The organism is Brachybacterium sp. J153 (assembly GCF_036311905.1).
Classification (GTDB): Bacteria; Actinomycetota; Actinomycetes; order Actinomycetales; family Dermabacteraceae; genus Brachybacterium.
In genome coordinates this window covers 1-55,732 of the sequence record NZ_JAZDCH010000027.1, presented here as the reverse complement: position 1 = coordinate 55,732, position 55,732 = coordinate 1, and the positions used below count along the sequence as shown (strand labels likewise).

Annotated in this window: 53 protein-coding genes and 1 tRNA gene (1 of these 54 cut by a window edge); 31 read left to right on the top strand and 23 right to left on the bottom strand. The window is 72.9% G+C overall.

Annotated elements, in window-relative coordinates; translation table 11 throughout:
* The 6 genes from V1258_RS13675 to V1258_RS13650 all read right to left on the bottom strand — a co-directional run.
* On the bottom strand, positions 1 to 702 hold the 5' portion of the coding sequence (locus tag V1258_RS13675) for a ribonuclease HI family protein (protein ID WP_329750206.1). It extends 279 nt beyond the left edge of the window; the window shows 702 of its 981 coding nt (coding positions 1-702); its start codon is at positions 700 to 702; the stop codon falls past the left edge of the window.
* Positions 703 to 750: 48 nt separating this feature from the next.
* A complete protein-coding gene (locus V1258_RS13670; protein ID WP_329750205.1) occupies positions 751 to 1,785 on the bottom strand; it encodes an alcohol dehydrogenase catalytic domain-containing protein in 1,035 nt (344 codons plus the stop codon).
* A gap of 10 nt (positions 1,786 to 1,795) precedes the next feature.
* Positions 1,796 to 2,791 (bottom strand): GNAT family N-acetyltransferase, encoded by a 996-nt coding sequence (locus V1258_RS13665; protein ID WP_329750204.1) that lies wholly within the window; start codon positions 2,789 to 2,791, stop codon positions 1,796 to 1,798.
* Positions 2,788 to 3,549, bottom strand: a complete 762-nt coding sequence (locus V1258_RS13660) for a class I SAM-dependent methyltransferase (protein WP_329750203.1) — start codon at positions 3,547 to 3,549, stop codon at positions 2,788 to 2,790. Before V1258_RS13660 ends, V1258_RS13665 begins: the two co-directional genes overlap by 4 nt.
* Before the next feature lie 48 nt (positions 3,550 to 3,597).
* The gene (locus V1258_RS13655; protein ID WP_329750202.1) at positions 3,598 to 5,550 is read right to left on the bottom strand and encodes a glycoside hydrolase family 2 protein; all 1,953 of its coding nucleotides are present in this window, start codon (positions 5,548 to 5,550) and stop codon (positions 3,598 to 3,600) included.
* Between the two features lie 158 nt (positions 5,551 to 5,708).
* Positions 5,709 to 6,710 (bottom strand): LacI family DNA-binding transcriptional regulator, encoded by a 1,002-nt coding sequence (locus V1258_RS13650; RefSeq protein WP_329750201.1) that lies wholly within the window; start codon positions 6,708 to 6,710, stop codon positions 5,709 to 5,711.
* A 250-nt stretch (positions 6,711 to 6,960) separates the two neighbouring features.
* Between V1258_RS13650 and V1258_RS13645 the strand changes: the two genes are divergently transcribed.
* From V1258_RS13645 to V1258_RS13630, 4 genes are all read left to right on the top strand, one after another.
* The gene (locus tag V1258_RS13645) at positions 6,961 to 8,574 is read left to right on the top strand and encodes a DEAD/DEAH box helicase (RefSeq protein WP_329750200.1); all 1,614 of its coding nucleotides are present in this window, start codon (positions 6,961 to 6,963) and stop codon (positions 8,572 to 8,574) included.
* Complete coding sequence (locus tag V1258_RS13640) at positions 8,571 to 9,050, top strand: rhodanese-like domain-containing protein (RefSeq protein ID WP_329750199.1); 480 nt, start codon at positions 8,571 to 8,573, stop codon at positions 9,048 to 9,050. Before V1258_RS13645 ends, V1258_RS13640 begins: the two co-directional genes overlap by 4 nt.
* Positions 9,051 to 9,172: 122 nt before the next feature.
* Positions 9,173 to 9,529, top strand: coding sequence for an ArsR/SmtB family transcription factor (locus V1258_RS13635; RefSeq protein ID WP_329750198.1), 357 nt, complete (start codon positions 9,173 to 9,175; stop codon positions 9,527 to 9,529).
* Positions 9,526 to 10,503, top strand: a complete 978-nt coding sequence (locus V1258_RS13630) for a cation diffusion facilitator family transporter (protein WP_329750197.1) — start codon at positions 9,526 to 9,528, stop codon at positions 10,501 to 10,503. Before V1258_RS13635 ends, V1258_RS13630 begins: the two co-directional genes overlap by 4 nt.
* A 5-nt stretch (positions 10,504 to 10,508) precedes the next feature.
* Here V1258_RS13630 and V1258_RS13625 read toward each other — a convergent pair whose 3' ends face one another.
* Positions 10,509 to 11,477 (bottom strand): MsnO8 family LLM class oxidoreductase, encoded by a 969-nt coding sequence (locus tag V1258_RS13625; RefSeq protein ID WP_329750196.1) that lies wholly within the window; start codon positions 11,475 to 11,477, stop codon positions 10,509 to 10,511.
* A 117-nt stretch (positions 11,478 to 11,594) separates the two neighbouring features.
* On the opposite strand from V1258_RS13625, the gene V1258_RS13620 reads away from it, so the two are divergent.
* Positions 11,595 to 12,602 (top strand): LLM class flavin-dependent oxidoreductase, encoded by a 1,008-nt coding sequence (locus V1258_RS13620; RefSeq protein WP_329750195.1) that lies wholly within the window; start codon positions 11,595 to 11,597, stop codon positions 12,600 to 12,602.
* 1 nt (position 12,603) lies between these two features.
* Positions 12,604 to 12,798, top strand: coding sequence for a hypothetical protein (locus V1258_RS13615; protein ID WP_329750194.1), 195 nt, complete (start codon positions 12,604 to 12,606; stop codon positions 12,796 to 12,798).
* Positions 12,799 to 12,807: 9 nt separating this feature from the next.
* On the opposite strand, the gene V1258_RS13610 is transcribed toward V1258_RS13615, so the two are convergent.
* The 4 genes from V1258_RS13610 to V1258_RS13595 form a co-directional block, all read right to left on the bottom strand.
* Positions 12,808 to 13,707, bottom strand: coding sequence for an endonuclease/exonuclease/phosphatase family protein (locus V1258_RS13610; protein WP_329750193.1), 900 nt, complete (start codon positions 13,705 to 13,707; stop codon positions 12,808 to 12,810).
* A gap of 286 nt (positions 13,708 to 13,993) precedes the next feature.
* Positions 13,994 to 15,628 (bottom strand): chaperonin GroEL, encoded by a 1,635-nt coding sequence (gene groL, locus V1258_RS13605; RefSeq protein WP_329750192.1) that lies wholly within the window; start codon positions 15,626 to 15,628, stop codon positions 13,994 to 13,996.
* 227 nt (positions 15,629 to 15,855) lie between these two features.
* Entirely contained in the window at positions 15,856 to 16,458 is a 603-nt protein-coding gene (locus tag V1258_RS13600) for a LytR C-terminal domain-containing protein (RefSeq protein WP_329750191.1), read from the bottom strand.
* A gap of 83 nt (positions 16,459 to 16,541) precedes the next feature.
* The gene (locus tag V1258_RS13595; RefSeq protein WP_329750190.1) at positions 16,542 to 16,844 is read right to left on the bottom strand and encodes a DUF3263 domain-containing protein; all 303 of its coding nucleotides are present in this window, start codon (positions 16,842 to 16,844) and stop codon (positions 16,542 to 16,544) included.
* A 76-nt stretch (positions 16,845 to 16,920) separates the two neighbouring features.
* On the opposite strand from V1258_RS13595, the gene V1258_RS13590 reads away from it, so the two are divergent.
* Positions 16,921 to 17,595 carry a uracil-DNA glycosylase gene (locus tag V1258_RS13590; protein WP_329750189.1) on the top strand — a complete coding sequence of 225 codons (675 nt, stop codon included), beginning with the start codon at positions 16,921 to 16,923 and terminating at the stop codon, positions 17,593 to 17,595.
* A gap of 49 nt (positions 17,596 to 17,644) precedes the next feature.
* Here V1258_RS13590 and V1258_RS13585 read toward each other — a convergent pair whose 3' ends face one another.
* Positions 17,645 to 18,232 (bottom strand): hypothetical protein, encoded by a 588-nt coding sequence (locus tag V1258_RS13585; RefSeq protein ID WP_329750188.1) that lies wholly within the window; start codon positions 18,230 to 18,232, stop codon positions 17,645 to 17,647.
* 330 nt (positions 18,233 to 18,562) lie between these two features.
* On the opposite strand from V1258_RS13585, the gene treS reads away from it, so the two are divergent.
* Together treS and V1258_RS13575 are read left to right on the top strand one after the other, a co-directional pair.
* The gene (gene treS, locus V1258_RS13580) at positions 18,563 to 20,344 is read left to right on the top strand and encodes a maltose alpha-D-glucosyltransferase (RefSeq protein WP_329750187.1); all 1,782 of its coding nucleotides are present in this window, start codon (positions 18,563 to 18,565) and stop codon (positions 20,342 to 20,344) included.
* 155 nt (positions 20,345 to 20,499) lie between these two features.
* Entirely contained in the window at positions 20,500 to 21,660 is a 1,161-nt protein-coding gene (locus tag V1258_RS13575; RefSeq protein WP_329750186.1) for a DUF6636 domain-containing protein, read from the top strand.
* Here the strand turns inward: V1258_RS13575 and V1258_RS13570 are convergent, their stop codons facing one another.
* The 4 genes from V1258_RS13570 to V1258_RS13555 all read right to left on the bottom strand — a co-directional run bounded on the left by V1258_RS13570 (position 21,661) and on the right by V1258_RS13555 (position 25,353).
* Positions 21,661 to 22,125, bottom strand: a complete 465-nt coding sequence (locus V1258_RS13570) for a hypothetical protein (RefSeq protein WP_329750185.1) — start codon at positions 22,123 to 22,125, stop codon at positions 21,661 to 21,663. It lies immediately after the preceding gene.
* 159 nt (positions 22,126 to 22,284) lie between these two features.
* Positions 22,285 to 22,356, bottom strand: a tRNA-Thr gene (locus V1258_RS13565).
* A gap of 69 nt (positions 22,357 to 22,425) precedes the next feature.
* Positions 22,426 to 23,247, bottom strand: a complete 822-nt coding sequence (locus V1258_RS13560) for a DsbA family protein (protein ID WP_329750184.1) — start codon at positions 23,245 to 23,247, stop codon at positions 22,426 to 22,428.
* A 111-nt stretch (positions 23,248 to 23,358) separates the two neighbouring features.
* The gene (locus V1258_RS13555; RefSeq protein ID WP_329750183.1) at positions 23,359 to 25,353 is read right to left on the bottom strand and encodes a serine/threonine-protein kinase; all 1,995 of its coding nucleotides are present in this window, start codon (positions 25,351 to 25,353) and stop codon (positions 23,359 to 23,361) included.
* Between the two features lie 188 nt (positions 25,354 to 25,541).
* Here V1258_RS13555 and V1258_RS13550 point away from each other — a divergent pair, with 188 nt between their 5' ends.
* The 6 genes from V1258_RS13550 to V1258_RS13525 all read left to right on the top strand — a co-directional run bounded on the left by V1258_RS13550 (position 25,542) and on the right by V1258_RS13525 (position 33,355).
* A complete protein-coding gene (locus V1258_RS13550) occupies positions 25,542 to 26,219 on the top strand; it encodes an AIM24 family protein (protein WP_329750182.1) in 678 nt (225 codons plus the stop codon).
* Positions 26,220 to 26,253: 34 nt separating this feature from the next.
* The gene (locus tag V1258_RS13545) at positions 26,254 to 28,560 is read left to right on the top strand and encodes a circularly permuted type 2 ATP-grasp protein (RefSeq protein ID WP_329750181.1); all 2,307 of its coding nucleotides are present in this window, start codon (positions 26,254 to 26,256) and stop codon (positions 28,558 to 28,560) included.
* A complete protein-coding gene (locus tag V1258_RS13540) occupies positions 28,553 to 29,536 on the top strand; it encodes a transglutaminase family protein (RefSeq protein WP_329750180.1) in 984 nt (327 codons plus the stop codon). The genes V1258_RS13545 and V1258_RS13540 overlap by 8 nt, the downstream gene beginning before the upstream one ends.
* 124 nt (positions 29,537 to 29,660) lie before the next feature.
* Positions 29,661 to 30,566, top strand: a complete 906-nt coding sequence (locus tag V1258_RS13535; RefSeq protein WP_329750179.1) for a formate transporter FocA — start codon at positions 29,661 to 29,663, stop codon at positions 30,564 to 30,566.
* 170 nt (positions 30,567 to 30,736) lie between these two features.
* Positions 30,737 to 32,203, top strand: a complete 1,467-nt coding sequence (locus V1258_RS13530; RefSeq protein ID WP_329750178.1) for an FAD-dependent oxidoreductase — start codon at positions 30,737 to 30,739, stop codon at positions 32,201 to 32,203.
* A 174-nt stretch (positions 32,204 to 32,377) separates the two neighbouring features.
* The gene (locus tag V1258_RS13525; protein WP_329750177.1) at positions 32,378 to 33,355 is read left to right on the top strand and encodes a zinc-binding dehydrogenase; all 978 of its coding nucleotides are present in this window, start codon (positions 32,378 to 32,380) and stop codon (positions 33,353 to 33,355) included.
* Positions 33,356 to 33,466: 111 nt separating this feature from the next.
* Here V1258_RS13525 and V1258_RS13520 read toward each other — a convergent pair whose 3' ends face one another.
* Both V1258_RS13520 and V1258_RS13515 read right to left on the bottom strand, forming a co-directional pair.
* Positions 33,467 to 33,889 (bottom strand): organic hydroperoxide resistance protein, encoded by a 423-nt coding sequence (locus V1258_RS13520; RefSeq protein WP_329750176.1) that lies wholly within the window; start codon positions 33,887 to 33,889, stop codon positions 33,467 to 33,469.
* Positions 33,886 to 34,482 (bottom strand): TetR/AcrR family transcriptional regulator, encoded by a 597-nt coding sequence (locus V1258_RS13515; protein WP_329750175.1) that lies wholly within the window; start codon positions 34,480 to 34,482, stop codon positions 33,886 to 33,888. Before V1258_RS13515 ends, V1258_RS13520 begins: the two co-directional genes overlap by 4 nt.
* A 109-nt stretch (positions 34,483 to 34,591) precedes the next feature.
* Between V1258_RS13515 and V1258_RS13510 the strand changes: the two genes are divergently transcribed.
* Complete coding sequence (locus V1258_RS13510; protein WP_329750174.1) at positions 34,592 to 34,984, top strand: DUF1304 domain-containing protein; 393 nt, start codon at positions 34,592 to 34,594, stop codon at positions 34,982 to 34,984.
* 23 nt (positions 34,985 to 35,007) lie between these two features.
* On the opposite strand, the gene V1258_RS13505 is transcribed toward V1258_RS13510, so the two are convergent.
* Positions 35,008 to 36,219, bottom strand: a complete 1,212-nt coding sequence (locus V1258_RS13505; RefSeq protein ID WP_329750173.1) for a pyridoxal phosphate-dependent aminotransferase — start codon at positions 36,217 to 36,219, stop codon at positions 35,008 to 35,010.
* Between the two features lie 214 nt (positions 36,220 to 36,433).
* On the opposite strand from V1258_RS13505, the gene V1258_RS13500 reads away from it, so the two are divergent.
* Genes V1258_RS13500 through V1258_RS13485 form a run of 4 tightly spaced genes read left to right on the top strand, consistent with a single transcriptional unit; the run spans position 36,434 to position 42,019 of the window.
* Entirely contained in the window at positions 36,434 to 38,725 is a 2,292-nt protein-coding gene (locus V1258_RS13500; RefSeq protein WP_329750172.1) for an alpha-galactosidase, read from the top strand.
* A 38-nt stretch (positions 38,726 to 38,763) separates the two neighbouring features.
* Complete coding sequence (locus V1258_RS13495) at positions 38,764 to 39,699, top strand: carbohydrate ABC transporter permease (RefSeq protein ID WP_329750171.1); 936 nt, start codon at positions 38,764 to 38,766, stop codon at positions 39,697 to 39,699.
* Between the two features lie 12 nt (positions 39,700 to 39,711).
* Positions 39,712 to 40,620: a carbohydrate ABC transporter permease gene (locus V1258_RS13490; RefSeq protein ID WP_329750170.1), complete on the top strand. Its 909-nt coding sequence runs from the start codon at positions 39,712 to 39,714 to the stop codon at positions 40,618 to 40,620.
* A gap of 10 nt (positions 40,621 to 40,630) precedes the next feature.
* Positions 40,631 to 42,019: an ABC transporter substrate-binding protein gene (locus V1258_RS13485; RefSeq protein ID WP_329750169.1), complete on the top strand. Its 1,389-nt coding sequence runs from the start codon at positions 40,631 to 40,633 to the stop codon at positions 42,017 to 42,019.
* A 30-nt stretch (positions 42,020 to 42,049) separates the two neighbouring features.
* Here V1258_RS13485 and V1258_RS13480 read toward each other — a convergent pair whose 3' ends face one another.
* A complete protein-coding gene (locus tag V1258_RS13480; protein ID WP_329750168.1) occupies positions 42,050 to 43,195 on the bottom strand; it encodes an ROK family protein in 1,146 nt (381 codons plus the stop codon).
* 85 nt (positions 43,196 to 43,280) lie between these two features.
* On the opposite strand from V1258_RS13480, the gene V1258_RS13475 reads away from it, so the two are divergent.
* Positions 43,281 to 43,973: a hypothetical protein gene (locus V1258_RS13475; protein ID WP_329750167.1), complete on the top strand. Its 693-nt coding sequence runs from the start codon at positions 43,281 to 43,283 to the stop codon at positions 43,971 to 43,973.
* 19 nt (positions 43,974 to 43,992) lie between these two features.
* On the opposite strand, the gene V1258_RS13470 is transcribed toward V1258_RS13475, so the two are convergent.
* Positions 43,993 to 44,583 carry a DUF4126 domain-containing protein gene (locus V1258_RS13470; RefSeq protein ID WP_329750166.1) on the bottom strand — a complete coding sequence of 197 codons (591 nt, stop codon included), beginning with the start codon at positions 44,581 to 44,583 and terminating at the stop codon, positions 43,993 to 43,995.
* A gap of 33 nt (positions 44,584 to 44,616) precedes the next feature.
* Positions 44,617 to 45,273: a PH domain-containing protein gene (locus V1258_RS13465; RefSeq protein WP_329750165.1), complete on the bottom strand. Its 657-nt coding sequence runs from the start codon at positions 45,271 to 45,273 to the stop codon at positions 44,617 to 44,619.
* Between the two features lie 64 nt (positions 45,274 to 45,337).
* Between V1258_RS13465 and V1258_RS13460 the strand changes: the two genes are divergently transcribed.
* The 6 genes from V1258_RS13460 (at position 45,338) to V1258_RS13435 (ending at position 51,752) form a co-directional block, all read left to right on the top strand.
* Positions 45,338 to 45,967: a hypothetical protein gene (locus tag V1258_RS13460; protein ID WP_329750164.1), complete on the top strand. Its 630-nt coding sequence runs from the start codon at positions 45,338 to 45,340 to the stop codon at positions 45,965 to 45,967.
* A 237-nt stretch (positions 45,968 to 46,204) separates the two neighbouring features.
* Positions 46,205 to 46,825 (top strand): DUF47 domain-containing protein, encoded by a 621-nt coding sequence (locus V1258_RS13455; RefSeq protein ID WP_329750163.1) that lies wholly within the window; start codon positions 46,205 to 46,207, stop codon positions 46,823 to 46,825.
* Positions 46,826 to 47,842 carry an inorganic phosphate transporter gene (locus V1258_RS13450; RefSeq protein ID WP_329750162.1) on the top strand — a complete coding sequence of 339 codons (1,017 nt, stop codon included), beginning with the start codon at positions 46,826 to 46,828 and terminating at the stop codon, positions 47,840 to 47,842.
* A 71-nt stretch (positions 47,843 to 47,913) separates the two neighbouring features.
* Positions 47,914 to 48,660 (top strand): hypothetical protein, encoded by a 747-nt coding sequence (locus V1258_RS13445; protein ID WP_329747092.1) that lies wholly within the window; start codon positions 47,914 to 47,916, stop codon positions 48,658 to 48,660.
* 94 nt (positions 48,661 to 48,754) lie between these two features.
* Positions 48,755 to 50,392: a phosphoglucomutase (alpha-D-glucose-1,6-bisphosphate-dependent) gene (gene pgm, locus V1258_RS13440; RefSeq protein ID WP_329750233.1), complete on the top strand. Its 1,638-nt coding sequence runs from the start codon at positions 48,755 to 48,757 to the stop codon at positions 50,390 to 50,392.
* Between the two features lie 217 nt (positions 50,393 to 50,609).
* Positions 50,610 to 51,752 (top strand): hypothetical protein, encoded by a 1,143-nt coding sequence (locus V1258_RS13435; protein WP_329750161.1) that lies wholly within the window; start codon positions 50,610 to 50,612, stop codon positions 51,750 to 51,752.
* 21 nt (positions 51,753 to 51,773) lie between these two features.
* Here the strand turns inward: V1258_RS13435 and V1258_RS13430 are convergent, their stop codons facing one another.
* Complete coding sequence (locus tag V1258_RS13430; RefSeq protein WP_329750160.1) at positions 51,774 to 52,286, bottom strand: arsenate reductase/protein-tyrosine-phosphatase family protein; 513 nt, start codon at positions 52,284 to 52,286, stop codon at positions 51,774 to 51,776.
* Between the two features lie 170 nt (positions 52,287 to 52,456).
* Here V1258_RS13430 and V1258_RS13425 point away from each other — a divergent pair, with 170 nt between their 5' ends.
* From V1258_RS13425 to V1258_RS13410, 4 genes are read left to right on the top strand one after another with little or no spacing between them, the layout of a single operon-like run.
* The gene (locus V1258_RS13425; RefSeq protein ID WP_329750159.1) at positions 52,457 to 52,942 is read left to right on the top strand and encodes a GNAT family N-acetyltransferase; all 486 of its coding nucleotides are present in this window, start codon (positions 52,457 to 52,459) and stop codon (positions 52,940 to 52,942) included.
* Positions 52,943 to 52,955: 13 nt separating this feature from the next.
* Positions 52,956 to 54,050 carry an App1 family protein gene (locus V1258_RS13420; RefSeq protein ID WP_329750158.1) on the top strand — a complete coding sequence of 365 codons (1,095 nt, stop codon included), beginning with the start codon at positions 52,956 to 52,958 and terminating at the stop codon, positions 54,048 to 54,050.
* Positions 54,047 to 54,574, top strand: coding sequence for a GNAT family N-acetyltransferase (locus V1258_RS13415; RefSeq protein ID WP_329750157.1), 528 nt, complete (start codon positions 54,047 to 54,049; stop codon positions 54,572 to 54,574). The genes V1258_RS13420 and V1258_RS13415 overlap by 4 nt, the downstream gene beginning before the upstream one ends.
* 49 nt (positions 54,575 to 54,623) lie before the next feature.
* Entirely contained in the window at positions 54,624 to 55,640 is a 1,017-nt protein-coding gene (locus V1258_RS13410; protein WP_329750156.1) for an aldo/keto reductase, read from the top strand.
* Positions 55,641 to 55,732: the final 92 nt, after the last annotated feature.

Sequence of the window (55,732 nt, the reverse complement as noted above, 5' to 3'; positions counted from 1 at the left end):
ATCGGCGCGCAGCCGCGGATCCAGCAGGGCCAGCTCATGGGCGGCGACCTGCTCGAGCGCGGTGCCGGCGAGGACGGGCTCGATGCCCTCGGGGGCGCCGCAGCGGTCGGGAATCGCGGGGGCGTCGCCGGGGCCGGACTCGTCGGCCTCGAAGAGGCTGAAGAGGTCGTGCTCCTCGGAGGAGGTCGTCTCAGCCGCGGCGGCAGTCGTCCCCGCAGCGGCGGCAGCCGGGGCGCTGCCGCGGTAGCCGGGCCCGACCTGCGGATCCTGCTTCTTGGAGAAGGCGGTCGCGGCGGCGTTAGCCCGACGGTCCGCGGCTTCGTTCATCGCATGCCCGGCGTGGCCCTTGACCCACTCGAACTCGACGCTGCGGCCGGCGAGCGCCCGGTCGATGGCCTGCAGCAGCTCGACGTTCATCACCGGCTTGCCGTCGGCCTTGCGCCAGCCCTTCCGCTTCCAGCCCGGCATCCACTTGGTGACCGAGTTGATGACGTACTGGCTGTCGCAGAGGACGTGCAGGTGCTGGTCGGCATCCACCGCGGTCGCCTCGAGGAGGTCCAGCACCGCCTTCAGCTCGCCCATGTTGTTGGTGCCGTGGGGCCAGCCCCCGGCGCGCCAGGTGTCCTCGTCGATGTACCAGGCCCAGCCGGCGGGCCCGGGATTGCCGAGGGCGGATCCGTCGGCCGCAGCGGTGATCGTCATGGGAGCCATGGTTTCACAGGGCCCCACAGAGACGTCGGAGAAGAACCGTCAGCGGATCCGCGCCACCGTCATGCCGGCACTGGTGGGCGGGGCGGAGAGGGCGGGCAGCGCGGCGGGGAGTTCCTCGAGGGTGAGGATCCGGCCGACGGTGCGAGCGAGATCGAGGCGGCCCGCGGCCACGTCCGCGAGCAGATCCGCGTACTCCGCGACGGCGAGACCGTGGCTGCCGAGGATCTGCAGCTCCTGCCCGATCACGCGCCCCATCGGCAGCGCCGGGTCGGCATCGTCCCCGAGCAGCAGCCCCACCTGCACGTGGCGACCGCGGGGGCGCAGCGACAGGATCGAGGTGCGGGCGGTCGCCGCGGAGCCGAGGGCGTCCAGCGCGAGATGGGCACCGCCGCCGGTCGCCTCCCGCACCCGCTCGACCACGTCCTCGCCGGCGGCAAGGGGGGTGGCCCCGAGGGCGCGGGCGGCCTCGAGCGCCGCCGCGGACACGTCGACCGCGACGACCTCGGCCCCCGCGGCGCGGGCGATCATCACGCAGGCGAGGCCGAGGCCGCCGCAGCCGAGCACCGCGACCTGCTCCCCGGGGCGGACGGCGCCCTGGGTCCGGACCGCGTGATGGGCGGTGCCGACCCGGCAGCCGAGCCCGGCGGCGAGCGTCATCTCGATCTCGTCGGGGAGGCGGACCAGGTTGTGCTCCGCTCCCGTGACCACGACCTGCTCGGCCCAGGACCCCTGCTGGTCGAAGCCGGGCTGGCGCTGGGCGGGGCACACCTGGGGCGCTCCGGCCCGGCACTCGGTGCACTCCCCGCAGGCCAGGATGAACGGGGCCGTGACCCGGTCCCCCGGCGCGAACGACCGCACGCCCTCGCCGACCTCTCGGACCACCCCGGCGAACTCGTGCCCCGGCACGTGCGGGAGGCGGACGCTGTCGTCATGCCCCTGCCAGGCGTGCCAGTCGCTGCGGCACACCCCGGTGGCGTGCACCTCGATCACCGCCCCGCCCGGAGGGCAGATCGGATCGGGCAGCTCGACCAGCTGCGGCGCAACGCCGAAGGCGTCGTAGCGGACGGCTCTCATCGCGACCTCCTCATGCCGTGGCGACCGGCTTCTCGTAGGTCGCGTACACGGAGGCCCGGGTGAAGCCGACGGCCTCGTAGAGCCGGGTGGCCCCGGTGAGCGACTCGGTGTCCACCTCGAGCTGCGCCTCCTCGTAGCCGGCGGCGCGGCCGGAGGCGAGGCTGCGGGCGAGGACCGCGCGGGCGAGTCCCCGGCCGCGCGCCTCGGGGCGGGTGCCGACGAGGCCCACGTGCAGGTGGCCGGGGCGGTCCTCCTGGGTGAGGGCGTAGGCGAGGATCGTGCCGCGGTCGTCCACGGCGATGCTCGAGTGCTCGTGCCGGGAGGTGTGACCGTCCCACCAGCCCGCCCAGCGGTCCGCGGGGATCGGGGCCGAGCCCCAATGGTCGGTGAAGGCGGCGTCGTGGGCGAGGCGTGTCGGCTCGCGATCCGCGGCCGACGGGCTGCGCAGGGACACCCCGGGGACGTCGGCGCCGGCGAGCTCCGTGAGCCCCGCCCCGGCCTCGCCGCGCAGCTCGCGGCGCATCTCGAACCAGGAGCGGACGCGGGTGTATCCGCGTCGGTCGAGCACGGGGCGCACGTCGACGCCGCCGCGGGGCTCCGCCTCTTCCTGGGGGTCGCGGCCGCCGCCGCAGCGGAGCACGGCGGAGCTGCCCGGGTGCCGCTGCGCGGCGAGCGCCGCGGCGCGGGTCTCGAGCCGGTCCAGCACGGCCGTGCCGAGGCCCCGACGGCGGCGCTCGGGGTGCACCCCGCCCATCAGCTGGCAGCGCACGCGCCCGTCCCGGTCGAGGGAAGCGCCCACGTCGAGCAGGCCGGCCGCGATCAGCCGGCCGTCCTCGCGCACGGCCACCGAGTCGGTGGCGAGGTCGAGATCGGGCATGGTGAGCCACTCGCGCATGCTGGGCTCCTCGGCGGGCTCCCCGAAGCCCTCGTGGGCATCGATCGCGTTCATCAGGTCGGTGAGCGCGGGGACGTCCTCGAGGGTGAGGGCGGTGAGATCCTGAGTCATGCGGTCCCTTCGGTCAGGCGGTACACGGAGACGTGGCTGCGGGAGTCGACGGTGAACGCGCTGCGGTCCCAGTCCGCCCAGCGCTCCTCGAGACGGAATCCTGCCAGTTGCGCCATGAGATCGAGCTCCGCGGGCCACACGTAGCGGTGCGGGGTCCGGCCGATCCGCGCCTCGCGCCCGCCGTCCACGGCGGGATCGAAGCGCACGTGATGGGAGATGACCTGCTGGGCAAGGGTGTCGTAGGTGTCGACGAGCAGGTAGCCCGGCTCGGAGACCTCGACGGTGCCGCCGTGGCCCGGGGCGAGCGAGCGCAGCTGCGGCACCCACAGCTCGACGACGAAGCATCCGCCCGGGGCGAGGTGGCGGGCGGCATTGCGGAAACAGGCCACCTGCTCCTCCTGCGTGAGCAGGTTCGCGATGGTGTTGAAGACCAGGTACGCGAGGGAGAACCCCGTCCCCGCCGCGGCCGTGGTCATGTCCCCGGAGACCACGGGGATCTCGTCGGCGGTGACCTTCTCCCGCAGCCGCGCGATCATCGCCTCCGACAGCTCGATCCCGGTCACCGGGACGCCCGCCTCGTGCAGCGGGATCGCCACGCGGCCCGTGCCGATCGCGAGCTCGAGCGCGGGCCCGCCCGCCGCGAGCGCGGCGAGGCGGGCCACGGTGGGCCCGAGCACCTCCGGGGCGAACATCCCCTCACCGGGGGTGTCGTAGGAGGAGGCCGCGTCGGCGTCCCAGAGTCGGCTCTGATCGATCATGAGCCCATGGTGGTCGGCGGCGGCGACCCGGGCCAGCGGATTTCCGGGTCAGTCCGCCTCGTACGCCGCGGTCTTCTCCTGGACGGCGCGGAGGCGGGCCAGGTCGAGCTTGCGCCCGCGGGCGAAGTCGACGATGCCGTTCTTCTCCTGGAACACATCGGTCATCTGCGTGTAGCAGTAGCCGAACATGAGGGGGTCCTCGAGCAGCACGCGGGTGAGCCCCTCGAAGCGCTCGTAAAGCTCCGCCTCGCTCGCGATCCGCTGGCCGTAGCCCCACGACTCGGCGGCGTTGTTGCCGGCGCGCTCGGCCTCGGCGGCCTCGCGGGCCTCCTGCTCGTTCCACCAGATGCCGCCGTACTCGGAGACGAAGTACGGCTGGCCGGCGAAGGGCAGGGAGAACTCGCCGTCGGCGAAGGGGTACTCGTCGGGCGCGAGGTCGCGCCGGTTCGCGAAGGGCCGCCCCTCGGCGAGTCCGGACTGCTCGACACGGAAGCGCTCCGGGTCCTGCTCGTAGGAGTGCGAGTCGTACACGTCGGCCCCGCGCACCCGGTGCGAGTAGCCGGAGGCATCGAGCACGGGCCGCGAGGGGTCGGCGAGCTTGGTCGCGTCGTACATCGCCTGGGTGACGGTGTCGAGCTGGGTGTAGCGGTCGTGGAGGATCTGGTGGGTCTCGTTGAGGGGGCACCAGCCGATGATCGAGGGGTGGTTGATGTCGCGGGAGACCGCCTCGATCCACTGCCCGATGAAGGAGGCGGTGGGCTGCTGGTTGTCGCCGAGCGGGCCGAGGCCCGAGACGCCCCAGTCGCCGAACTCACCCCAGGTGAGGTAGCCGTGCAGGTCGGCCCAGAACAGCATGCGCTGCTCGAAGACCTTCTGGTGGAGTCGGGCGCCGTTGAAGCCGGCCTCCATCGCCAGGCGGATGTCGGTGGTGAAGGCGGAGTCCGTCGGCGTGGTCATGAAAGTCTCCTCCCAATACCCCTGGTCCAGGACCAGGCGCTGGAAGACCTTCTCGCCGTTGAGGCGGTACTCGTGGGCGTTCAGCGAGGTCGAGCGCAGGCCCGCGTAGGAGCGGACCTCGTCGAGCACGCCACCGGCGGCGTCCAGCAGCCGCACCTGCAGCGCGTACAGCTCGGGGGCGCCGGGGCCCCACACGCGCACGTGCTCCGACGGGATCGTGAGCGAGAGGTGCGGGGCGAGGTCGAGGTCGGCGCGGACGGAGGTGCGCGCGACCGCCCCGCCGCCGGGGACGGAGGCGATGACCTCGAGGGTGGTGCCGGGGGTGCTGCGCGAGAGCGGCACGTCGATCGCGAAGGAGGCCGCGGCGAGCGAGGGGAGGATGCGCAGCGAGCGGATCTCGTCGACGGGGACGCCCTCGAGCCAGACGCTCTGCCAGATGCCGGTGGTGCGGTGGTAGTTGGCGTGCGTGGGCCGGAACCAGGTGGACTGCTTGCCGCGGGCCTGGGGCTGATCGTGCGGGTCGCGGGCGCGGACCACCACGGTCACCTCGCTGCTGGCGCCGACGCCCGGGACCTGCGAGAGATCGGCCGCGAAGGGGGTGAAGCCGCCGCGGTGGCGGGCGACCTCCACGCCGTTCGCCCACACGGTCGCGTCCTGATCGACGGCCTCGAAGCGGAGGATCGGGCGCAGGCCGTCCCAGTCGGCGGGGATAGCGACCGTGCGGCGGTACCAGACGGCCTCGAGGAAGTCGCGGTCGCCGATGCCGGAGGCCGCGGTCTCCGGCGCGAAGGGCACGGTGATGGTGGTGGCGAGCTCGGCGTCGAGCAGCCCGCGCTCGCGACCCGTGTCGCTGCGGTCGATCTCGAACTGCCAGGTGCCGTTGAGGCTCAGCCAGGCGGAACGCTGCAGCTGAGGGCGCGGATGCTCTGGGCGGGGCACGTCCGCCGCCGCGGAGAGCGGCGCATCGAGCTGGGCGGCCAGCTCGTCGGCTCGGGCGAAGAGCGCGGAGAGCGACTCCGGCAGGGTGGGGTTCTGGTCGGGCACGGACTGCTCCTGGGGTCGAGGGGACTCGGCGCTGAGGCCTCGGCGCACGGTGCGCCGTACGGGCTGTCAGGAGTCAGTCAACCGCACCCCAGCGCGAAGTGCAACGTGGGAATCGCGAGGTGGACGCGGCCGACGGGCACGAGCGTGCGGGGCGCGGGTCAGCGGGTGGTGCCGCGCTCGACGAGCCGGTGCGCGATCACCCGCTCGACGCCCTCGCGCTCGGCGGGGGCGGCGAGGGCCGCGTCGAGGGCGGCGGCGACGAGGGCGTCGAGGTCGGGGGCGACGGTCGTCAGCGCCGGGCGCGTCCACGCCGCTTCGACCAGGTCGTCCCAGCCGACCACGGCGACGTCCTCGGGGACGCGGCGCCCCGCATCGAGCAGGGCGATCAGCGCACCGATGGCGAGCAGGTCGTTCCCGGCCACGACGGCATCGAAGTCGAGGCCCTCGGCGAGCGCCGCGGCGATCTCGTCGCGACCACCCTCCCGCGTCCAGTCGCTCACGTGACGGATCAGCGCCGGGTCCTCGTCGAGCCCGGCCTCGGTGCTCGCGAGGCGGAGGCCGACGAGGCGGTCGGCGCCCGTGGAGCGGCGCCCCTCGTCGGCCCCCAGGAACAGCAGCCGACGGTGGCCGGCGGCCACCAGGTGGCGCACCACCTCGGCGGCGGAAGCGACGTTGTCGATCGCCACGTGCACGATGTCCGGGGCGGCGAGCAGCATCTCGCCGAGCAGCACCACGGGCGGGCCGGAGGTGCGATCGCGCAGGTCCTCGGCGGTCAGGGCCGACGGGGAGATGACCACGGCGTCCACCGGGCGCGAGCTGCGGCCGCTGATGTGGGCGCGCTCGGTCGCGGCGCTGTGCAAGGACACCTCGACGCTCACGGTGCGCCCGCGGGCCCGGGCGGCGGCCTGCATCCGCTCGGCGAGACGGGCGAAGTACGGGTTCTGCAGCTCGGGGACCACGAGCGCGAGGGATCCCGTCGGCCCGCCGCGCAGCTCGCGGCCGACCTGGTTGGGGACGTAGCCGAGCTCCTCGATCGCCGCCAGGACCCGCTCCCGGGTCTCCGGGCGGACCACGGGCCGCTCGTTGACGACGTTCGACACGGTCTTCCAGGACACGCCCGCCCTCTCGGCGACGTCCTTGATGCTCACCCTGCGGGCCATCGGTCCTCCAGCTCTCCCGGTGCTCGCACCCTACGTCCCCGCGACGCTCCGCTGCGGGAGCCGGGGTATCTCACATCGGCGGGCCCCGGTCTCGCCACCGGGCGGGGCGGCCCCTACCGTGGAGCTCGAGTGCCGTCACCCCGCCGCGGCACAGGTCCCCGTCACGGGCGACTGCGCAGACCCTCCCCCGCCTGAACGGCGCCGGGCCACGGGCGCACCGGGCGGGACGCACCACGCAGAACGGATCCTCGTGACCACCTCTGACTTCGCACGCCTCGGCGTGCCCACCGCCCTCGTCGAAGCACTCGCTCCGCAGGGCATCACCTCCCCCACCCCGATCCAGGCGGCGACGCTGCCCGACTCCCTCGCGGGTCGCGACGTGCTCGGCCGCGGCCGCACCGGCTCGGGCAAGACCTACGCCTTCCTCCTCCCGCTGGTCGCCCGCCTGCTCGCCGAGCCGCGCCGCCGCCAGGCGCGTCGGCCGCGTTCGCTGGTGCTCGCGCCGACCCGCGAGCTGGCCTCGCAGATCGCCGACTCGCTCGCCCCGCTCGAGCGCGCCGGGAAGCTCCGCAGCACCGTCGTCTTCGGCGGCGTGGGGCAGAACCCGCAGGTCAAAGCCCTCGCCAGCGGAGTCGACGTGCTCATCGCCTGCCCCGGCCGCCTGCTGGATCTGATGGGCCAGGGCCACGCCGACCTCTCCGCCATCGAGATCACCGTGATCGACGAGGCCGACCACATGGCCGACATGGGCTTCCTGCCGATGGTGCGCCGGATCCTCGCGGCGACCCCCGCGAAGGGACAGCGCATGCTGTTCTCCGCGACCCTCGACGCCGGCGTGGACAAGATCGTCCAGCAGTTCCTGCACGACCCGGTCACCCACTCCGCCGACCCGGCCACGAGCCCCGTCGGCACCATGGAGCACCACGTCCTCGAGGTCGACCCGACCGCCCGCTTCGACGTGCTGCGCGACCTCGCCGCCGCGCCGGGCCGCACGATCATGTTCACCCGCACCAAGTACGGCGCGAAGAACCTCGCCCGCAAGCTCGCCGCCCGCGGCGTCGACGCGGTGGACCTGCACGGCAACCTCTCGCAGAACGCCCGCACCCGGAACCTCGAGGCCTTCGGCTCGGGCACCGCGACCACGATGGTCTGCACCGACATCGCCGCGCGCGGCATCCACGTCGACGAGGTCGCGCTCGTGGTCCACGCCGATCCGCCCATCGAGCACAAGGCCTACCTGCACCGCTCGGGCCGCACCGCGCGGGCCGGCGAGTCCGGCACCGTCATCACCGTGCAGACCCCGGAGCAGCGGAAGGACGTCCACGACCTGATGCGCAAGGCCGGGATCACCCCGACCCGCCACCAGGGCGTGACCGCGGCGAGCCCGGTGCTGACCGCACTCGCCCCGGGCCAGCGGGTCGAGACCCATGAGCCGCGCGGACCGGTCACCGAGGACAGCCCCGAGGAGCAGGCGCGCCGCGAGGCGGGCATCCCCGGCGGCGGTCGTGGTCGCGGACGCGGTCAGGGCGGCGGCCAGGGACGTGGCGGTCGCGGCGGCCAGGGCGGCGGCGAGGGCCGTGGTCGCGGTGGCCAGGGCGCACGCTCCGGCGAGGGCCGGAGCCAGGGCGGCCGCGGCGGCGAGAACTCGGGCCAGCGGGGTCAGCAGGGTCAGGGCCAGGGTCGCGGTCGCGGCGAGTCCGGAGGCCAGGGCGGCCGCGGCGGGCAGGGCTCGCGCGGCGGTCAGGGCCGGGGTCGCAGCGGCGGCCAGGGTCGCTCCGGCTCGGGCAGCGTCTACTCGACCTCGACCGGCGGCTCCTCCTCGGGCGGCGGCCTCGCGGCCTTCTCCTCGCGCCGCGGCCGGTGACCTCCTCGTCTGCGGCGGCCGACGGGTCCTCCTTCACGGATCGGCCCGTCGGCCGTCGGCGCGCGGAGGTGCCCGCACACCGCTCGATCGACGAGGTGCTCGAGGCCTCGCGGCGCGGCGTGGACCGCGTGGAGCCCGCCGATCTGCCGGATCTCATCGCGCACGGCGCCCACGTGATCGACCTCCGCTCCGAGCGGACCCGCGAGCCCGAGGGCCACATCCCCGGCGCGACCGTCATGGGGCGCCTGGTGCTCGAGTGGCGGCTCGATCCAGGCTCCGCGCATCGGATGGACGGCGGCCCCGGCCTTGACGACCTGGTGATCCTGGTGTGCAACGAGGGGTACTACTCCTCGCTCGCCGCCCGGGACCTGCGCGATCTCGGCTTCTCCCGCGCGACGGACCTGGTCGGCGGCTTCCGCGCGTACCGCCGTGCGGGCCTGCCGGTGAAGGGCAAGCCCACCCGCGTCGTCCTCTGACGCGACCCGCACTCCGCCAGGGCCCCTCCACCCCGACCCGGAGCTCGCTCCCCCGTCGGCCGCGCCACATCCAACACTTCGTCAGTTGCGCGAATGACGAAACGTCGGCGAGGATGTCGGCCATGACGACGACCCCGGGCGAGCTGCGCCCCGCCCCCACCGAGCCGCAGCTCGCCGCGGCCGCGGACACCTTCGCGATGCTCGCGAGCCCGGCCCGGCTCCACCTGGTCCAGCTCATGAGCACCGGTCGCTACGACGTCGGGGCGCTGGCGGAGCGGGTCGGGCTGAGCCTGCCCACCACGAGCCAGCACCTGCGCAAGCTGCGGCTGACGGGCATCGTCTCGGCGACCCGGGAGGGCCGCCACAGCTACTACACGGTCGAGGACCCGCACGTGGTCCAGCTCGTCGAGCAGATCTTCGAGCACATCGCTCCCGACGGCTCCCTCGCCCCCGACCCGCCCCGGAAGGATCCCCGATGACCGCCGCCGCTCCCCCGGCCCGCCCCGCGCCGCAGCGCGTGGACCTCACCCGGTTCGCCTGGCTGTCGATCGCCGCCGCCGTCCTCACCATCTCCCTCAAGGCCGGGGCCTGGCTCATGACCGGCTCGGTGGGACTGCTCTCCGACGCCGCCGAGTCCGTGGTGAACCTGGTCGCGGCCGTGGTCGCGCTGATCGCCCTGCGCGTCGCGATCCGTCCGGCGACCGAGCGGTTCCTCTACGGGCGGGCGAAGGCCGAGTACTTCTCCGCCGCCGTCGAGGGCGTGATGATCTTCCTCGCCGCCGCGGTGATCCTGGTGACCTCGGTCGAGCGCTTCCTGAACCCGCAGCCGCTCCAGAACGTCGGCTGGGGCCTCGCGATCAGCGTGGTCGCGAGCCTGATCAACGGCGGCGTCGCCCTCGTGCTGCTGCGCGCGGGCCGCACCCACAACTCGATCACCCTGCGCGCCGACGGCAAGCACCTCATGACCGACGTGGTCACGAGCGCGGGCGTGCTCTTCGGCGTCGGCCTCGTGGTGCTGACCGGCTGGGACCGGCTGGACCCGATCGTCGCCTTCGCCGTCGGCGTGAACATCATCGTCACCGGCATCGGGCTGATCTCCGAGTCCGTCTCGGGCCTGCTGGACAAAGCGCTGCCTGACGAGGAGAACGAGGTCATCGCCGACATCCTCCGCCGCCGCACCGACGGGACCGTCACCTTCCACGGCCTGCAGACCCGCGAGGCCGGGCAGGAGAAGTACATGAACGTGCACGTCCTGGTGCCGGACGAGTGGACGGTCAAGCAGGGCCACGACTACATCGAGGAGCTCGAGCACGAGCTGATGCGCGCGATGCCCACCCTCACCGTGCTCACCCACCTCGAGCCGATCTCCGACCCGGCGAGCTACGAGGACATCCCCGAGGCGCACGTGCCGATCCACGGGGACGACGACGCGAACCTGCGCCCGCCCGCCTGAACCGCTCAGCCCAGCAGCGCCATGGCCCGCTGGTCGGAGTCGGCGAGCGCCGCGCGGTCGAAGGCCGCACCCGCGGCGAGGATCTCGTCGGCCCGCGATCGCTCGAGCAGCCGCTCGATCCGCGGTCGGAGCGTCCCCGGGCTGCCCGCCCAGGCGGTCGCGAGCCCGCGCTCGAGCTGCGCCGACTCTCGGGCGGTCCGCTCCGCCGACAGGATCGAGAGGGGATCCTCGAGCGGTGGGAAGGCGCCGGTGCGACGGGAGGCGACCATCGCCCACACCTCCGACAGCGCCAGCTCGCGCGCCTCCGCGTCGGTGTCGGCGACGAGCAGATCGAGGGACAGCATCACGTGCGGCGCGCTCCCCCGATGCGAGCGGAAGGCGCGCCGGTAGCCGTCGAGGCGCTCGCCGAGGTCGTCGGCCGCGAGCACCGGCCCGCCGAGGACCACGCCGAGACCGAGCCGGGCGGCGAGCTCGAGACCGGCGCCCGTGGCCAGGAGGTGCAGCGGGGGCGGGCTCGCGGTGACGGGCCGGGCGGTGAGCGCGGCCGTGCCCTCGAGGAGCGCGCGCACCTCCGCCACCTCGTCGGCGAACTGCTCCGTGCTCGCCTCGGTGCGGCCCAGTGCCTCCCGGACGGGGGCGGTGAATCCGAGGGAGCGACCCAGCCCCAGGTCCACCCGGCCCGGGGTGAGCGCCTCGAGCATGAGGAACTGCTCGGCGACGACGAGCGGGCGGTGGTTGGGCAGCATCACCCCGCCCGAGCCGAGGCGGATCCGCCCGGTGCGCTGGCCGATCGCGGCGAGCAGCACCGCCGGGGAGCCTGACGCGATCCCCGGGACGGCATGGTGCTCGGCGACCCAGAAGCGGTGGTAACCGAGCTCCTCCGCGGCCACGGCCCGCTCCACGCTGTGGGCGAGGGCCGACGCCTCCGGCATGCCCGCGCGCGTGCGGGAGCGGTCCAGGAGGGAGAGTCTCACGGCAGGCGCAACGCCCCCGCACCCCCGGATCTTCCCGTTCCGCGGACTGATCTCGGGTGATCCTTCCCCCGCTCCGCTCGCCCGCCGCGCGGCGTCGGAGCTGGCTAGGCTCGCGCCATGAGCATCCCCCACGTCCCGCTGTCGATCCTGGATCTGGTGCCCCTCAGCGAGGGGCAGAGCACGCGCGAGGCGATCGACACCTCGATGCGCGCCGCGCAGACCGCCGACCGCTCCGGATACGCCCGCTACTGGTACGCCGAGCACCACAACGCAGCGACCCTCGCCTCGAGCGCGACCAGCCTGCTCATCGACCGCGCCGCCTCCCTCACCGAGCGGATCCGCGTCGGCTCCGGCGGCATCATGCTCCCCAACCACTCCCCGCTCGCCGTGATCGAGCAGTTCGGCACCCTCGTCCAGTTCCACGGAGACCGCATCGACCTGGGGCTCGGCCGCGCGCCCGGCACCGACCAGTACACGGCGCAGCTGCTGGCCCGCACCTCGGCGGAGCCCGGCGCCTTCGTCGCCGCCGTCGAGCAGATGCGCGACTGGTCCCGGGCCGAGCCCAGCGGCACCCTCCCGATCCGGGCGGGCGTCGCCGAGGGCACCGAGGTGCCGATGTGGATCCTCGGCTCGACCACGAACGGTGCGCGCCTCGCGGCGCAGCTGGGCATGCCCTTCTCCGTCGCCTCTCACTTCGCGCCCTTCCAGTACCTCGAAGCGCTGCGCGTGTACCGCGAGCAGTTCTCGGCGACGCAGAGCGACGCCGCCCAGCTCGAGGCGCCCCGCACGATGGTCGGCGTGAACGTGGTCATCGCCCCGACCGACGCGGAGGCGCAGCGCCTGTTCACCACCAACGTGCAGCAGTTCCTCGGGGTCGTCACCGGGCAGCGGCAGGCCATGCAGCCGCCCCGGGATCTCGAGGGCACGGTCCCCGACCATCTCCTCTCCCAGGTCGAGCAGACCCTCTCGATCCGCGCCGTCGGCTCGCCCGCGAGCGTCGTCGAGCAGCTCGAGGCGATCGTCGCCGCGACCGAGGCCGACGAGCTGATCGTCACCGCGAACTACTTCGATCCCGAGCACCGGATGCGCGGCCTCGAGCTGCTCGCGGAGGCCTGGGGGCTGTGAGGTGACGGGGCACCGTGCCGTCGCCGGACTCGCCGCGACGCTCGACGGAGAGGTCGAAGACTGCCCAGGGGGCTGGGTCGAGGTGCAGCCCGGCCTCGTGCAGAGCGCGAACATCTCCGAGGCCGGCGACATGCTCGAGCTGACCGTGGTGTACGTCGACGGCACGCAGTTGGTCACCTCCGCGCGCGACATGTGAGCCGGGCGCTCAGACCCCCGTCGGCCGCACGCGCGCGGTGACCGTCGCGTGATCGCTCGCGGCCCGTCCCTGCCGCCGGGGGACGGACGCCTCGTACTCCTGGACCGCGAGGCCTCGGGTGAGGATCCAGTCGATCCGGATGCCGCCCACCTCCGGCGCGCCATAGTCGGGGAAGGTGCCGATGTCCTCGCCGACCTTCGTCCCGGCGACGTCGTGCGCGTCCGCGAAGCCGGCATCGCGCAGCACCCGCCACGGCGTGCTGTCCCCGCCGGCGGCGTTGAAGTCTCCCATCAGCAGCGTCGGCGCGCCGTCCGCCGCCTCCCGCAGGCGCTGAGCGAGCAGTCCCGCGCCCTTCTCCCGGGCCCGCTCCCCCGCATGGTCGAGATGGGTGACGGCGAAGACCAGCTCCCCGCCGGTCCACCGGTCCCGGACCCGCGCCCACACCGCGATCCGTGGGCAGTGCCCGTCCCAGCCCTGCGAGCCGATCCGCGCCGGATCCTCCGACAGCCAGAACTGGTCCCAGTCCAGCAGGTCGAAGCGCTCCCGCCGCAGGAGCAGCAGGTTGTGCTCCCCCCGGCCGCCGCCCTCGCGGCCGATGCCCAGGCGCAGATGGGTCGCGCCGAGCACCTCGTCCAGCAGCGGGATCTGGGCGGCGAGCACCTCCTGGGTGCCGATCACGTCGGCATCGGCCGCGCGCAGCAGCTCGGCGAGGACCGGGGCGCGGCTCGGCCAGTGGTCCGGGTGCTCGGGCGGCACCGACGGGTCCGCGTACCGGAGGTTCTGGGTCAGCACGCGCAGGGTCGCAGGGGCTGGGGTGGGGTCAGTCGTCGGCGTCGGGGTCGGGGTCGTGCCGGTGGTCGGGCGGGTGGTCAGGCCGGTGGTCAGGGCGTCGTCGCTCCGCATCGTCATCCCTCCATCCTCGCGCAGCAGCTCCCCGGGGTCGACCCTCGCCCGCCCCGGCCCTGCTGGAACTCCGTACCAGGCGTGAGCTCAAGGCCCCACAGAGCCTGGGGTCACGCAGGGCGCGGAGTTCCAGCAGACGACCGCGAGCACCAGGGCGCCAGGGCAACGGAGCACCAGGTCAACGGAGCACCAGGGCAACGGAGGGAACGCCGACGGGCCCCGACCCTCCGGAGAGGATCGGGGCCCGCAGGTCGCTCGGGGGGAGCGGCAGATGATCAGCCGTGAGGCTGGATCACATCATGCCGCCCATGCCGCCCATGCCCATGTCGTCGCCGCCCGCGGGAGCCTTGACCGGCTCCGGCTTGTCGGCCACGACGGCCTCGGTGGTCAGGAACAGGCCCGCGATGGACGCCGCGTTCTGCAGCGCGGAGCGGGTGACCTTGACCGGATCGATGATGCCGGCGGCGAGCAGGTCCTCGTACTCACCGGTGGCGGCGTTCAGGCCCTGGCCGACGGGGAGGTTCTTGACCTTCTCCGCCACGACGCCGCCCTCGAGGCCGGCGTTGACCGCGATCTGCTTGAGCGGGGCCTCGATGGCGACCTTGACGATGGCGCCGCCGGTGGCCTCGTCGCCCTCGAGCGCGAGGGTGGCGAAGGTGTCCTTGCCGGCCTGCAGCAGCGCCACGCCGCCGCCCGCGACGATACCCTCGTCGACGGCGGCCTTGGCGTTGCGCACGGCATCCTCGATGCGGTGCTTGCGCTCCTTGAGCTCCACCTCGGTCGCGGCGCCGGCCTTGATGACGGCCACGCCGCCGGCCAGCTTCGCGAGGCGCTCCTGGAGCTTCTCGCGGTCGTAGTCCGAGTCCGAGTTCTCGATCTCGGTGCGGATCTGGGAGACGCGACCGGCGATGCGGTCGGCCTCGCCGGCGCCCTCGACGATGGTGGTCTCGTCCTTGGTGACGACGATCTTGCGCGCCTGGCCGAGCTGCTCGAGACCCGCGGTCTCGAGCTTGAGGCCGACCTCCTCGGCGATGACCTGGCCACCGGTCAGGATGGCCATGTCCTCGAGCATCGCCTTGCGGCGGTCGCCGAAGCCGGGGGCCTTGACGGCCACGGACTTGAAGGAGCCCTTGAGCTTGTTGACGACGAGCACCGCGAGGGCCTCGCCCTCGACGTCCTCGGCGATGATCGCGAGCGGCTTGCCGGACTGGATGACCTTCTCCAGCAGCGGCAGCAGGTCCTTGACGGTGGAGACCTTGGAGGAGAGCAGGAGGATGTAGGGATCCTCGAGCACGGTCTCCTGACGGTCGGCGTCGGTGACGAAGTAGGGCGAGATGTAGCCCTTGTCGAACCGCATGCCCTCGGTGAGCTCCAGCTCGAGGCCCATGGTGTTGGACTCCTCGACCGTGATCACGCCCTCCTTGCCGACCTTGTCGAGGGCCTCGGCGATGAGCTCGCCGATCGCCGGGTCGGCCGCGGAGATGGCGGCGGTGTTGGCGATCTGGTCCTTGGTCTCGATCTCCTTGGCCTGCGCGAGCAGGGTCTCGGAGACGGCGGCCACGGCCTTGTCGATGCCGCGCTTGAGCGCGATCGGGTTGGCGCCGGCGGCGACGTTGCGCAGGCCCTCGCGCACGAGCGCCTGGGCCAGGACGGTGGCGGTGGTGGTGCCGTCGCCCGCGATGTCGTCGGTCTTCTTGGCGACCTCCTTGACGAGCTCGGCGCCGATCTTCTCGTAGGGGTCCTCGAGCTCGATCTCCTTGGCGATGGAGACGCCGTCGTTGGTGATCGTGGGGGCGCCCCAGGACTTCTCGAGCACGACGTTGCGGCCCTTGGGGCCGAGGGTGACCTTGACGGCGTCGGCGAGCTGGTTCATCCCGCGCTCGAGGCCGCGCCGGGCCTCCTCGTCGTATGCGATGAGCTTGGCCATTGTGGAATCTCTCCCGTGTGGTGTGGTGTCCACCCGACCCTGTGCCCGCGACGGACGGCACCAGCCGCCGTGTTCATGTCCCACGACGACGGGTCCCTCACGGGGCCGGAATGCTCTTGGCCCGTCGCTCGCGAGTGCTGTCACTCTCGAGCGACGAGTGCCAGCTCATCATAAGCACTCTCGGCCCGAGAGTGCTAACCCCGGGAGGAACCGCGCACAGCGGGGGCTCAGCCCTCGCCGTCACCCTCCTCGGCACCGGCGCCCGGGGACTCGACCGCGAGGAAGGTGATCCGGTTCTGGAACTCGTCGCTCTGCCGCGCCTCACCGGCGCCGACCTCGAGCGCGAGGGCCTGGGCGGTCTCGGCGTCCGCCTCGTCGCGGTAGAAGACCACGGCCTCCTGCTGCTGCGTGTCGGCGGTCTGGATCTGGACGTCCTCCCAGCCGCTCTCCTCGAGGGTGTCGCGCCAGTCGCCGGCGAGCCCGTCGACGCCCGCGGCGTTCATCACGAGCACGGGGACGGTCTTGTCCGCCACGGGGGCGGGTTCCTCCGAGGCCGACTCCTCCGCCGACTCCTCGCCGGTGGTCTCCTCCGCGGTGGTCTCCGCGGCGGTGGTCGGCTCCTGGGAGCGGTCGTCCCCTCCCCCGCCGCCGAGGTTCCCGATCAGGAACAGCAGCACCACGAGCAGCACCAGGGCCGCCGCGATGATGATGATGTAGAGCAGGTTCTGGCGCCAGAACGGCTCCTCGGCGCGGTGGGCGCCGTGGAACGCGACGGCGTCCGCCTCGTCGTCGAATCGGTCGGGCGGGTAGGGGTACTGGGAATCTGCCACGGACCCATTAAACCCGCTCCCCCCGGGAGGGCCGTGGAACCCACGCCCATCAGGAGTGTCCGACGGGACACCCGGCCCGCGGATCAGGCGACGCGGTCGCCGCCGCGGCGGGGGATCTCGCCGTGCTCTGAGACCCGTCGGCCGCGCAGCCGGTGCACCAGGGCCGGGGCCGCGCGGAGCGCCCGCGGATCGTCGAGCAGGGCGTTGAGCCGCACGTAGTAGGCGACCTTGGAGATGCCGATCTCCTCACGGATCGCCCGCTCCTTCGCGCCGACGTAGCGGAAGGTGCGCCCCTCGAGCGCGAGGATCGCGAGCTCCTGCGCCGACAGCTCCGGGGCGGGGTCGCCCGGGGAGGGCGACGACGCGGAGGGGGACGGGACGGGCATGGATCGACAGTACGCGGCCGCTCGCGCCGTCCCGCTCCGGCGCGCCGGAGGGTGACGTGCCTGGCAGACTGGCGGCATGCCGCAGCCGCTCGCCGAGATCATCGCCCCCGACTGGGCCGCCGCCCTGGCCCCCGCCGAGGAGCGGATCCACGCGATCGGGGAGTTCCTCCGCGGCGAGGTCGAGGCGGGGCACGGCTACCTGCCCGCCGGGGACCTCGTTTTGCGGGCCTTCACCCGCCCCCTCTCCGAGGTGCGGGTGCTGGTCGTCGGCCAGGACCCCTACCCGACGCCGGGCCATCCGATCGGGCTGAGCTTCGCGGTCGAGCGGGACGTGCGGCCGCTGCCGCGCTCCCTCGCGAACATCTATACCGAGCTGCGATCTGACCTGGGAATCTCCCCGGCCGCCCACGGCGATCTCTCCTCCTGGCAGGACCAGGGCGTGATGCTGCTGAACCGGGTGCTCACGGTGCGACCTGGCGCGGCCGCCTCCCATCGCCGCCGCGGCTGGGAGGAGGTCACGGAGCTCGCGATCCGCTCCCTCGTGGATCGCGGCGGGCCGCTCGTTACGATCCTGTGGGGTCGGGACGCGCAGTCGCTGATCCCCTTGCTGGGCGAGGTGCCGCACGTCGCGAGCCCGCATCCGAGTCCGCTCTCGGCCTCGCGCGGCTTCTTCGGGTCACGCCCGTTCTCGCAGGCGAACGCCCTGCTCCGTGCGCAGGGCGGCGCAGAGATCGACTGGACGGTTCGCTGAGGCGAGCTGGCGCCGAACCGGCCGCCCCGCCCGGTCCGCGGGTCTGCCCTCAGCCCTCTCCCACCCAGGTCCAGCTGTCGAGGATTTCGCGCAGGGCGGGGGAGATCTCGGTGGAACCGTGGGTCTCGACGGCCACCTGGACGATCTCGTCACCCACGTCGACGCAGAAGCCCTCGGTGATCGCGTCGGCCCCGTCGTGCTCCCCGGACTTGGTGTAGCCGTGCACCGGGCGGCCGCCGAGCTGCGGGTCCTCGAGGACGCCCTCGTCCCCGGACTCGTCCCAGCTGAAGCCCGCCCAGATCGCCTGCATCTCGCATTCGACCTCGGCGTGCACGTCGCTCTCGAACTTGTAGACCTCGAGGCTGTTGGGCGGGAAGTGGTCGAACTCGTCCTCCGGGGCGATCTCCACGTCGGTGACCTGCAGGAGCTTGCCGAAGTCCGCGTCCTCGGCGGTGACCTCATGGGTCACCCAGTCCGCGGGGTACTCGAGGCGGAAGTCCTCGGTCTCGAAGACGGTCGACTGCGGCGCCGCGCTCGTCTCCTCCTCGCCGCCTCCGCGCTGCGAGACCAGCACGATTATCCCGCCCGTGATCGCCACGATCAGCAGGATCACCACGAGACCGGCGCAGCCGAGCACAATCCACTGCCGGGAGCGTCCTCCGCCGGACGGAGCGGGGCCGCCCGGGGCCTGCCCCCATTGCTGGCCCGGTTGTCCCGACTGGCCCGGTTGTCCCGTCTGACCCGGCTGCCCCCATTGCGGGCCCGCCTGCTGTCCCCAGGACGGCGAGGACGGCCCCCCGGCCGTCCCGCCCCCGCTCCACCCCTGATCCGACTGCTCCATGTCCCCTCGTCCCCTCCTGATCTCCCCGACGCCCGCGTCGGGCCTGCGCCCATGGTACGGAGGGCTCTAGGCTGGGAGTGCCCGTCCCGTCGGCGACGCCCTCGCCCCGTCCACGCGGAGGACCCGATGCCCCTGAATCTCTCCCAGTTCTCGCCGCAGGGCCCCGGGGTCGACTACGACCCCCACTGGTACCGCCGCGCCGTGTTCTACGAGGTGCTCGTGCGCGCCTTCGCCGACGGCAACGGGGACGGCACCGGCGACTTCACCGGGCTCATCGAGCGCCTCGACTACCTGCAGTGGCTGGGCATCGACTGCCTGTGGCTGCCGCCCTTCTTCGCCTCCCCGCTGCGGGACGGCGGCTACGACATCTCCGACTACGAGCAGGTGCTGCCGGAGTTCGGCTCGATCACCGACTTCGAGCGGCTGGTCTCCGAGGCGCACCGTCGTGGGATCCGCGTGATCATCGACCTGCCGATGAACCACACCAGCGACAAGCACCCCTGGTTCCTCGAGTCCCGCTCCGATCCCGAGGGGCCCTACGGCGACTTCTACGTCTGGTCCGACACCGACGAGAAGTACTCCGAGGCGCGGATCATCTTCGTGGACACGGAGGAGAGCAACTGGTCCTTCGATCCGGTGCGCCGGCAGTTCTTCTGGCACCGGTTCTTCTCCCACCAGCCGGACCTCAACTTCGAGAACCCCGCCGTGCGTCGGGCGATGTTCGACGTGGTGCGGTTCTGGCTCGACAAGGGCATCGACGGCTTCCGGGCCGACGCGATCCCGTACCTCTTCGAGGAGGAGGGGACCGACGGGGAGAACCTCCCGGCGACCCACGAGTTCCTCGCCGAACTGCGCGCGTACGTGGATGAGCACTGGCCGGGCCGCGTGATCATCGCGGAGGCGAACCAGTGGCCGGCGGACGTGGTCGAGTACTTCGGCACCCCGGAGAAGCCCGAGTGCCACATGTGCTTCCACTTCCCGGTGATGCCGCGCCTGTTCTACGCGCTGCGCGAGGGCAGCGCCCGGCACATCATCGACATCCTCGCCGACACCCCGGAGATCCCGCGCGGCGCCCAGTGGGGAACCTTCCTGCGCAATCACGACGAGCTGACCCTCGAGATGGTCTCGCCCGAGGACCGCTCGGCGATGCTCGGCTGGTACGCGCCGGACTCGCGGATGCGGGCGAACGTCGGAATCCGTCGGCGTCTGGCCCCGCTGCTGGACAACTCCCGCTCGGAGCTGGAGCTGATCCACGCCCTGCTGCTGTCCCTGCCCGGCTCGCCGTTCCTCTACTACGGGGACGAGATCGCGATGGGCGACAACATCTGGCTCGAGGACCGCGACGCCGTGCGCACCCCGATGCAGTGGACCCCGGACCGCAATGCCGGCTTCAGCGAGATCGCGGACCCGGGCAAGCTGTACCTCCCGGTGATCCAGAATCTGGTCCACCACTACGTGACCGTGAACGTCGAGGCGCAGATGGCGCACTCCGGCTCGCTGCTGCACTTCGTGCGCTGGATGCTCGCGGTGCGGCGCGAGCACGCGGCCTTCGGCATGGGCGAGTACCGGGCGGTCGCCGCGGACAGCGAGCGGGTGCTGGCCTTCACCCGCACCTACGACGGGGCCGATCACGGCGAGGACGCGGACGAGCACGCCGAGACGCTGCTGTGCGTGTTCAACCTGTCGGCCCAGCCGGTGACGGCGGCCCTCGACCTGGTGGGGATGGAGCGGCGCACGATCCGCGACCTCTTCGGCGGGCACGAGTTCCCGGCCGTGACCCCGGACGGCGCCCTCACCCTGACCCTCGCCGGTCACGGCTACTTCTGGCTCAAGATGCGGCCCCTGGATGCTCACGGCGAGCCGATGACGTCCACCACGGCCCTGCCCGTGGTGGCCCCGGAGGGCTGATCCGCCCCGCAGGAAACCGCGCTCGTCTGACCCCGACGGCGGCAGTGATCTGCGTCCGAGACGCTTCCCGATCCCTGCCGCCGTCCGGACACGTGTGCCATCCTCGTCGGTCGACGCGACGCCGCCGGTGCGCCGCGGGACGAAGGGAGAGCACGGTGGCAGAGCCCCGGACGACCGCGCAGGAGGCCGCGGACCCCGCGACGAGCCCTGAACGGCTCCTCGAGCTGGCCCAGCACCACCCCGAGCTGCAGGTGCCGCTGGTCCTGAACCCCGCCACGCCGCAGGTCGCGAAGGACTGGATCCTCGCCACCTCCCCCGAGGCGCGCCAGGCGCTCGAGCAGGCGGAGGGAGCGCGGGGCGAGGAGGGAACCGTGGGCGCGGAGCCGTCCGAGGATCCCGACGCCACCCGCCGCCACCCGATCGTCACGGACTCCCCCGCGTTCGAGTCCGGTCCCGAGACCTCCGCCTGGGGCGACCTCGCGAGCGCCCCGGACTCGACCCCGTCCGCGGCGGATCCGGAGGCGACCGCCGCCTGGACCCCTGTTCCGCAGGAGGCGCCGGCCCCGGCCGCGGCCACGACCGCGGCCGCCGGCCCCACGGGGACCGTGCGGATCGCGCCCTCCTCGGGCGTGGTGCCGCTCCCGTCGACCCCGGACCGCGAGGCGCCCGGACCGGTCGCCGCGCCCGGCCCGGCGTACGGCGCCCCGACAGCCGCCCTCCCGGCGGCCCCGGCACCGCAGGCCGACGACGGCGAGGGCCGACGCGATCGGCGGATGTGGTTCGCCTGCGGCGGCTGCCTGCTGCTGGTGCTCGTGCTGCTCGTGGTCGGCGGTCTCGTGGGCCGCGCCTGGCTGAGCGGTGACGAGGAGGGCTACGAGCGCGACAGCTCCACGACGGCGGCGGAGGAGCCCGCGGAGGGCTCGAGCCCTGCGGAAGAGTCCACGTCCCCGACCGAGGACCCTGTCTCCCCCGCTCCGGAGGACGCCCTCGAGATGTCCGCGGTGCAGTCGCCCACGGGGAACATCCGCTGCGAGCTCGACGGCGACACCGTCGCCTGCTCGCTCGAGGAGACCCGCTACGACGAGGACGTCGAGGACTGCGGCGACTCCCAGTTCACGATCCGCGCGACCGGCGAAGAGGTCGCCCTCGACTGCGAGGGGACGGTCGGGGCCGAGGGCGCGGAGACGCTCGAGTACGGCCAGACCGCGGTCGACGGGAATGTCGCCTGCACCAGCCGCGACGACGGCATGACCTGCTGGGACGTGCGCTCCGGGCACGGCTTCATGGTCAGCCGCGGCACCTACGAGACCTTCTGATCACCCGCTGAGCGCGACGATCCCGGTCCCGACAGCGAGCACGACGCCGCCCGCGATCGCGAGGATCCCGATCACCTCCATCGGGATCCAGAACACGGAGTGCGGGCCGTGCCGGCCGATCTGGCGCTTCCCGTCCTCCAGCACCTGGTCGACGAGGGCGTGCGCCTCCTCGCGGTTGGAGGGTCGGACGTTCCCGATCACCAGCGTCCCCTCGTCAGCGGCGCGGGTCAGCCGGGGCTTCTCCACCTCGGCCCAGGCCAGCGACCGCTTCCGCGGGCCGATGATGTTGAGGTACCAGCCGTGGGCGGTGGCGAGCGCCCCGCCGATCGCGATGCCGATCCCCGCGAGCGGCCCGGCCGCCGCCGAGGACTGCAGCACCGACGCGCCCAGCAGCCCGCCGAGCAGCGCCGCGCACAGCGCGATGTAGAGGACCGCCAGGACGCCCCAGCCTCGCCAGATGATCATCGGTGCTCCCCCGTACTCGTGCCGCCGCAGCGGAGCGCGGCGAGGCGGCATCCCCCTGATGCCGCAGGCTCCGAGCCTAGGCCGGGAGCATCCGTGCCGCACTGGGGAGAAGTCCCCATTCCGGGGAGCGGAAGACCGGCATGGCGCCCGGCCGAAGAGAGCTGGAGACGGGATTCGAACCCGCAACCACCTGTTTACAAGACAGGTGCGCTACCGTTGCGCCACTCCAGCGGAAGGGGCCGATCGGATGCCCGACCGGCCCCAGATCCTAGCGAACTCGTCGCCCGCCTCGACCGAGGCTCAGCCCTCGCCGCCGTCGGAGGCCTCGGCGCCGCCCGCGTCGGAGGCCGTCGAGCCGCCCGCGGCCTGCACCGCCGCGAGGAACGCACCCTCGGTGGTCCACTCCCCGAACTGGGTGCCGTCGATCGCGATGTACGGGGTGCCCTTCTGCATCTCTGAGGCGTACGGCTCGGCGACCTGGCGCACCCACGGCTGATAGGTGCGGGAGGTGAGGCAGCCCTGGACGGCTTCGGTGGCGCCGGCCTGCTGGGCGTAGTCCCAGATCTGGTCGTCGGTGAGTCCGGCGGTGCCCTCGGCGGGCTGGTTGGCGAACATCAGCTGCTGGAAGGTCATGGCCGCGTCCGGGTTCTCCTCGTACACGCAGACCATCGCGTTCGCGGCCCGCGAGGAGTAGTCACCGGTGGTGGAGGCGGTGTCGAGCATGCGGCGGGGCACCAGGTGGAGGGTGATCGTGTCGTCCTCGACGAGGGCGGCGACGTCCTCGCCGTTGATCTGCTCGAACTGCCCGCAGTAGGGGCACATGAAGTCGAGGTGGACCTCGACCACGGGGGCGCCGGAGCCCTCCTCCGCGCCGAAGCTCAGGTAGGGCTGGTCCTGCGCCATGCCGGCGGGGACAGCCACGGGACCCGCCGGGCGGGTGGTCCGGTAGATCAGGTACCCGGCGCCCGCGACGATCACGAGCGCGGCGACGGTCACCGCGGCGATCACGACGGTGCGCACGGTGCGCTGGCGGCGCAGCTCGGACTCCCGCTGTTTGCGCAGGGCCTCCCGTTGTGCCTCGCGGCGCTCCTGCGCTGACTTCGACGATCCGGACGCGGCCATGTGCTGCTCCTGTGCCTCGTGCCCGAGGCGCTGCTGGGTGACATTTCCGCTCGGAGTGTAACTGCCGGGACCTGGCCGCGGCTGGGTGCGATGGTGCACGTCACGGCGCGGTCAGCGCCGCCACACCGCCACGTCCTCGAGCCGGGGACCGGTGGGGAACGGGAAGTAGTCGACCATCCCCTGCCGGGCGAGGATCGCGGCGATCACGGCACCCAGGAGGAGCAGCAGCAGCCCCAGGAGCACCCCGGTCCACATCCGGTCGGGGGCCGCGGCGTCGAGCATGCGGTGGGCGCCCCGCCTGGTCGTGCCGCTGCCGAGACCGACCCACGTGATCAGCAGGGTGACGCCGAGGGCGATCGCGAAGACGACCCCGTCGGGCGGGGCGGGGCCGCCGCTGAGCAGGGTCCAGGCGGCGTCCGTCGCGATCCCCACCAGGAGGCCCAGGATCAACGGGAGCAGCGCCTGCAGGGCGAGCTCGACCAGACCGCGCAGCAGGCCGAAGGGGGCCAGCAGGCCGGCGGTCACGAGCGGTCCGCCGCCGACGGCCCCGCGCAGGCGCTTCTCGGCCACGGAGCGGTGCGAGCGCTCCCAGGTGCGGGCGGTCGCGCCGAGCAGGACCATCAGGGTCAGGGCGACATAGGGGGCGACTGCGGCGAGGCCGACGAGCAGCAGGTGGCCCAGCCAGACCAGCACGGGTCGCCGCGGCGCGGGCGGCAGCGGCGTCGCCCAGCCGTAGGGGCCGGGAGCACCGTAGGGGCCCGGCATCGGCTGCGGCGGCATCGGCTGCGGTGCGCGCTGCGGCTGCGGCTGCGGCGGCTGCGGTGCGCGCTGCGGCTGCGGGACGGGCGCGGTCATCGGCCCGGCGGGGGCTCCCGCCCAGCCCGCCTGCTGCGGCGCCCGCTGCACCGGATGACCTGCCGGACCGCCCAGTCCGGCAGGCGGCCCCGCCGGGGGTGCGGCGGCCGGCACGGCCGGCAGCACCTGTGTCGGCGTCGACAGCACCGGCAGCACCTCGGTGACCGGCTCCGCGGGGGTGGCCGTCCGCGGCAGCGCCTCGGTCGCGGCGGGGACGATGGGCAGGACCTGCGTCGGGGAGGAGATCGGGACCTCGTCGGTGCTCTCCTCCGGCACCGGCGCCGTCACGCTGGTGCGCTCCGGATCCTCGGCGGTCCCGCCCCCCGGGGTCCCCGGCAGCGCCTCCGTCATCCCGGCCTCCGCATAGCGCTCGAGATCGAGCTCGGCGAGGGAGGCGAGCAGCTCCTCGGGAGCGGGGCGCTGCGACGGGTCCGAGGTCAGCGCCCGGCGCAGCCACTCCCCCAGCTCGACGGGCGTCCCGTCCACGTCGAGCTCGCCGCGCTCGGCCCGCAGGAAGACCACGTCGGCGCGGCCCGCGCCGTACGGCTCCCGCCCCGTCGCGGCGAAGGCGAGCATCGCCGCCCACGCCCACCAGTCGCCCGCCTCGTCGGTGCGGTCCGAGCGCAGCACCTCCGGGTCGAGGTAGGCGGCCGTGCCCATCACCAGACCCGTCGACGTCAGCCGCGACTCCTCGGCGGCGACGGCGATGCCGAAGTCGATGATCACCGGGTCGAGCCCGTCGCCGTCCGGGTCGAAACCGTCGAGGTCCGCGTCGCCCGCCCCGCGCAGCAGCACGTTGGACGGTTTGAGGTCGCGATGGATCACCCCCGCGCCGTGGATCGCGCGCAGCGACTCCCCGAGCACCAGGCCGATCTCGCGCACCGCCTCCGGGTGCAGCCCGCCGCGCACCCGCACGGCGTCCTCGAGGGTCGGGCCCGGCACGAACTCTGTGACCACGAAGGCGTCGGCGGAGTCGAGCTCCGCGTCGAGGATCCGCACGATGCTGTCGTTGCGGACCCGCTGCTGGGCCGCGACCTCCCGGGCCAAGCGCTCGCGCGCTCGCGGATCCTCGGCGATCTCGTGGCGCAGCAGCTTGATCGCGACCTCGTGCCCGTCGGCGTCGTGCGCGCGGTAGACGATGCCCATCCCGCCCGTGCCGATGCGGCCGAGGATCTCGTAGCCGGAGTCCTCGGCGAGCGCGACCAGCCGCGGGTCGCGGAGATCTCGTCGGGGCGTGCGGGGGTCGGCCATGTCGGCCATGCTACGGAACCGCCGTCCCGCCCCGGGCGCCCTTCACCGCTCCGCCACAGGGCCCCCACCGGACCGGCGGGACCACGCCCCTCCCCCGGCGGGTGCGCGCCGTGAGACGATCGGGCCCGTCGGCGCGGTGGGCGTCGTCACATCCCGGGCAGCGCCCGGCCGAGAGAGGAAGGGCCCTCATGCGCTCGAACCTGTTCGATGCCTCCAACCAGGAGCGCCAGACCACCGACCGTTGGGCGCTGCAGTCCTCGAAGATGCTGCGCTGCTCGCTGAACCCGCAGGCGCCGGAGATCATCTCCGCCCAGGGCGCGATGGTCGCCTATCAGGGCCAGATGGAGTTCTCCTACCAGGGCTCCGGCGGCGGGATGAAGCTGCTGAAGAAGATGGCCACCGGCGAGGGCGGCAACCTGATGCGCACCCGCGGCCAGGGCGAGATCTTCTACGCCCGCCAGGCGGAGGAGATCTTCCTGATCCAGCTCGAGGGCGAGGCCCTGACGCTGAACACCAAGAACATGCTCGCCTTCGACAGCTCGATCCAGTGGGACATCCGGTCCCTCGGCGGCGCGGGCTTCATGGCCGGCGGCCTGTTCAACCTCCTCCTCCAGGGCCAGGGCATGGTCGCGGTGACCTCCGACGGCCCGCCGATGCTGCTGGACTGCTCCCAGCAGCCCACCTTCGTGGATCCGCAGGCCGCGGTGTGCTGGTCCGCGAACCTGCAGCCGCAGATCAAGAACGACTTCAAGATGGGTTCGCTCATCGGTCGCGGGTCCGGCGAGTCCTTCCAGCTGGGCTTCCACGGCCCGGGCTTCGTGGTGGTGCAGCCTTCCGAGGGCGCGCCGGTGGTCACGGCCGGCTGAACGCCCGCCGCCTCGGCATACCTACGGTCACCCGGTGAACATCACCGCCCCACCGGTCCTGGCCACCGAGCTGGACGAGCTCGGCGCCGCGGGCCGGCGCCGGGCCGCGACGTCGGCGGCGGCGATGATCGCCGCCGACGTCTCCATCCCCCCACCGCTCGTGGACCCGGTCCCCGTGGTCCTCGACGTGGGCGAGTGGGAGCAGATCTCCGCCGGGCTGATCCAGCGCGCTCGGCTGTTCGACGCGCTCTACGCCGACCTCTACGGCCCCCGCACCGTGCTCGCGACCGACGTCGCCCCAGTCGCCGAGCTCCTCGCCGACCCCGCGTACCTGCGCCCCGCGGTGGGCATCCCCTCACGCGGGAACCACCATCTGTTCCTGCTCTCGACGACCATCGCCCGCACCGCCGAGGGCTCCTGGACGGTGCTCGAGGACGCGGTGGACGTCCCCGGCGGAGCGGGCCTCGCCCTCGAGCTGCGCCGCGTCCTCTCCCGCTGCGCGCCCTCGCTCTACAGCACCACCCCGCTGCGCCGGCTGCACCCGTACTTCGACGGGGTCCGGACCGCCCTGCACCAGCGCACCCGCGCCGGCGGGCGCGTGGGCCGCACCGTCGTGCTGGCCGACGACGCCGACGACCCCGCGCGCGCCTTCGACCACAGCTGGCTCGCGAACCTCCTCGGCGCCCCGCTGGTCTCGGCGGGCGACCTGCGCACGGGCTCGGGCGCCCTCACCCTGCGTCTGCCGGGCGGCGACGAGGACCCGGGCGACACGGTCGACGCCGTGCTGCGCCTGGTGCCCTCGGCGGGGTTGGACCCGCTGGACCTCGGCCCGTCCGCGGGCGGTGGGGTCACCGGCCTGCTCGAGGCGGCGCGGAGCGGCGACGTCGAGATCTTCAACCCGCTCGGTGCGGGCCTGCTCGAGAACCCGGCGCTCGCCGCCGCACTGCCCGACCTGTGCCGGCAGATCCTCCACGAGGACCTGCTGCTGCGTCCCGCCCCCGAGGACCTGCGCGACGGCGGGACCGCCGCCGGCTGGCCGTCGGCCGATCCCGCGGGCGGTGACGGCCTGGTGGACCGGCCCCTCACCCTGCAGATGCTCGTGATCGCCACCGGGGACGGCTACGAGGTGCTCCCCGGCGGCGTCGCCCGCACCGCCGACGCCGGACCCGAGGCGCTCAAGGACGTCTGGGTGGTGCCCGCCGAGACCAGCGTCCCGGGTACCGCCGGGAACCCCGGGGAGGAGACGGCCGATCCCGCCCCTCGCGTCCTCCCCGCGATCGACACCGCGGAGGACCCCGCCGGTCTGCTCAGCGCCTACCCGGCGATGACCCGGTCGATCGGCTCGGACCTGTTCTGGTTCGGCCGCTACCTCGAGCGGGTCGACCTCACCGCCCGCATGCTGCGCACCGTGCTGGACACCGTCAACGACCTCTCCTCGGAGCGCTCGCCCTCGGCCCGCCAGACCCAATCCGTGCTGCTGCGCGCCGTGACCGACGTGACCACGACCTATCCCGGCTTCGCCGCGATCGACGGGGCCTCGCCCTCGGCGATCCGCCGGGAGGTGCGCAGCCTGCTCACCGAGGTCGGGCGCCCCGGTTCGCTCGCGCAGTCCTACGTCGCCCTGGCCCACACCACCCGCACCCTGCGGGACCTGATCACCGATGACGTGTGGCCCGTGATCGCCTCGATGCGAGCCCGTTTCGCGGTCCTGGACGGTCACGACCTGCAGCCCGTCGAGCAGGCGCTCACGGAGGTGGTCGACGGCTGCCTCACGCTGTCCGGCGCCGTCTCCGACTCCATGCCGCGCAATCTGGGCTGGGACCTCACCGAGGCGGGGCGCCGGATCGAGCGCTCGCTCGCGCTGCTCGCCCTGCTCCGGGCGACGCTCGGCCGGCGCCTGCCGCGCGCCGTCGAGACCCGCCTCGCCCGCACCGTCGCCCTGATCACCGAGTCCGGGGCCGCCTACCGCCGCGCCTATCACGCCGCGGTGCGCCCCGAGCTCCTCCTCGAGCTGCTCCTCGCCGACACCACCCTGCCCCGCTCGATCGCCTTCCAGATCGAGCGGCTCTCCGCGGCCCTGGACCGGCTGCCCGAGGGCACCCCCGCCCTCGAGCTGCGGGCGCCGCTGACCTCGCTGCGCACCCGGCTGGCCGGCTGGCATGCCCACGACCTGCTGCAGCCCGCGGAGGACGCCGGGGCCGGTCCCGACGGGACACCGACCCCACTGCTCACGGAGATCGACGGCGCGATCGCCTCCCTGCGGGAGCTGGCCACCGCCCTCGAGAACCGCTTCTTCCGCCCGTCCGAGTCCACGTCCCGCTGGGGGGTCGACGATGTCTGATCCGCTCCGTCCCGGCACCCTTCCCGAGATCCCCCTCCGCCACGGCGAGGAGGAGCCGGCGCCCGCCGTGGACTACCAGGTCCACCACCTCACCCGGTACCGCTACGCGAAGCCGGTGACCCGCAACGTCGGTCGCGCCCACGTGGAACCGCGCGCGACCCCGCACCAGCGGGTCCTCTCCCACGAGGTGGTCGTGGACCCGGCTCCCGCGCGGCTCACCGCCCACACCGACTTCTACGGCAACTCCTCCACCTATCTGCTCGTCGACCAGCCCCACGAGCAGCTCGACGTGCACTCGCACGCCCTGGTCAGCGTCGCCGAACGGCGCTACCCGGCCGAGCACCTCGACCGCCCGTGGGAGCAGTGCACCCCCGAGCACTGGGGGACGCTGATCCCGGCGGCGAGCATCGACTTCGTCCACGCCTCGCCGCGGATCCCCGCCGGGAGCGCGGCCCGGGAGATCGCGGCGGAGGTCTTCGCCCCGGAGCGTCCCATCGGGGAGGCCCTCGCGCACCTGACCGCGCTGATCCACACCGACTTCACCTACGACGCGGCCGCGACCACCGTCACCTCGACCCTTGTCGAGGTGCTCGCCGCACGGCACGGCGTCTGCCAGGACTTCGCGCACGTCGGCCTCGCCGCGGTCCGAGCCGCCGGTCTCGCCGCGCGGTACGTCTCGGGCTACCTGCGCACCGCCCCCTCGACCTCAGGGGCCCTGGGCACCGAGCCGGTCGGGGAGATGATCGGCTCCGCGGCCTCGCACGCGTGGCTGAGCGTGCTCGTGCCGGGGGCCGGCTGGGTGGACGTGGACCCCACCAACCGCACCTTCGTCGACCAGCGCTTCGTGACCACCGCCTGGGGCCGCGACTACGCCGACGTGCCCCCGCTCAAGGGCATCGTCTACGGCCCGCCGGGGGCGACGAGCACCCTCGACGTCGCCGTCGGGGTCGTCCCCCTCTCGGACCCGGCGACCTGAGCGGGGCGGATCCGCCGGAAGTCCCTCCGGAGGGTGCCCCGGGGGTCCTAGCCTGACCACGGAGGATCCGAGCCGTGCCCTCGGCGCGACCCGGATCCGGTCACATCCCCGTCCAGGAGCCCCCATGTCGCACCCCACCTCGAGCCCCGCCCCTGCCACGGCGGCACAGAGCACCCGGATCCCCGCCCCGACGGCCCTCGCCGCGTCCCTCGAGGACGCGATGCACGCCAAGGCCACCGCGCCGCTGGACCGCATGTTCCTGCTCGCCCTCTCGGGCGGCGGGTTCATCGCCCTCGGCTTCATCGCCATGATCACCTCACAGCAGGGCATGGCGGACTGGCCCGTCGGCCTCGCCAAGATCCTCGGCGGCACCGTCTTCGCCATCGGCCTCGGCCTGGTCGTCATCAGCGGCTCCGACCTGTTCACCGGCACCACCCTGACCTCGATGCCGTGGCTGTCGAAGCGGATCACCACCGCGCGGATGCTCGCCCACTGGGGCATCTCCCTGCTCGGCAACCTGATCGGCGCGGTGACCGTGGCGCTGCTCGTGATGCTCGCCGGCACCCACACCACCAACGGGTCGGCCTGGGGCCTGGTGGTCCTGAACCTCACGCAGGGCAAGCTCTCCCACGACTGGCACCAGGCCTTCGTGCTCGGCGTCCTGGCGAACCTCGCCGTGTGCCTCGCGGTGTGGACCGCGACCGCGGGCACGACGGTGACCGACAAGCTCCTCGCCGTGACCGGCCCGCTCGTCCTGTTCGTATCGACAGGTTTCGAGCACTCGGTCGCGAACATGTTCCTGCTCCCGATGGGTCTGCTCGTGAAGTACGGCGCGGGCGACGGCTTCTGGGCCGGGGAGGCGGTGCGGGCGGCCGGCGTCGACCGCGGCGACTTCGCCGCGATCACGGTCGGCGCGGTGGTGTGGGACAACCTGATCCCGGTGATCCTGGGCAACATCGTCGGCGGAGCCGTGCTCGTCGGCGCCTACTTCTGGACCATCTACCGCCGCCGGGAGGGCTCCGCCGCCTGAGCCCCGTGTCGCCCCGTGAACGCGTGTGCGCGGACTGGCGTCGCCCCGCTCACACTCCTCCGGGGGAGAGCATTAACGCGTATACAGTGGTTCGGAAATCCTGGCGGTCCGGGGAGACCCTCGCCGCCCTGCAACCGATCGGCGCCGCCGCGCCACGAGACCGAGGTGCGATGTCCTCCAACCCGCAGCCCTTCCGCCTGGCCGTCGTCGGCGCCGGACCTGCCGGCGTCTACGCCGCCGAGACCCTCCTGCGCACCCAGCAGGTCAAGGACGGCGAGCTCGAGGTCGCGATCGACCTGTTCGACCGCCTCCCGGCCCCCTTCGGCCTGATCCGCTACGGCGTCGCCCCCGATCACCCGCGCATCAAGGGCATCATCACCGCGCTGCACCGCATCCTCGGCCGGGGCGACATCCGCTTCCTCGGCGACGTCGAGTTCGGCACCGACCTGACCGTCGAGGATCTCCGCACCCACTACGACGCGGTCATCTTCGCGACCGGCGCCCTCAAGGACGCGGACCTCGACGTGCCCGGCATCGAGCTCGAGGGCTCCTTCGGCGCGGCCGACTTCGTGGCCTGGTACGACGGCAACCCCGATTACCCCCGCACCTGGGAGCTCAACGCCGAGCACGTCGCCGTGATCGGCAACGGCAACGTCGCCCTCGACGTCGCCCGGGTGCTCGCCAAGAGCGCCGACGAGCTGCTGCGCACCGAGATCCCCGCGAACGTCTACGACGGGCTGAAGGCCGCGTCCACCACCGACGTGCACGTCTTCGGGCGCCGCGGCCCCGCGCAGACCAAGTTCTCCCCGCTCGAGGCGCGCGAGCTCGCGCACCCGACGGGTCTCCAGGTGGTCATGGACCCGCGCGACCTCGAGCAGATCACCGAGGCCGAGTGGGAGACCATCCGGGCGGACAAGCGCACCGACCAGATCGTGCAGACCTTCGTGGGCTGGACCGAGGAGCAGCAGCGCCGCGAGGCCGCGGGCGAGGCGCCGACGGACGCGCACGGCGGCCCGGTCTCCCGCCGCCTGCACCTGCACTTCTGGCATCGCCCCGTCGAGGTCCTCGGCGAGGACGGAGCCGTCACCGGCATGCGCTTCGAGCGCACCCGCCTCGATGCCGACGGCCGCCTCGAGGGCACCGGCGAGTTCGTCGACTACGAGCTCGGCGCGGTCTACCGGGCGGTCGGCTACCACGGCTCTGAGCTGCCCGGGCTCCCCTACGACGCCGCCCGCGGCGTGGTGGTCAACCGGGCCGGGCGCGTCACCGAGGCCGACGGCACGGTCATCCCCGGCGTGTACGCGAACGGCTGGATCAAGCGCGGACCCGTCGGCCTGATCGGTGCGACCAAGTCCGATGCGATCGAGACCATCACCTGCCTGCTCGAGGACATCGCCGCGGGCACCCTCGCCGCCGCCCCCGAGCGCGAGGCCGATGCGATCCTGCGTCTGCTCGACGAGCGCGGCGTCGAGTACACCACCTGGGACGGCTGGATGGCGCTCGACGAGCACGAGAAGGCCCTCGGCGCCGCGGCCCTCGACGCCGACGGCGAGCCGCGTGCCCGCATCAAGGTCGTGGACCGCGAGGAGATGGTGCGGGTCTCGCGCGACGGCGCTCCGCTGCCCTCGAACGCCTGAGCCGCGCGCAGACGTCGCCGGCATCCCGCCACACAGGGGCCGGAGGTCGGACCGGAGAACCGGTCCCGGCCTCCGGCCCCTGTGTGAATCCCGGAACAGCGCATCCCGGGCACGGTCCCCGTCGGTCCCGAGTGCCTATAGTGGAATGACCATTCCACAACGAGAGGCACCCTGATGCTCACCGTGACCTATGACCGCTTCGGCGAACCCGCCGATGTCCTCCGCACCGCCGCCGTCGACTCCCCGACCCCGGGTGCCGGCGAGGTTCTGCTGCGGATGCTCCTGAGCCCGATCCACCATCACGACCTGTGGACGATTCGCGGCACCTACGGTGTCCGCCCCGCGCTCCCCTCCGGCGCGGGCAGCGAGGGCGTCGCCGTGGTGGAGGCCCTCGGGGAGGGCGTCGAGGGGCTCGCCGTCGGCGACCGGGTCGCCGCGAGTGCGATCCCCGGTGCCTGGGCGGAGCTCGTCACCGCCCGCGCCTCCTCGCTGATCCCGCTGCCCGCCGAGCTGCCGGACGAGTCCGCCGCCCAGCTCGTGGCCATGCCCTTCAGCGCCGTCTCCCTGCTCGAGCACCTCGATCTCGCGCCCGGGGAGGTACTCGTACAGAACGCCGCGACCGGGGCAGTCGGCCGCCTCGTCGCCCAGTTCGCCCGGATCCGCGGGATCCGCGTGATCAGCCTCGTGCGGCGCGGCAGCGGCGTCGAGGAGCTCGCCGCGCAAGGCATCGGCGACGTGATCGCGACCGATCGGGAGGACTGGCAGGAGCAGGCGCGCTCCCTGATCGGCGAGGCGCACGTCGCCGCCGGTCTGGACTCGGTCGGCGGGGAGGCGTCGGCCCAGGTGCTCTCGCTGCTCGGTGACGGCGGCCGCCTGGTGGTCTTCGGCGCGATGGGCGGCTCGACCATGGCCCTCCCCTCCGGACCGATCATCTTCCGGAACCTGAGGGTCGAGGGGTTCTGGGGCTCCCGGGTCTCGCAGGAGATGTCCCCCGAGGTGCGGCGCCGCCTCCTCGGCGAGATCCTCTCCGGCCTGCTCTCCGGCGAAGTCACCTTGCCGGTCGCGGCCACCTTCGCACTGGACGAGGTCACCGCGGCCGTGGCTGCCACGCTGACCGACGGCCGACAGGGCAAGGTGCTGCTGCGCCCGTGAGTGGCGCCTCGGGGCCCCGTCGGCCCCGGGCCGCGAGGAGCCCCGCCGGCATCACACCCGACGGGGCTCCTGCATTCCGCCTCCCGCTCACGCAGGATGCGGGCGGCGACGTCAGTCGTCGGTGACCGTGACGACCACCGGGATGTTGCCCCGGGTGGCGTTCGAGTAGGGGCACACCTGATGGGCCGCGTCGGCCAGCGCCTGGGCGGCGTCGTGATCGAGATCGGGGAGCACCACCTCGAGCTCGACGGCGAGCGAGAAGCCGCCGGAATCCTCGGAGCCGATGGTCACGCGGGCACCGACGCTCGAGCCGTCGATCGCGACCTTCTGCTGCCGGGCGACGGCCTGCAGGGCGGAGTGGAAGCAGGCGGAGTACCCGGCGGCGAAGAGCTGCTCGGGGTTGGCGCCGGCGCCAGTGCCGCCCATGGCGGTCGGGACGGCGAGGTCGAAGGCGAGATCCGACTCGGCGACATCGACGTGGCCGTCGCGGCCGCCGCCGGTGGCCAGGGCTTCGGTGGTGTAGAGGGGCTTCATGGGTGTGCTTGCTCCTGGTGCTGGAGTGCGGTGAGGGCGGAGTCGAGCGCGGCGGTGGCCGCATCCCGGTCCACCCGGGTCATGACCAGCGCGCTGATCAGCAGCGCGACGCAGGTCTCGACGAGCTGCGCACGCTCCTGCGGCGACTGGTCGGGGCGTCGGGCCTGCGCGCCGCGGGTGAAGGCGGCGTGCAGCTCGGCGCGATAGGCGCGCACGGCCTCGGCGATCCCGTCGTCCCGGGCGAGCCCGGAGCAGGCGGTATTCACCAGCAGGCATCCGTCGGGAAGGGTGCGGCCGGACGGGTCCGCGAACAGCGCGCGGGCCGCGAGGAAGTAGCGCTCGAGAGCATCGGGGGCGACCTCGGGCGCGCGCAGCGGGGCGAGCCCGGGGCGGACGACGCGCTCGAGGTAGTCCTCGATTGCGGCGTCGAACAGGCCGCGCTTGGAGCCGAAGGAGTGGTAGATGCTGCTGGCGTTCAGTCCGGTGGCCCGCTGCAGGCTCGCCATGGAGGCGCCCTCGTACCCTTCGCTCCAGAACACGTCGCGGGCGGAGCGCACGGCGTCCTCCCGCACGAAGGCGGACTGTCGTCCCATGTTCCCTCCTGCTCGCCGCCTGCTCGTCGTCGTTCCTCGCCCGGGCTGTCGGTACCGGGCACGACCCACTATAGTGGAACGATCATTCCAAGAGACCGCGGAGGCCCTCGTGCTCATCCTCGGTTCCGTCCTGGCCCTCGCCGCGGCCGCGCTCCACGTCGTCATCTTCCGCGTGGAGTCGCTCGCCTGGGGCGGGCCCCAGGCGCAGAAGGTGTTCGGCGCGCAGAGCCCGGAGGAGATCGCCGCGACCCGCTCCCTGGCCTTCAACCAGGGCTTCTACAACCTGTTCCTCGCCGTGCTCGCGGCGCTCGGCGCGGCGCTGGTCCTCGCGGGCGGCGTGACGGTCGGGGCGACGCTGTCGCTCGCGGGGACGGGCTCGATGCTCGCCGCCGCGACCGTGCTGCTGCTGAGCTCCCCCGCGCACCGCGCGGCCGCCGTGAAGCAGGGCGGGCTGCCGCTGCTGGCCGTGCTCGCCACGGTCCTCGGCCTGCTGCTGCGCTGAGACCGGGGGCCGCGCGGGAGGTCTCAGCGGCGGATCGAGGCCAGGTGGTCGGCGATCCGGTCGACCGCGTCGGCGAGCACATCGGCCTGCGGCAGGGTGACCAGCCGCAGGTGGTCGGGCTCGGGATAGTTGAAGCCGGTGCCGTGGTTGACCAGCAGCTTCTTGGAGCGGAGCAGGTCGTAGGCGAACTGCTCGTCGTCCTCGAGCCGGTACATCTCGCGGTCGATGCGCGGGAACATGTAGAGCGCCCCGGAGGCCTTCACGACGCTCACGCCGTCGATCGCACTGAGGCCCTCGTAGGCGACGTCGCGCTGCTCGCGCAGCCGCCCGCCCGGGAGCAGCAGCTCGCCCACGCTCTGATAGCCGCCGAGCGCGGTCGCCACGACGTGCTGTGCCGGGACGTTCGGGCACAGGCGCATGTTCGAGAGCACGTCGAGGCCCTCGATGAAGCTGGTCGCATGCTCTTTCGGGCCGTAGAGCGCCATCCAGCCGGCGCGGAAGCCCGCCACCCGGTACGCCTTGGACAGGCCGTTGAAGGTGATCGTGAGCAGGTCCGGGGCGAGCTTCGCGACATGGGTGTGGACCGCGTCGTCGTAGAGGATCTTGTCGTAGATCTCGTCGGCCAGGATCATCAGCCCGTGCTTGCGGGCCACCTCGACGATCTCCCGCAGCACGTACTCGGGATAGACGGCGCCGGTGGGGTTGTTGGGGTTGATGACGACGATCGCCTTGGTGCGCGGCGTGACCTTGTCGGCGATGTCGGAGACGTCGGGCCACCACTGCTGCTCCTCGTCGCAGCGGTAGTGCACGGCGCGGCCGCCGGCGAGCGCAATCGAGGCGGTCCACAGCGGGTAGTCGGGCGCGGGCACGAGCACCTCGTCACCGTCGTCGACGAGCGCCTGGCAGGTCATCTGGATCAGCTCGGAGACGCCGTTGCCGAGGTAGATGTCGTCGAGCTCCATGCCCGGCATGCCCTTGGTCTGGTAATACTGCGCGACCGCGCGGCGGGCCGGGAGGATGCCCTTGGAGTCGGAGTAGCCCTGCGCGGTGGGCAGGTTCCGGATCATGTCGACGAGGATCTCGTCGGGCGCCTCGAAGCCGAAGGGCGCGGGGTTGCCGATGTTGAGCTTGAGGATCTTGTGCCCCTCGGCCTCCATGCGGGCTGCCTCGGCGGGGACCGGTCCTCGGATCTCGTAGCACACATCGCGCAGCTTCGAGGACTGGGTGAAGATCATCGGTCGGCTCCTGCCGTCTCGGAGGGGAGAGGCCAGGGTAGCGCCGCAGGAAGCAGGCGCTGCAGGTGCCCGGATGCTGGCGCGCGGGCCGGCCTTGACGCCGAGGCGGAGGGGGTTTACTTTCGAGGCGTAAGTAAATGGCCGGATCGGCCAGCGACGGTCCCGATCCCCGGCCCCGCCACCCCCTGCAGTCCCCCGATCAGGAAGAGCGCCGATGCCTGCCGATCCCCGCACCCACCGCCTCCACCTCCGCGCGGCCGGGGTGTCCCTCGTGCTCGACACCACCGGCGGGCGCATCCCCGCGATCCTGCACTGGGGCTCGGACCTCGGCCCCCTCGACGCCTCGGGGCTCTCCGCCCTCTTCGCCGTCACCACCCCCGCGATCTCCAGCAACGGACCGGACGTGCCGCTGCGCACCGGCCTGCTCCCCCAGAACGCCGACGGCTGGCTGGGCCGACCGGGCCTCACCGGCGCCCGGGACGACGGCTCCGGCACCGCCCCGCGGCTCCGCGTGCTCGGCGTGCGGATCACCGAGGGCGGCGCCGGGCGCGACCTCGTCCCCGGCGCGGACGATGCCGTCGAGACCGGCCCCGCGCTCGTGCGCTTCGATCTCGCCGACGAGGAGCTCCGCCTCGGGGCGCTGCTCGAGGTCGAGCTGCTCCCCTCGGGGCTGGTGCGGGTCCGCGCCGAGGTCACGAACCTCGGCTCCGACACCTACACGGTCCAGCACCTCACCCCGGTGCTGCCGGTCCCGCTGGACGCCGATCAGATCCTCGACTTCGGCGGCCGCTGGACCAAGGAGCGCGCTCCCCAGCGGCGCGCCATGGTCACCGGCACGCACCTGCGCGAGAACCGGCGTGGGCGCACGGGGGCGGATGCCGCACACCTGCTGCACCTGGGGACCTCCGGCTTCGACTTCTCCTCCGGCGAGATCTGGGCCGTGCACACCGCCTTCTCCGGCAACCATGTCCACCTCGCCGAGCGGCTCTCCGCGGGGGTGCAGGTGATCGGCGGCGGCGAGCTGCTCCTGCCCGGCGAAGGTCGCCTCGACCCCGGCTCCTCCCTCGCCTCCCCGTGGCTGTACGGCGCCCACTCCGCCGCGGGCCTGGACGCGATCGCCCACCGCTTCCACGCCCACCTCCGCGCCCGGGAGGCGCACGGCGGACTCCCCTACCCCGACACCCGCCGCCCCGTCACCCTCAACGTCTGGGAAGCCGTCTACTTCGATCACGACCTCGCCGTGCTCTCCGAGCTCGCCGACCGCGCCGCCGAGCTCGGCGTCGAACGCTTCGTGCTGGACGACGGCTGGTTCGGCTCGCGCCGCGACGACTCCTCCGGACTCGGCGACTGGACCGTCTCGCAGGAGGTCTGGCCCGATGGCCTGGGCCCGCTGATCGATCACGTGACGGGCCTCGGGATGCAGTTCGGGCTGTGGTTCGAGCCGGAGATGATCAGCCCGGACTCCGATCTCGCCCGCGCCCACCCCGACTGGATCATGGCCCCGTCCCCCGAGCGGATGCCGCTGCCCGCCCGGCACCAGCAGGTCCTGAACCTCTCGATCCCCGCCGCGTGGCAGCACATCCACGACGCGATCGACGCCCTGCTGACCGAGTACGACATCGCGTACATCAAGTGGGACCACAACCGCGACCTGGTGGAAGCGGCGACGCAGGCCACCGGCGCCGCGGCCGTGCATGCGCAGACCCTCGCGCTGTACCGGCTGTGGGACAGCCTCAAGGCCGCCCATCCGGGCCTCGAGATCGAGTCCTGCTCCTCGGGCGGCGCCCGCGTCGACCTCGGCATCCTCGAGCGCGCGGACCGGATCTGGGTCTCCGACTGCATCGACCCGCTCGAGCGCGCGACCATGAACCGCTGGACCGCCCAGCTGGTGCCGCTCGAGCTGATGGGCAGCCACATCGCCTCGGGGGCCTCCCACACCACGGGCCGGCTGCACTCGCTCTCCTTCCGCGCCGCGAGCGCCCTGCTCGGCCATCTCGGCATCGAATGGGATCTGCGCCAGGCGAGCGACGCGGAGCTCGAGGAGCTGCGCACCTGGATCGCTCTCCACAAGGAGCACCGCGACCTGCTGTTCACGGGCGACCTGGTCCGCGCCGATCGCGGCCAGGACAGCATCTGGATCGCCGGGGTGCTCTCCCCCGCCCGCGATCGCGGCCTGTTCACCGTGACCGCCGTCGACACCCCAGACATCGCCCCCGTCGGCGCCCTGCGCCTTCCCGGGCTGGACCCGGAACGCCCCTACCGGGTGCACCTGCACCGGATCGGCCCGGCGCCCACGGGGTACACCTGGCCCGCCTGGGCGCGGCAGGGCGTCGACCCCGCCGCCGACGGCCGCGGCCGCGGCTACGGGCCGCCCGAGCTCATCGACCACGTGGACGTCCCCGGCTCCGTGCTCGTGCGCACGGGCCTCGCCGCCCCCGTCATGGCTCCCGAGACCGCCTTCCTGCTCGAGGTCGAAGCGCTCCCCTCGGGCTCGCCTCGACCCTGACCCCACCGACCCCCACCCACCCCGGAGAGAGGACGACGATGTCCACCATCACCACCGAGGCGGATCCGCCTCGGGGCACCGCCCCGTCGGCCCCCCGCCGACGCCACCGGAAGGACGACACGAAGCTGGCGCTGCTGTTCATCGCGCCCGCCTCGCTCGGCCTGCTGGTCTTCCTGGTCTGGCCGCTGCTGACCGGCCTGTACTACTCGTTCACCGAGTACACGACGCTGACCCCGCCGCAGTGGGTGGGCCTGGACAACTACAGTCGGCTGCTCACCGACCCGGTCTTCTGGAACTCGCTGAAGGTGACGGTCTGGTACGTCATCCTCAACATCGGCATCCAGACGATCGTGGCGCTGGTGATCGCCGTGCTCATGCAGCGGCTGACGCAGTCCACCGTGCTGCGCTCGCTGGTGCTCGCCCCGTACCTGGTCTCCAACGTGGTCGCCGCGATCGTGTTCCTGTGGATCCTGGACACCCAGCTGGGCATCGTCAACATCTTCCTGCAGTGGATCGGCTTCGACCCGATCTCCTTCTGGGCCAACGAGACCTGGGTGATCCCGACGGTCGCCCTGGTGAACGTGTGGCGGCACATGGGCTACACCGCGCTGCTGCTCTTCGCGGGCCTGCAGTCGATCCCCGCCCACCTCTACGAGGCCGCGCGCACCGAGGGCGCCGGGGAGGTCGCGATGTTCCGCCGCATCACCCTGCCGCTGCTGCGCCCGATCCTCGCGCTGGTGCTGATCATGACGATCATCGGGTCTTTCCAGGTGTTCGACACCATCTCGGTCACCACCCAGGGCGGCCCCGCCGACGCCTCGAAGGTGCTGCAGATGTACATCTACGAGAACGCTTTCGCCCAGTACGAGTTCGGCTACGCCTCGGCGCTGTCCGTCGCGCTGCTGGTGATCCTCATGGTGATCACCTTCGCGCAGTACTGGATGAGCCGTGCCGGCCAGTCGGACCTGGACTGAGAGGAGAGTGCGATGACCACGACGTCGACAGCGCGCCGCCCCCGCCGCGCGATCCCCTGGGGGAAGATCGCGGCCTGGGCCGTGATGGTGATCTTCCTGCTGATCACCCTGTTCCCCTTCTACTGGATGCTGCGCACCGCGCTGTCCAGCAACAACGCCCTGGCCACGGATCCCGCGAGCCTGTTGCCCGTGGGCCTGAACACCGGCGGCTTCGAGCGGGTCTTCGGCCTGCAGGACGTGGAGACCGCGATCTCGCAGGGCGGTTCGGGCGCCTCGATCAACTTCTGGCGCTACCTGCTGAACTCGGTGATCGTGGCGACCACGATCACCGTGGTGCAGACCTTCTCCTGCGCGATGGCGGCCTACGCCTTCTCGCGGCTGCGCTGGCGCGGCCGGGACACGGTCTTCCTGGTCTTCCTCGGCTCGCTGATGATCCCGCAGATCTTCACCCTGCTGCCGAACTTCATCCTCATCAAGAACCTGGGCCTGGTGGACACCCTGCTGGGGATCATGCTGCCCACGCTCTTCATCTCGAGCTTCGCGATCTTCTTCCTGCGCCAGTTCTTCAACAACATCTCGCGCGAGGTGGAGGAGGCGGCGCTGATCGACGGGGCGAGCAAGGCGCGGGTGTTCTTCACCCTCATCCTGCCGATGTCCTCGGCGCCGCTCGCGACGCTCGCGCTGCTGACCTACATGTCGGCCTGGAACGAGTACTTCTGGTCGCTGATGGTCTCCTACACCGACCAGTCCCGGGTGCTCACGGTGGCCCTCAGCGTCTTCCGCGCCCAGGCCCCGGGCACGGGACCGGACTGGTCCGGGCTGATGGCGGCGACCCTGGTCGCGGCCGCGCCCATGCTGATCCTCTTCGCGCTGTTCGCGAAGAAGATCGTGAACTCCATCGGCTTCAGCGGGATCAAATGAGGTGCCCCAGATGACTGCATCGACCCATCACCCGCGCCGCGGCGGCCTGTCCCGTCGGCGCCTGCTCACCGGTTCCGCGGCCCTCGCCGCCGGCGCCGCGGGCACCGCCGCCCTCGCCTCCTGCGGGACGAGCGCCGCCCCGACCGGAGCCACCGAGATCGACTACTGGCTGTGGGACGCGAACCAGCTGCCCGCCTACTCCGCCGCGATCGACGCCTTCATGGCGCAGAACCCGGACGTCTTCGTGCGCGTCACCCAGCTGGGCTGGGACGACTACTGGACGAAGCTCACGGCGGGCTTCGTCGCGGGCGCCGGGCCCGACGCCTTCGCGGACCACCTGGCCCGCTACCCCGAGTTCGTGAAGCTCGGGGTGATCGCCCCGCTCGACGACCTCGCACCGCTCGCCGAGGTCACCGCCGACCGTTTCCAGGACGGTCTGCAGGAGCTGTGGACCGGGCAGGACGGGAAGCGGTACGGCATCCCCAAGGACTACGACACCATCGCCGTGCTCTACGACAAGAACATGCTCGAGGAGGAGGGCCTGACGGAGGAGGACCTCGCGGGCCTCGACTGGAATCCCGAGGACGGCGGCTCCTTCGAGCGCCTGCTCGCCCGGCTCACGGTCGACGAGAACGGTGTGCGCGGGGACGAGGACGGCTTCGATCCGACGCGCGTGGCGCGCTACGGCCTGGGCGCCGACGCCGGCATCGACTACGTCGGCCAGACCTCCTGGTCCGCCTTCGCGCTCGCCACGGGGTGGACGTTCACCGACGCCGACACCTGGGGCACGGCCTTCCACTACGACGACGACCGCTTCGCGGCGACGATGGACTGGTACTTCGGCCTCGTGGACAAGGGCCTCTTCCCGCCCTTCGGCATGTTCGGGGACTCCAGCCCCCTGCAGACCCAGGTGCAGTCGGGCCGGGCCGCCCTGGGGCTGGCGGGCTCGTGGATGATCACCACCTGGGCGAACCTCGAGGGCGTGGACCTCGGGATCGCCCCGCTGCCCACGGGACCGGCCGGCACGCCGATGTCGATGTTCAACGGTCTCGGCGACTCGATCGCCGCGCAGTCGGAGCACCAGGAGGAGGCGGCGCGGCTGATCGCCTTCCTCGCCTCCGACGAGGCGCAGCAGATCATCGGCGACCGCGCCCCGTTCTTCCCCGCGACGGATGTCGGCACCGAGGCGGCCATCGCCTCCTACGCCGAACGGGGCCTGGACGTCACCGCCTTCACCGACCGGGTGGAGGCCGGGGAGACGGGCCTGTACCCGCTGGTGGAGAACTCCGCGGCGATCGCGTCGATCATGCAGCCGGCCTTCGACGAGTGCTGGATGCGGCGGATCGGCGGCGCGGACTTCGCCGCCTACAACGAGCGGGTCAACGCCCTGTTCGGCTGAGGGGACCGCACGGCGTCGCGGTCATCGGGGTCAGGCGGGCACGCCCACGTGCTGCTGGATCGCGATGACCGCGGCGCCGCGCGCCCAGTCGTCGAAGTCGCCGGAGAGCAGCCGGATCACCAGATCCCGCTGGACGGGGTGCACCGCGGCGCGCAGCACCTCCTCGAAGAGACCGTCGGCCTCGCGCACGAGGTCGACGGTCTCGCCGCCGATGAGCAGCGCCTCGGGATCCAGCACCGCGACCAGCGCGGAGGCGGTCCGGGCGAGGTCGCGGGCGAGATCCGCGACGAGGCGCCGAGCCCCCGGCTTCCCCGCGCGCAGCTGCTCGCGGAGCGCCTCGAGCCCGTCCTCGGGGGTGAGGAGGCCGCGGCGGCGGGCCTCGTCGAGCAGGGCGTCCAGGCGTGCCACCTGCCCGAGGGTGAGGACGGCGCCGTCGGGCCCGACGCGCGCGGGCAGCTGCTCGGTGAGCCCCGCGAGATGGCTGCGCCCCTCGACGAGGCGACCGTCGATCACGCTGCCGATCGCGACGCCCGCGCCGACGGTGAGCACGCAGAAGGAGCGGTAGGCGCGGCCCACCCCGAACCAGTGCAGGCCCTGCACCATCGCGAAGAGGTCGTTCTCGACGGTCACGGGGAGGCCGAGACGCGACCCGAGGAGCCCGCCGACGTCCACCGGCTCGTCCCAGTGCAGGAGCGAGGAGGAGAGCACCGAGCGCCGCCCGGCGACGCGGGCGCCGAGGCTCACCCCCACCCCGATCACCCGCGGATGCGCGGCCATGAGCGCCTCGACCGGGGCGCTGATCGCCGCGAGCAGGTCGTCGGGGCGGGTCGCCGCATGCGGGAGCACGAGCTCCTCGAGCAGGTTGCCGCGCACGGTGGTGACCACGGCGTGGATCTCGTCGGCCGTCGCTTTGACCCCCACGAAGCGGGGCCCGAGGTTCTCCTCGATGTCGAGCGGCTCCTGCGGACGCCCCTTGGCGAGCGGCACCGTGTCCAGCGGGTGCAGGTGCCCGCCCTCGAGCAGGTCGCGCGTGACTCGGGTGACGGTCGGCGCCGAGAGGCCGAGGCGCGCGGAGAGGCCGCTGCGGGAGCGGGGCCCGAAGCGCAGCAGGTCCCGGTACACCGCGCGGGCGCTGTCCCCGCCGAGGTCATGGGCGTCCTGCCGCGAGCTGTCCATCCGAGGAGGATATCGGCGCGGAGGTGACCGACGCCGCCGCCTCTGCCATGCTTTCCGGGAAGACACCACGAGTTCAGGGGGATCGATGAGCGAGACCAGCACGACCGCGCGCCACGAGCAGGACCAGGATCCGGTGGTGGTCTACACCGCCTACGAGATCGACTTCATGCTCGGGCTACGCGACACCGAGAACGGGCGCATCACGCGGGAGCAGATCGGGCTGCGCTCCGCCCCCGAGGAGGCGAGGGAGTTCGTCACGGCGGCGGTGTCCTCGGGGCTGCGCGCCCGCGGCAAGGTCGAGCGCTCCGGCGAGGGGCAGTGGGCGCTCGGCGAGGAGGGCCAGATCGTGGCGACCGCCCTGACCTCCGCGGACCGCTGGCTCGGGATCGCGCTCTCGGAGGGCCCCGCGATGCGGATGGCCTTCGTCGTCAAGGCGGACCGCGCGGTCCTCATGCTCACCCAGGACGAGCTGGACTCCTTCCAGGTCACCGCCCTGCCGGACCCGGCGGTCGTCCCGGACTCGATCGCCGACATCGTCAACGCCTTCCTCGAGGACGGGGCCGAGCGCACCGTCTCGCTGCGCCGCACCGACCTCGCGGACCCGTCGGACCAGGTGCCGATGATGATGCACGTCGAGCCGAGCGGCGCCTGGCGGCTCGGGCACCTGCCGCTGGACGAGGAGGGGGTCCTGAGCGTCTCCGACCTGCCGCGCGACAAGGTCGCCGCGGCGGTCGCGGCGCTGTGGGACGAGGGCACGAGCGCGGCGCCCGCCCGCTGAGCGGTGTGTTCGCCGCGCCTTAGGGGCGCGCGCGGTCGGCGCGGGAGGCGCGCAGCCGGTCGCGCAGGCCCCGGTAGGCGCGGCGCAGCCGCACGATCAGCCAGATGCCGAGCCCGAGGAGCACGAGGGCCAGCAGCGCCGCGAGCGCGGGCAGCAGGATCGTGAGCAGACCCATCACCACCGCGGCGACGTCCTCGCCGGTGGAGACCAGCGCATTGCTGACCGGCTCCGGGGAGACGTTGACGACCGCCCGAGCGGTGGCCTTCGCCGAGTGCGCCCCGAAGGCCGTGGCCGCGCCCAGCACGGCCATGACGATCGCGGTGGTGGTGTCCGTCTCGCCGCCGAGCAGGAAGCCGATCGCGCCGCCCGCGATCGGCCGGACCACGGTGTGCAGCTGGTCCCAGAAGGAGTCGAGGAAGGCGATCTTGTCCGCCGCGAGATCGACCACCAGCAGGATCCCGGTGATCACCAGCAGATCGGTGCGCTGCAGGACGCCCGGCACCTGCTCCAGGTCGAACAGCCGCCCGGACAGGCCGAGCAGGAAGATCATGAAGTAGGGACGGATCCCGCTCACCCAGCCGGAGCCGAGGGTCATCATCAGCGCTTCCACGGGCGCTCCTTCCGGGGATGGTGTCGGGTCGCCTCAGCGGCGGGGGTGCCGGGCGAGCTCCCGCTCGTGCAGCTCCCGGCGGAGTCCCCGGACGTCCTCCCCCGTCGGCCGGGAGTAGGACCAGATGTGCCGGTCGAAGGCGGGCATGAGCACGCGCGAGCCGTCGCGCAGGCGCAGCGCCGCGGTGAGCCAGTGCACCGGATGCACCACCCGGGACTCGATCGCGAGGATCTCGTCCCAGGGCACGCGCCGGGAGCGCAGCGCACCGACCACGAGCAGGGAGTCCTCGCCGATCTCGACGCGGGCGCGGGCGGTCGCGAGCGCCACCCAGGCGAAGCGCAGTCCGAGCAGGCCCACGATCAGGGCGAGCAGCGCGAGGGTGAGCATGAGAAGGAGCCGGCCGATGTCCGGGGAGTGCCCCTCCGGCACGGTCAGCCAGACGGCGATCACCCCGATCAGCGCCGCGAGGGCGACACCGAGGGCGAGCACCCCGACGGCGCCCCGCAGCAGCGTGTCGCGCGTGGCCGCGGCGGGCAGCAGCGCCCGCACCTGCCCGTTGCCTCCCCCGGTGCGGCGGCGGGGCCCGTCGAGCTGCGCGACCATCCGCTCGACGGTCGCACTGCTGCGCGAGTAGTCGGGCAGTGCCGTGCGCGGGCCCGTCTCGGGGCCGATCTGCCGGGGGATGGTCATGCTCCCAGCGTACGCACAGCGGCCGGGAGCCGCAGGCGTCCGACGGAGTCGTACAGTGCGGGGCATGTCCTCCCCCGGATCCAGTTCCTCGCCCCGCTTCCGCCGCCCCGCCCCGCTGTTCGCCTCCACGGCCGAGGCGATCCCCGGCGAGCCCGATCCGGCGGCGTCGACGGATCTCGCCCACGACTCCGCGGCCGCCCTGCTCGACGGCGTGTTCCACAGCTCCGACCCGGAGGTGGTGGAGCGGGTGCTGCGTCTGGCCGCCGAGGACGGCCTCTCGGATCTCGCCGCCCTCTGGTCGGGATCGCCCGCCACCTCCCTGCCGGGCGCCCTGTGGCGGCTCTACGTGCTGCACACCTGGGTGCGCCAGAGTGGCGAGGACGTGGTGCGCCGGTACCGGGCAGGCTCCCGCACGATCCCCGGGCTGCGCTATCTCTCGGGCTTCGCCGAGCCCCCGGACGTGGAGCAGGTGCAGCGGACGATGGACGACATCCTGCGCGGAGCGTTCACCGGCGACCTGGGGCTCGCGCTGCGCCGCGCCGGGGCGGTCGCGACGCTGGTCGCCCACGGCACCGCCCAGCTGGCCGACGAGGACCCCGACGACCGGCGCACGCGGCAGGCCGAGCGCCTGCTCTCCACCGGCGAGGAGCTGACGGCCGCGGGACGCCAGGCGGAGGCCGGCCACCTGGAGTGAGCCGGCCGCGGCGTGGCGCTCGTCATTCCCCGCGACCTGCGACCCTGCGCCGGGGGCCTAAGTGCCCTACGATGGCCGGGCGCCGGGCCGCGGTTGCCCCGGGCTCCAACATTTGCCGCTTCGAGCGGCCTTCGCGCCGACAGGCGCATCCCGGTCCGGCGCCTCAGCTTCACCATCCGTCAGGACCGCCCGTCAGGGCCGTGAGAGCGCCACGGGCGCGAGGAGGGACGAGGATCGGTGGCGTTCTTCGCGCGGCGGATCGAGCGCCCGATGTACGACCTCTTCGGCGAGCTAACCGAGCTGCTGGTCCAGTCCGCGGACACCCACTCGAAGCTCATCGGCCAGGGGCACCGCGATCGCGTGCGCATCGCGCCGCGCCTGCACGACCAGTCCACGCGCGCCGAGGAGCTCACCCGGCGCATCGCCCAGCGCCTCGCGGAATCCCTGGTCACCCCCTATGAGGCCGAGCTGCTGTACGACCTCGCGCTCACCATGGCCGACACCCTCGACGCGATGGAGCACACCGGCGAGCTGCTCGCCGGGACCCGCGTCGGCACCCTCCCCACGCCGCTGCTGGAAGCCGCCACCGGCATCGAGCGGGCGGCCGAGCTGACCGTCTCCGCCTCGTGGAAGCTGAGCGCGATGAGCGAGATGGGCGACTACTACCCGCAGACCCGCAAGCTCAAGCGCCAGGGCGATCGCCTAGTGCGCCAGGCCCTCGCGGAGCTGTACCGGCGCGGCGGCGCGGTGGGCGAGGTGCTCCCCCTCCACGACGTCGCCCACTCCGTCCGGCGCACCCTCGAGCTGCAGGAGCAGACGGCGCGCATCGTCGACCTGTTGCGCGTGAAGGACTCCTGAGTGAGTCCCCTCCTGCTGAGCCTGGTGGTGCTGCTGGCTCTCGTGATGGCCTACTACAACGGCTTCCACGACGCCTCGAACGCCGTCTCCACCGCGATCACCACCCGCTCGCTGCGGGAGTCCACCGCGCTCGGCATGGCCGCGATCCTCAACCTGCTGGGCGCCCTGCTGGGCATGGCGATGATCGGCCTGTCGCTGCCCTGGGCGCTGCACCTGCTCGGCCTCGAGCCGCTCGCCGCGCAGCTGGTGGACGCCCCGGACGTGCTCGCCCTCTGTCTGCTGGCGATCATCACGGCGACCCTCGCCTGGGAGGTCCTCACCTGGTGGATGGGCATGCCCTCCTCCACCTGGCACTCGTTCTTCGGCGGGGTGCTCGGGGTCTCGCTCATCGCCGGATCGTCCGCCCCCTGGGGGCGGTTCGCGACGATCCTCGCGATCTCCGTGGTGGGGCCGCTGCTGGCGATCGGGATCTCCTTCGCGGTGATGCAGGCCCTGCTCGCCCTGATCCGCACCCAGCGGGTCCGGATCGACCACGTGCGCTTCGCGCAGACCGTGACGGCGGGGCTCGTTGCGACCGGGCACGGCATCGCCGACTCGCGCATCCCGCTCGCCGTCGTCGCGATCGCCGTGATCCCCCTCGGTCTGCCGACGGGCGCCTCGCTCGCGCTGATGCTGCTGATCGCCCTCGCGATGGCGGCGGGGACCTTCATGGGCGGGCACCGGATCATCCGCACCATCGGCCGTCGCCTCACGGACCTCTCCGCCTCCCAGGGGCTCGCCGCGGAGTCCACCTCGGCAGGGCTGATGGGGCTCGGTGCGATCGGGCTCGAGTTCCCCATGTCCTCCTCGCACAGCCTCGCCTCGAGCGTGATCGGGGCCGGCGTGGCGATGGGGCCGCGGCAGGTGCGCTGGAACGTCGCCCGGACCATGGTGGGCATCTGGGTGGTGACCCCGATCGCGACGGCGGTGATCGCAGGATCGATCGCCGCGGTCCTGCGCGAGCTGCCCCTGGTCTGAGCTCCCGGCCTGAGCGCGGGCTGCAGAGACGGCCGGTAGGCTGGTCGCGCCCGTTGCCCGAAGGAGGCCCGATGTCCGACGCCGAGTCCACGCCGCCGAACGATCGCCGGCGGCCGTCCTACGGCCTGCCCGGCCCCGCGCAGCCCGGCCCGTCGGCCTCCGCGCCGTCCTTCCACTCGGCCTCCGCGCCCTCCGGCACCCCCGGTCCCGCTGCCCCCGACGGGTGGACCCCGGCCGTCGGACCGGTGACCGGCCCGCTGCCCGCCTCCGCGCCGGGCCCGTCCGCACCCGGTGCCCCGCGCCGTCGCCGCGGACTGTGGCCGCTGATCATCGGGCTGGTGCTGCTCGTGGTGGTCGCCCCGATCGCGACGATCGGCGGGCTGCTCTGGGGCGTCGGCGCCGTGGTCGACGACATCGGCGGCCAGCCGATCCCGATCGAGGCCTCCGGCACGGACGTCGAGCTCGGCTCGGGCCAGATGGTGATGGTCTACGTGCCCGCGGCGGATGTCGCGACGGCGGAGTGCACGGCCGAGTCCGCGACCCCGGGGGCGATCTCGCAGGCCCCGTCCTCGGGCGAGGTCCAGCTCGCCGACGGGACCGTCTACGAGCAGCGCTTCGGCGTGGTCGCGGTCGAGGAGACCACCGCGACCCTCAGCTGCACGGGCACGGAGGGCGCCGTCTACCTCGGCCCCATCGGCGTCTTCGGCGTCGCGGTGCCGATGCTCGTGGGCCCGATCATCGGGGTCGTCGCGGGCCTCGTCGGGCTGGTGCTGACCATCGTCGGCATCGTCCTGCTGGTGCGCAGCCGCCGCAGCTGATCGGCGCGTCCCGTCCTCCGGCCCGTCGGCGTCGCGATCCCCGCTCCTGACCTACAGTGGCGCTGCGACCCCCAATGAGGATGGAGTGGTGATGATGCACCCCCGCGCCGGACAGAAGGCTCTTCCCGAGGATCTCGTCGACGTCGACGCCCTGCTCGACGCCTACTACGATCGCCACCCCGATGCGGACGACCCGGACCAGGCGGTGTCCTTCGGGACCTCCGGGCACCGCGGCTCCTCCCTCGACACCCGCTTCACCGAGGACCACATCGCCGCGACCACGCAGGCGATCGTGGAGTACCGGGCGGCGCAGGGCATCCGCGGGCCCCTGTTCATCGGCCGCGACACCCACGCCCTCTCCCGCCCGGCTTTCGACACGGCGCTCGAGGTCCTCGCGGGCAACGAGGTCTCCGTCCTGGTCGACGCCCGCGACGGCTACACCCCCACCCCCGCGGTCTCCCACGCGATCCTGGTCCACAACCGCGGGCGGTCGGCGGAGGATCCGGGCCGGGCCGACGGCGTCGTCGTCACCCCCAGCCACAACCCGCCGCGCGACGGCGGCTTCAAGTACAACCCGCCCCACGGCGGCCCCGCCGGGTCCGACGCGACGGGCTGGATCGCCGATCGCGCCAACGCGCTGCTGCGCGGCGGCCTGCGCGAGGTCCGACGGGCGGGGCGCCAGAAGGCGCTCCAGGAGGCGGGTCGCTACGACTACCTGCACACCTATGTCGAGGATCTGCCGTCGGTCGTGGACCTCGACGCGATCCGCCGCGCCGGGGTGCGGATCGGCGCGGACCCGCTGGGCGGCGCGGCGGTGGACTACTGGGCCGAGATCAGCGAGATGCACGACCTCGACCTCACCGTCGTCAACCCCAAGGTCGACCCCCAGTGGGCGTTCATGACCCTGGACAAGGACGGCAAGATCCGCATGGACTGCTCGAGCCCGTGGGCGATGGCCTCGCTGCTCGAGAAGCGCGATCAGTACGACATCGCGACCGGCAACGACGCGGACTCGGACCGCCACGGCATCGTCACCCCGGACGCCGGGCTGATGAACCCCAACCACTACCTGGCGACCGCGATCCACTACCTGTTCGGCAACCGCCCCGAGTGGCCCGCCGCCGCGAAGGTCGGCAAGACCCTGGTCTCCTCGCGACTGATCGACCGGGTCGCCGAGTCGCTCGGCCGGGAGCTCTTCGAGGTGCCGGTCGGCTTCAAGTGGTTCGTCCCGGGCCTGATCGACTCCTCGGTCGGCTTCGGCGGGGAGGAGAGCGCGGGCGCGTCCTTCCTGCGCCGCGACGGCTCGGTGTGGACGACCGACAAGGACGGCATCATCCTCGCCCTGCTCGCCTCGGAGATGCTCGCGGTCACGGGCCGTTCCCCGAGCGTGCTCCACGGCGAGCTGGTCGAGCGCTTCGGCGCGAGCGCCTACTCCCGGATCGACGCCCCCGCGGATCGCACCCAGAAGGCGAAGCTTGCCGCACTCAGCCCCGAGCAGGTCACCGCGACCGAGCTCGCGGGCGAGTCGATCACCTCGGCGATCACCGAGGCCCCCGCCGGCGGGTCGATCGGCGGGCTCAAGGTCTCCACCGAGTCGGCCTGGTTCGCGGCCCGACCCTCCGGCACCGAGGACATCTACAAGATCTACGCCGAGTCCTTCCGCGGCGAGGAGCATGTGGCCCAGGTGCTGGAGTCGGCGAAGGAGCTGGTCGACGGCGTTCTCGCGGAGTGACGCGGACCCCCTTGCGTCAAGGAACGGTCAAGGGGGCGTCAAGATCTCTTCCCTCACACCGGGGTGGCGGCGTCCACATCGGGGTTGCGCCCCTCGGGATTCCTGAGGACGATGCTTACCGGAGGTAAAGGATCCGTACGGTAATATGCTCCGTCGGGCCCACCGGGACATCGCCGCACGCAGCTCAGATCTGCGATCAGGGAAGGGGGGATCCACCATGCAGGGACTTCGCGCGCGCCTGTGCGCCGGATCCGCCGCCCTGGTCCTCGCCGTGCCCGCCGCGGCCGCCCCGGGTCTCGCCGATCCGGGCTCCGGCCCCGATCGCCCGACGACCTCCGCCGCCTGCGACGACGGCTCCGACCCCACCCCCGAGTCCGCGCGCTCGGGCGAGGCCGCCCAGTGCGCCGACGAGGGCGCGGTCGTGACCGAGGCCGAGGCGACGCCGGACGATACGACGACGGAGGGGACGTCGACGGAGACCGCCGAGCCGACGCCGGAGGAAACGTCGACGGAGACCGCCGAGCCGACGCCGGACGAGACGACGACGGAGGGGACGTCGACGGAGACCGCCGAGCCGACGCCGGCCGAGACGTCGGAGCCGGTCCCGACGACGGATGAGGAACTCTCCCCGTCCGTCCCGAGCAGTCCCACCCCGCCCCAGACGCTTCTCCCCTCGGAGTCCGCGACGCCCCCCGACGACGGGGAAGGGGCCGAGGCTACGCCCACCGAGGAGACGCCCACGGAGGAGCCGACGGCGGAGCCCACGGAGGAAACGCCCACGAGCACTCCCCCGAACACTACCGCTCCCACCGAGGAGCCCACCGCGACGCCGACGGACGAGCCCACGCCGTCCGCTCCGGAGACGGATCAGGAGACGGATCCGGTGACAGAGGAGCCGGAGACGACCGACCCGGATGCCGAGCTGCAGCCCTCGCCGCCCCCGGAGACGGAGGAGGAGGCGGAGTCCGACGCCGCCCCCGCCGCGGAGCAGCCCGAGGACTCGCCGGAGCCGGAGGACCAGTCCGTCGCGCCCCCCGTCGAGGCGCCCTCGAGCACCTCCGGGGACGGATCGGCCCGGGCGACGGACCAGACCTCGGAGGAGTCCGAGGAGATCGTCGTGGTGCAGGACGAGGATCCCGCGGCCCCGGCCTCGGCGTCGGCCTCCACCGACCAGGGCGGTGGTCCGATCGTGCAGCTGCTGGGCGCGTTCACCGAGAACTCGAACTCCCCGTTCGGCCGCCTGCGTCAGGTGCTGATCGCCGCGCTGGGCATCGGCTTCCTCACCGCCGCCGGCTTCATCGGCGCCACCTGGCGTGGCCGGCAGGTCTCGAGCCTGCGCTCGCGCGGCCGCGAAGGCTGACGCCCGCCCGCGTCCCAACCGTCAGCCGAGCCGCTCCCGCAGATGCTCGATGATGCCCGGCAGACTGCGCCGCATGTGCCGGATCGTGCGGTCGAAGGCGGCCTGCCCCTCGTACCAGGGGTCCTCCACCGCGATTTCCGTCTCGGGGGCGCCCTTCGGGGCCTTCGGGTCGAAGCGTCGCCACATCACGATCTCGGGCGCGGCCCCGTCGCTCGGCGCCTGCTCGGCCATGCGCCGCAGCGTCTGGGCGTGCTCCGCGGTCATGGGCAGCACGAGGTCCCACTGGATGAGCGCGTGCAGGTGGATCGTGCTCGCGGTGTGCTCGAAGGGCCGCGCGTAGCCGGCGCGTTCGAGGGAGAGCTCGGTGCGCTCGTCCATGGGCATGCCCTCGGCCTCCCAGCTGGTGCCCGCCGAGCCGACCTCGACCCGGTCCGCGAGACCCGCCTCCGCGATCGCCTGGCGCAGCATGACCGCCGCGGCCGGGGAGCGGCACACGTTCCCGGTGCACACGGTGAGGACTCGCAGCTTCGACATGCGCACCATTGTGTCAAGCGCCGGGACGTGGCGAGCACCGAATCGTGATGCCCCCTACAATGCTGGGGAACGTGCACCCGGCGCCGTCGCGCCGCGGAGGCGTACGCGCCGCGGCATGAACACCAGGGCACTCGCCCGTGACGATCCCAGGACGGCTCAGGAGGACAGCCATGGCCGACATCATCCGCGCCCAGGAGGACGACTGGTCGCTCGTGCGCGAGATCCGTCTCCGCTCGCTCAGCACCGACCCCGCCGCCTTCGGGCAGAGCTGGGAGAAGGAGTCCACCTACGAGGATTCCGTGTGGCGCCAGCGCGTGCAGGACGCCGCCTGGTTCCTCGCGGTCGACGACGGGCAGCCGCTCGCGGTCGTGGCCGTGCGCCACGAGGGCGACTCCCCTGAGAACGAGCGCGAGCTGCAGGCCATGTGGGTCACGCCGAGCTCCCGCAAGAGCGGCCTCGCGCAGCGCCTCGCCGAGGCCGTGTTCAGCTGGGCCAAGGAGGACGGCGCCGACACGGTGACGCTGTACGTCGGCCCGACCAACACCGTCGCGCAGTCGCTGTACACCGCCCTCGGCTTCGAGGACACGGGCGATCGCTGGGAGATCGTCGAGGACGACCAGGACGGCGCCTGGCTGAAGATGGCGCGCGGTCTCTGACCGGCCCGCGCCCGTGACCTCCCGCACGCCCTCCCCCCGGGCGCTGCTGCGCGCCCTGTCGGCGCGCGGCGCCTCCGATCGACCGCACTGGGCGTCCCGTCTCGAGGACGTCAAGAACGTCACCGTCGGCACCGCGCTGCGCCGGCTCGGATGGGACCTGCGCCTACAGCCCTTCCACGGCTACGGCTCGACCGAGCAGGTGCGGGTGCTGGCGAAGGTGCTGTACGCCTCGCCCGGCACCCCGGCGGACTTCCACGACAAGCCCGTGCATGACATGCGCACGATGGCGGTGCGGGGCTGGCGGAACTTCGCGGGGCAGGTCGCGCCGCATCGCACGGTGCACATCCGCCTGGGCGACCACGAGGTGTCGGTGCGGGCGGATCGCTCCGGGATCGTCGATGCCCGCCTCGAGGTACGCCTCGAGCCCGGCACCCACCAGGCCGTGCTGTGGACCGTGCCCGGCAACGAGGTCACGGCCGAGGTGTCGGTCTTCCCCTCGGACGCGAAGATCGGCCTGGTCAGCGACATCGACGACACCGTCATGGTGACCTGGCTGCCGCGTCCGCTGCTCGCCTTCTGGAACGCCTTCGTGGTGCACCAGTCCTCCCGGCAGGTCGTCCCGGGGATGCCGATGCTGTACCAGCGGCTCGCCCACCGCTATCCGGCGCTGCCCGTGGTCTATCTGTCCACCGGCGCCTGGAACGTCTTCCCGGTGCTGAAGCGCTTCCTGTACAAGAACGGGTACCCCGACGGCCCGCTGCTGCTGACCGACTGGGGGCCCACCAACACCGGCTTCTTCCGCTCCGGCCCGGAGCACAAGCACCGCTCCCTCGCCCAGCTCGCGGAGTCCTTCCCCGGCGTGCGCTGGCTGCTGATCGGCGATGACGGTCAGCACGACCCGTCGATCTACGCGCAGTTCGCCGCGGACCATCCCGACAGCGTCGAGGCGATCGTCATCCGCCAGCTCACCGAGTCCGAGCAGCTGCTCGCCCACGGCACCCTGCGTCCGCTCGCGGCCCGCTCCCACGACACGGACTCCCCGACCGACGTGCAGGCGCCCGACGGGCACGGCCTGCTCGAGGGGCTGCGGACGGCGGGCGTCCTGTGACGCCGACGCGTCACGGCGCGGTGACCCTGCGCGAGGCGGGCCCGGCGGACCTCGGGATCCTTCTCGACATCGTGCACCGCGCCTACCGCGCCGAGGGCGGCTGGACGACCGAGGCGCATCTGGTCGCCGGGGCCCGCGCCGACGCCGACGAGATCCGCGAGGCGATCACCGACCAGGTCCATCTGCTGCTGGTCGCGGAGCGCGACGGCGCCGTGGTGGGCTGCTGCTACACCGCCCTGCACGAGGACGGGCGGGGCGCGGAGCTGGGGCTCTTCGCCGTGGACCCCGACGTCCAGGGCGGCGGGATCGGCCGGGCGCTGCTCGAGGAGCAGGCCCGCCGTCGCGCGGCGCAGGGGCTGGAGATCCTGGACCTGCGCGTCCTGGACTCCCGGCCGGAGCTCGCCGCCTGGTACGCGCGCTGCGGCTTCGCCGACGTCGGCCGCCCGGTGCCTTTCGCGGGGAACGCCGCGGACCTCAAGGTGCCCGGACTGGGCATGCGCGTGATGGTCCGCCCGCTCCTCTGACGGACGACAGTCCCCGCGCTGACCTGCGATGGCCCTCTATGCTGGACGCATGAGCAACGAGGCCTACGTCCCCGCCCAGTACCGGCACGAGCACACCCCCTATCGTCGCGCGGGCCGCTCCGGCCTGCGCCTGTCCCCGATCTCCCTCGGCCTGTGGCAGAACTTCGGCGAGGACCGCGATCCGCGCACCCTCCGCGATATCGTGCGTCGCGCCGTCGACCTCGGCATCACCCACCTGGACCTCGCCAACAACTACGGTCCGCCCCCGGGCAGCGCCGAGACGCACGTCGGGCGCATCCTCGCCCAGGACTTCTCCCGTCACCGCGACCAGCTGGTCGTCTCCACGAAGGCGGGCTACCGCATGTGGGAGGGTCCCTACGGGGACGGCGGCTCGCGCAAGTACCTGCTGAGCTCGCTCGACCAGTCCCTCGAGCGGATGGGTCTGGACTACGTGGACGTCTTCTACCACCACCGCGAGGACCCGGAGACCCCGCTCGAGGAGACGATGGGGGCGCTGCACCAGGCCGTCGTCAGCGGGCGCGCGCTGTACGTGGGCGTGTCCAACTACTCCCCCGAGCGGACCCGCGAGGCCGCCCGGCTGCTCGGCGAGATGGGCACTCCGCTGCTGCTCCACCAGCCCTCCTACTCGATGTTCAACCGGCACGTGGAGAACGGCCTGCTCGAGACGGTCGAGGATCTGGGTGTGGGGCTCGCGGTGTTCTCGCCGCTGCAGCAGGGCCTGCTCACCAACCGCTACATGTCCGGGGTGCCGCAGGGATCGCGGGCCGGCGGCTCCTCCGGCTCCCTCAGCGAGCGCCAGGTCAAGGACCCCGATTACCAGGCGCGTGTGCGGGGCCTCTCCGAGATCGCGCACCAGCGCGGGCAGAGCCTCGCCCAGCTCGCCCTTGCCTGGGCCCTGCGCCACCCGCAGGTCGCGACCGCCCTCGTGGGCGCCTCCTCAGTGCATCAGCTCGAGCAGAACATCCAGACTCTCGACAACCTCTCCTTCACCTCGGAGGAGCTGGCCCGCATCGACGAGTTCGCCGTCGACGGCACCGGACGCTGACGGCCGGGCCTGCCCGTCCCGCGCCCGCTTTTCGGGTTATTGGTAGCGGGGTGTGGGGGGGGAGGGTTTCCTTGACGGGCTCCTTCCCACGA

Excerpts from the sequence above, each read along its gene's own strand:
- V1258_RS13670 (WP_329750205.1), bottom strand. The coding sequence starts at position 1,785 with ATGAGAGCCGTCCGCTACGACGCCTTCGGCGTTGCGCCGCAGCTGGTC.
- V1258_RS13665 (WP_329750204.1), bottom strand. The coding sequence starts at position 2,791 with ATGACTCAGGATCTCACCGCCCTCACCCTCGAGGACGTCCCCGCGCTC.
- V1258_RS13660 (WP_329750203.1), bottom strand. The coding sequence starts at position 3,549 with ATGATCGATCAGAGCCGACTCTGGGACGCCGACGCGGCCTCCTCCTAC.
- V1258_RS13650 (WP_329750201.1), bottom strand. The coding sequence starts at position 6,710 with ATGGCCCGCAGGGTGAGCATCAAGGACGTCGCCGAGAGGGCGGGCGTG.
- V1258_RS13635 (WP_329750198.1), top strand. The coding sequence starts at position 9,173 with ATGACGACGACCCCGGGCGAGCTGCGCCCCGCCCCCACCGAGCCGCAG.
- V1258_RS13630 (WP_329750197.1), top strand. The coding sequence starts at position 9,526 with ATGACCGCCGCCGCTCCCCCGGCCCGCCCCGCGCCGCAGCGCGTGGAC.
- V1258_RS13620 (WP_329750195.1), top strand. The coding sequence starts at position 11,595 with ATGAGCATCCCCCACGTCCCGCTGTCGATCCTGGATCTGGTGCCCCTC.
- V1258_RS13610 (WP_329750193.1), bottom strand. The coding sequence starts at position 13,707 with ATGACGATGCGGAGCGACGACGCCCTGACCACCGGCCTGACCACCCGC.
- groL (WP_329750192.1), bottom strand. The coding sequence starts at position 15,628 with ATGGCCAAGCTCATCGCATACGACGAGGAGGCCCGGCGCGGCCTCGAG.
- V1258_RS13595 (WP_329750190.1), bottom strand. The coding sequence starts at position 16,844 with ATGCCCGTCCCGTCCCCCTCCGCGTCGTCGCCCTCCCCGGGCGACCCC.
- V1258_RS13590 (WP_329750189.1), top strand. The coding sequence starts at position 16,921 with ATGCCGCAGCCGCTCGCCGAGATCATCGCCCCCGACTGGGCCGCCGCC.
- treS (WP_329750187.1), top strand. The coding sequence starts at position 18,563 with ATGCCCCTGAATCTCTCCCAGTTCTCGCCGCAGGGCCCCGGGGTCGAC.
- V1258_RS13570 (WP_329750185.1), bottom strand. The coding sequence starts at position 22,125 with ATGATCATCTGGCGAGGCTGGGGCGTCCTGGCGGTCCTCTACATCGCG.
- V1258_RS13560 (WP_329750184.1), bottom strand. The coding sequence starts at position 23,247 with ATGGCCGCGTCCGGATCGTCGAAGTCAGCGCAGGAGCGCCGCGAGGCA.
- V1258_RS13555 (WP_329750183.1), bottom strand. The coding sequence starts at position 25,353 with ATGGCCGACCCCCGCACGCCCCGACGAGATCTCCGCGACCCGCGGCTG.
- V1258_RS13550 (WP_329750182.1), top strand. The coding sequence starts at position 25,542 with ATGCGCTCGAACCTGTTCGATGCCTCCAACCAGGAGCGCCAGACCACC.
- V1258_RS13540 (WP_329750180.1), top strand. The coding sequence starts at position 28,553 with ATGTCTGATCCGCTCCGTCCCGGCACCCTTCCCGAGATCCCCCTCCGC.
- V1258_RS13535 (WP_329750179.1), top strand. The coding sequence starts at position 29,661 with ATGTCGCACCCCACCTCGAGCCCCGCCCCTGCCACGGCGGCACAGAGC.
- V1258_RS13530 (WP_329750178.1), top strand. The coding sequence starts at position 30,737 with ATGTCCTCCAACCCGCAGCCCTTCCGCCTGGCCGTCGTCGGCGCCGGA.
- V1258_RS13525 (WP_329750177.1), top strand. The coding sequence starts at position 32,378 with ATGCTCACCGTGACCTATGACCGCTTCGGCGAACCCGCCGATGTCCTC.
- V1258_RS13520 (WP_329750176.1), bottom strand. The coding sequence starts at position 33,889 with ATGAAGCCCCTCTACACCACCGAAGCCCTGGCCACCGGCGGCGGCCGC.
- V1258_RS13515 (WP_329750175.1), bottom strand. The coding sequence starts at position 34,482 with ATGGGACGACAGTCCGCCTTCGTGCGGGAGGACGCCGTGCGCTCCGCC.
- V1258_RS13505 (WP_329750173.1), bottom strand. The coding sequence starts at position 36,219 with ATGATCTTCACCCAGTCCTCGAAGCTGCGCGATGTGTGCTACGAGATC.
- V1258_RS13500 (WP_329750172.1), top strand. The coding sequence starts at position 36,434 with ATGCCTGCCGATCCCCGCACCCACCGCCTCCACCTCCGCGCGGCCGGG.
- V1258_RS13495 (WP_329750171.1), top strand. The coding sequence starts at position 38,764 with ATGTCCACCATCACCACCGAGGCGGATCCGCCTCGGGGCACCGCCCCG.
- V1258_RS13490 (WP_329750170.1), top strand. The coding sequence starts at position 39,712 with ATGACCACGACGTCGACAGCGCGCCGCCCCCGCCGCGCGATCCCCTGG.
- V1258_RS13485 (WP_329750169.1), top strand. The coding sequence starts at position 40,631 with ATGACTGCATCGACCCATCACCCGCGCCGCGGCGGCCTGTCCCGTCGG.
- V1258_RS13480 (WP_329750168.1), bottom strand. The coding sequence starts at position 43,195 with ATGGACAGCTCGCGGCAGGACGCCCATGACCTCGGCGGGGACAGCGCC.
- V1258_RS13475 (WP_329750167.1), top strand. The coding sequence starts at position 43,281 with ATGAGCGAGACCAGCACGACCGCGCGCCACGAGCAGGACCAGGATCCG.
- V1258_RS13465 (WP_329750165.1), bottom strand. The coding sequence starts at position 45,273 with ATGACCATCCCCCGGCAGATCGGCCCCGAGACGGGCCCGCGCACGGCA.
- V1258_RS13460 (WP_329750164.1), top strand. The coding sequence starts at position 45,338 with ATGTCCTCCCCCGGATCCAGTTCCTCGCCCCGCTTCCGCCGCCCCGCC.
- V1258_RS13445 (WP_329747092.1), top strand. The coding sequence starts at position 47,914 with ATGTCCGACGCCGAGTCCACGCCGCCGAACGATCGCCGGCGGCCGTCC.
- pgm (WP_329750233.1), top strand. The coding sequence starts at position 48,755 with ATGCACCCCCGCGCCGGACAGAAGGCTCTTCCCGAGGATCTCGTCGAC.
- V1258_RS13435 (WP_329750161.1), top strand. The coding sequence starts at position 50,610 with ATGCAGGGACTTCGCGCGCGCCTGTGCGCCGGATCCGCCGCCCTGGTC.
- V1258_RS13430 (WP_329750160.1), bottom strand. The coding sequence starts at position 52,286 with ATGTCGAAGCTGCGAGTCCTCACCGTGTGCACCGGGAACGTGTGCCGC.
- V1258_RS13425 (WP_329750159.1), top strand. The coding sequence starts at position 52,457 with ATGGCCGACATCATCCGCGCCCAGGAGGACGACTGGTCGCTCGTGCGC.
- V1258_RS13410 (WP_329750156.1), top strand. The coding sequence starts at position 54,624 with ATGAGCAACGAGGCCTACGTCCCCGCCCAGTACCGGCACGAGCACACC.